The organism is Stenotrophomonas sp. Pemsol, assembly GCF_003586545.1.
GTDB classification, from domain to species: Bacteria; Pseudomonadota; Gammaproteobacteria; order Xanthomonadales; family Xanthomonadaceae; genus Stenotrophomonas; species Stenotrophomonas sepilia.
Genome location: NZ_CP025780.1, coordinates 2753906 through 2810910 on the forward strand (window position 1 = coordinate 2753906; position 57005 = coordinate 2810910).

A 57005-nucleotide genomic window follows, 5' to 3' on the forward strand; every position below is an offset into this window, starting at 1 on the left:
TCGGGCGGGTTGGGTTCGCGGGGGTGTCCGCGGCATGGATGCCGCGGCCAAGCCTACACGGACGTACTTGCGGCGTCCCCCGCGAACCCAACCCCCCCGGCCCCCCCCATGACAAGCTCTACGCGACCACCCCACGAGGGGCTGCGCCGTTGGCTGGAATCACACCATCGCGCGAAGAACCAACGCCAGGATCGCAGGCACCGCCTGGATCATGAAGATCCGGCGGCTCACGCTGTACGCCCCATAGCACCCCGCCACCACCACGCAGGCCAGCGAGAACGTCACCAGCACCGGCTGCCCGATCACCAGCCCCACCACGATGCCTGCTGCCAGGAAGCCGTTGTACAAGCCCTGGTTGGCCGCCAGCACGCGCGTGGTCGCCGCCTTCTCCGGCGTGTTGCGGAACGTCTTCAGACCCAGCGGGCGGGTCCACAGGAACATCTCAAGCGCCAGGAAATAGACGTGCAGCAGTGCGACCAGCAAGGTCAGGGCGAGTGCGATCCAGTACATGGGCGGTTCCTTGGACAGGGATGGGGCTCGGAGCCCGGGAAATCATCGGTCGCGCGGCAGTTTCTTTTCTTCGCGCAGTACACCGAACGCGGCTGCGGTCATGCACGCGGCCACCAGCATGCCGCCGATGAACACTACGTGCGAGCCGAACAATGACAGGCCCTTGTGCACCCAGGCAAAGCTCAGGTCCGCACCGCGGTAGACCACGGTGTCGATCGCTGCGCCGGCCTTGTAGCGCCACTGCCGGTCCACGCGCGTGTAGATTGTCTCGCGCGCCGGCTTGGCCAGTGCGAATTCGCTGGCCCGGGTCATCACCTGCACTACCGCGACCATCAGCGGCATCGGCGAGGCCGCCAGCACCGAAAAGCCGATCAGGATCGCGAAACCGGGAATCAGCAGTGCCGGCGCGATGCCGTGGCGCGACAGCAACCAACGGGTCAGGCCCAGCTGCATCAACAGCGCCAGCGCATTCACCGCCAGGTCGATGCGCGAGAAGAACGCGGTACTGGCCGCCGGGTCGGTGAAGGCCGCGCGCACGATGCTGGCCTGCTGATTGTACAGCAGCGTGCCGACGCCCACCCCGAACACCACCATCACCGCCAGCCAGCGCAGCAGCGGCTCGCGCACGATCAATTTCAGGCCGTCCAGCACGCTGCCGCCCATCGGCTGCTCGCCGGACACCAGCTGCTGCTCGCGTTCGCGCAGCACCGCCCAGTGCCGCAGCCGCCAGATGCACAACAGGCACACGACCAGGAATCCCGCCGAGACCAGCATGAGGTTGGCGATGCCCACGCGCTGCACCAGCGCACTGGTGATCAACGGGCCGAGGAAGGCACCGACGGTGCCCGCCGCGCCAATGTATCCATAGAAGGCCCGGGCCTGCACATTGGAGAACACATCGGCCATGAAGCTCCAGAACACCGCCACCGCGAACAGGTTGAAGACGGTGATCCAGAAGAAGAAGGCCATGCCGCGGCCCGGCACGCCGCTGTCGAACATCATGTAGAAGCCCAGCAGGGTCACGATGAAGAAGCCATACACCGCCGGCAGGAACACCCGTCGTGGGAAGCGGCTGACCAGCCAGCCGTACACCGGCTGCAGCACCAGCATGATCACGAACACGCAGGAGAACAGGAACTGCAGCACGAAGTCCTTCAACGCGACGCCGTGGTTGGCGAACCAGGCGATCAGCACGGGCGGGAACACCGTTTCCAGGTCTGCCGAGGCGGCCATGGCCTCACGCACCGGGCGCAGCACGTAGTAGCCGCTGAGCAGGCAGAAGAAGTACAGGAACGACCACCACAGCGCCGGCGACTCGCGCAGTGCCGCCGTCAGGCCCTGCAGCGGCCCCTTCCCCCGTACCGCACTCACGCGGTGTCCCTCGCCTGAAGACGGCGGTTGGACAGCGGCATGGCAGGCTCCGGGGCGATGAAACGCGTACGTTAGCCAATGCACCGCAACATCGCCAGCGCGACGCGCCTTCCTGCGGGCGGATCAGCTCCGCTGATCAGCCCGGGATGACACGTTCCGATACATGCTTCCAGCGCCTCAAATTCCAAATTTTTCAACGAGATGCGCATTCATCTTCGCTTTGTTTGTGCACAAGGGAAAAGCGGCGCTAGAATCGCCATCAGCAGTCGCGCACGGGTCCAACCGATGAAAAAGAACAGCCTGCGTCGCCCGATCCGTTCGGCGGCCACCGGTTTGCTGGGCATGCTGATGCCCGTTGCCTTGTCCACCACCGCGCAGACACCGCCGGCATTGCCGCCGATGCCGACCAACATCGAATCCGCTGCGGGTCCCACTGTCGCCCACACCCAGCCGGCGGCCTACCGCACCGGCCTGGTGCCGCGCGTGCAGGCCCCGGCGCCCGGCTTCAACGTCGCCAACATCGAATCGATGGCGCAGCAGCTCACCTATGGCGAACGCGTGCCGGGCATGGCCGTGGCGATCGTGCAGGGCGGCCGCATCCTCAGCGCGCGCGGCTATGGCGTCACCGACGTCAACAATCCGCTGCCGGTCGATGCGCACACCGTGTTCCGCCTGGCCTCGCTGTCCAAGGCCTTCGCCGGCACCATGGCCGGCCTGCTGGTCAACGACGGCACGCTGCGCTGGGACAGCAAGGTCACCGACTACGTGCCGGGCTTCCGCCTGAACTCGCCGGAAGCCACTGATCGCCTGACCGTGGCCGACGTGCTCAGCCATCGCGTCGGCCTGCCCTACAACGCCTACGACCGCGACATCGAAGGCAACGCCGAGTACTACGCGCTGACCCAGAAACTGGCCAACACCAGCCTGAAGTGCCTGCCGGGCGACTGCTATGCCTACCAGAACGTAGCCTTCAGCCTGATCGGCGATGTCGTCTACGCGGCCTCCGGCAGCTTCTACGAGCAGTCGGTCGAGCGCCGCATCTTCAAGCCGCTGGGCATGAACGATGCCAGCCTCGGCCTGGCCGGCATCCAGGCCAGCTCGCGCTGGGCGCGTCCGCATGTGCGCAGCCGCAACGGCTGGGTCTCGCTGACGCCGAAGCCGACCTACTACCGGGTCGCCCCGGCGGCCGGCGTCAATGCCAGCGCCAGCGACATGGCGCAGTGGCTGCTCGCCCACACCGGCCACCGCCCCGACGTGCTGCCGGCACCGCTGCTGGCCACCCTGCATTCGAGCCTGATCAGCACCCCCGGCGAGATGCGTTCTGGCTGGCGCCGCGAGCGCCTGCACTCGGCCGGCTACGCCCTGGGCTGGCGCACCTTCGACTACGCCGGCCACGACGTGGTGTTCCATGCCGGTGCCGTGCAGGGCTATCGCGGCCTGGTCGCGCTGGTGCCGGAACGCGATCTGGGCATCGCCATCATGTGGAATGGCGAAAGCAGCCTGCCCAGCGGCCTGCTGCCGACCGTGCTCGACTCCGCGCTCGGCCTGCCGGCGCAGCGCTGGCTGGACGTGGACACCGACTTCGGCAGCGACAACCTGATGGCCGAGGGCGCCAGCCCGGCGCAGCAGGACAAGCGCAAGGGCAAGGGCGCCTCGGGCAATCGTGCGGTGGCGTCGCCGCGCTGATAAGGCGGGCTCGATCGGGTGTGCGAAGGGCGGCCTGCGGGCCGCCCTTTTTGTTGTTGTGCAGGGCCGAGCCGAGCCGTGCTCGGCTGAGCGGAATCCTGGCGCAAGGCGGCCGAGCATGGGCTCGGCTCTACAGCTCCGCAGCATTAGTGCGCGAAGTAGTGCATGCCGCCGTCCACCGGAATCACCGCGCCTGTGATATAGCCGGCCAGCGGCGAGGACAGGAACGCCACCAGTGGCGCCACTTCCTCGGGTTCACCGAAGCGTCCGATCGGGATGTTGCTGGCGATGAACGCACGTCGGCTTTCCTCGGTGGGATGCAGGCGTTCCAGGATCTGCGCGCTGTTGATGCGCCCCGGTGCAATCGCATTCACCGTAATGCCCTGCCCGGCCACCTCCGACGACAGCCCCTTGCTCCACAGATGCAGCGCCGCCTTCGCCGCGGTGGCCGCGTTCACCGCACGCGGTTCCATCGAACCACTGAAATTGATCACCCGTCCCCATGCCTGCGCCTGCATGCCAGGCAACAGCGCCTGGGTCATCCGCCGCGCGGCGGAAAAGTTCAGGGCGATCGCTTCCTCCCAGACATCATCATCGGCATCGACGGTGGTCGGCCGGGAGCCACCTGCGGCGTTGACCAGGATGTCGACGCGTTGCAATGCCTCCCGGGATGCCTGCGCGATGTACCGGACGTCACCGGCCACGGTGACATCGCCGGCCACGATGACCGGTGCCGCGCCGCCTTCGGCTTCGATCCGCGCCGCAAGCGCCTGCAGCGGTGCCCGCTGCCGTGACGTGATGGCAACGCGCACGCCCTGGGCCGCCAGCTGCCTGGCGACGGCGGCACCGATGCCACTGGCCGCGCCCGTCACCAAAGCGGTGCGGCCTGCAAGATTCAAGTCCATGGTGTTCTCCTGTCCGCATGGCCGGCCAATCCAGCCCTTGCACGACATGCTGTTTGATCACCCCTGATTGATAAACTCCGCGCAGGTTTCAGCATTCAACACCCGGGGTGTCAGATGAACCTGCTGGAAAGCATGCAGGTCTACGTGCTGATCGTGGACAAAGGCAGCCTCAGTGCTGCAGCTGCGGCGATGGACATCTCCGCGACGATGGCCGGCAAGCATCTGCGTGCATTGGAATCACGGCTGGGCATGCAGCTGTTGAGCCGAACCACCCGGCGCCAGCACACGACGCCGTTCGGCCAGGACTACTACACGCGCTGCCGGGAGATCCTGCGCCTGGTGGACGAAACCGATGCGCAGGCGCAGCACCAGCACCTGGCACCGGCGGGCACGCTGCGCATCAGTGCACCGGTGATCTTCGGTACGCATGCACTGGTACCGGCACTGGCCGAGTACATGGCGCGCCATCCGGATGTCCGGGTCGAAGCGACGCTGACCGATCGCGTAGTCGACCTCGCCGAAGAGGGCTTCGAAGCGGCGCTGCGGATCGCGGCACGCTGGCCGACAGCAGCGTGCTGGTGGCGCGAGCCCTGGCCCCTTATCGCCTGATGATGTGCGCCTCGCCGGCGTATCTGGCCAGGCATGGCGCGCCAGACAGCGTGCATGCACTTGCCGGCCATCAATGCCTGTCGTTCGAACCGAGTGCACTTGCGCAGTGGCTGCAGGACGACGCTGGCGAGCTCGACCACGTGCCCGACGGCCGGCTGCAGATCAACAGTGGCGAAGCGCTGCGTTCGGCGGCGCTGCATGGCCTGGGCATCATCCTGCAGTCGACGCTGCTGCTGGCAGCCGATGTCGAGGCTGGGCGACTGGTGCAGCTGCTCCCAGGGCACGGCCAGGCCGGTCGGCCGATGCACGTGGTCTATGCGCACGATCGTTACCATTCCACCCGCCTGCGCAGCTTCCTCGACTTCCTGGTGGAACGATTCCCGCCGGCAATCGCCCAACCAGGCGACCGAAGCCGCCCATAAAAAAACCCCCTCCCCGCTGGGCAGCCAGGGAAGGGGGTTTCAGGATGCGGCTATCGGGAAGTACTTAGATCAGCGGCGCCGGGGTTGCCGGCAGAGCGACCGGAGCGGCCTTCTTCTTGCGGGCGGCCGGCTTGCGCTTGGCAACCTTCTTCGCTGCCTTCTTCGGGGCAGCCTTCTTGGTGGCCTTCTTCGCGGTCTTCTTTACTGCCTTCTTGGCGGTCTTCTTGACGGCCTTCTTGGCAGTCGCCTTCTTTGCGACCTTCTTGGCCGGCTTGCGGGCCGTAGCCTTCTTGGCAGTCTTCTTGGTGGCCTTCTTGGCCGCCTTCTTCGCGGTCTTCTTGACGGCCTTCTTGGCAGTGGACTTCTTGGCGACCTTCTTCGCCGCCTTCTTCACTGCCTTCTTCGCAGTGGTCTTCTTGGCGACCTTCTTCGCCGCCTTCTTCACTGCCTTCTTGGCAGTCGCCTTCTTCGCGACCTTCTTCACTGCCTTCTTGGCAGCGGCCTTCTTCGCGACCTTCTTCACCGCTTTCTTGGCGGCGGGCTTCTTCTTCGCAGCTTTCTTGGTTGCCATGGGATGGCTCCTCGTCAGTGATAGGGAGTTGAAACGCCCAGTTGGATCAAACCCGCGGATGCTGCGTGCGGGGACCGCCGGCGCGTCAAGCGCGCCGTTACGGATGCGGCGATGCCCGCCTCGATCGGCGGAGCGGACATCGGAACGGAAGGTGCCTTGCATTTCTCCGGGGGAAGCGGGGCCGTGTCCACCGTCATCAGGGTCGCGGTGGTCTTGAAGGGGCTGCTTCGCATCGGACGATTGATTCTGCGCACTCGGTTGGGCAGGCAAGGTCTGCTGAGGCGAAACCTAATCACGGTTTTTTTTACTGTCAACAACCCCCGCGAAAAATTTTCACATCCGCGCCTTTCCGAGCGCCGTCGGCGCCACTGCTCTACGCGGCCCGCCATGGCGGTTGAAGCGTCGCGCAAGCGTGCTGCATGCACCGGAATCGATGCATACGTTGAACAAAAAGCACTTGAAATAAGCACTCCGCGCATCTAGACACAGACTCGCAACGGCATCGCGCGTGCGACGTCGATGGTCACCGTCGCCGCCACCAACGCCAGCACAACAGCGCCGCAACAGGGGGCGAAAAGTTTTCACATCCGAGTACGTCGGCGCGGGGCTGAAACGCGGATTTGCGCAAAACTGCGCACGCCCATCGGCACCGTTCGCCTGTCGGCTGATGCCACGCCGAGGGTGCGCAGCGAACCCCGCGTCATGAGTCCGGTGCAGTCGCCAAAACAAAAACGGCCACCCGAAGGTGGCCGTTCCAGAATCCGGAAACGACGACTCAGTGGTCTTCGTTCTCCAGGGCTTCGGCGTACGCGTCCGGGTCCAGCAGCTCGTTGACCTCATCGGCGTTGGTCAGTTCGACCACGAACATCCAGCCTTCGCCGTAGGCATCTTCGTTGATGGTTTCCGGCTTGTCGGACAGGGCCGAGTTGACCTCGACGACCTTGCCGCTGATCGGGCTGTAGACGTCCGAGGCGGCCTTCACCGACTCGACGACGGCGATCTGCTCGCCAGCCTTGGCGTCGGCGCCGACTTCCGGCAGTTCGACGTAGACCAGGTCACCCAGCAGGCCCTGGGCGTGGTCGGAAATACCGACGGTGACGCGGCCATTGCCTTCGACACGGGCCCACTCATGGGACTTGAGGAACTTGAGGTCGCCGGGGATCTCGCTCATGGGACTGCTCCAGAGATATGCAGGGGTGGAAAAAACGGGGCTAGTGTAACCAACCGGCCGCCACTGCTGTCAGTGACGACCGGCACGTACGGATCAGGCGTCGGTGAGCACGCCGGGCTGCGCCTGGCCTTCCCGAACGAACGGGAACTTGACCACCCGCACCGGCACCTGACGGCCGCGGATGTCGACGGTGACCTCGCCGAGTTCACCGGCCGGCACGCGGGCGAAGGCGATGCCCTTGGCCAGCGTCGGCGAGAAAGTGCCGGACAGGATCTCGCCCTGGCCGCTGGCCGTGGTGACCGTCTGGCCGTGGCGCAGCACGCCCTTCTCGTCCATCACCAGACCGATCATCTGGCGCGCGGTGCCGGCGCTCTTCTGCGCCTCCAGCACGTCGCGGCCGATGAAGTCGCGGCCTTCGTCCAGCGACACGGTCCAGGCCAGCGCCGCTTCGTACGGGCTGATCTCTTCGTCCATGTCCTGGCCGTACAGGTTCATGCCCGCTTCCAGGCGCAGGGTGTCGCGCGCGCCAAGGCCGGCCGGCTTCACGCCCGCCGCCAGCAGGCGGTTCCAGAAGGCGACCACGGCGTCCTGCGGAAGCAGGATCTCGAAACCATCTTCACCGGTGTAGCCGGTGCGCGCGACGAACAGCTCGACGCCGTCATCGGACTGCACCTGCAGGGCGGCGAAGCGGCCCAGCTTGGTCAACGCTGCGCGGTCGGCTTCGCGGGCCAGGCCGATCACGATGTCGCGCGCCTGCGGGCCCTGCACGGCGAGGATGGCCAGGTCCGGGCGCTGCTCGACGGCGACGCCGAACGGCGCAGCCTGCTCGCGCAGCCAGGCCAGGTCCTTCTCGCGGGTAGAGGCATTGACCACCATGCGGAAGAAGTCGTCGCCCAGGTAGTAGACGATCAGGTCGTCGATGACGCCGCCGCGCGGATTCAGCATGCACGAGTACAGTGCCTTGCCGGTCACCTTCAGCTTGTCGACCGAGTTGGCCAGCAGGCGGCGCAGGAACGGCTTGACCTGGTCACCACGCAGGTCGACCACCGTCATGTGGCTGACGTCGAACACGCCGGACTCACGGCGCACCAGATGGTGCTCGTCCAGCTGCGAGCCGTAGTGGATGGGCATGTCCCAACCCCCGAAATCGACCATCTTGGCGCCAAGGGCGCGGTGGGTATCGTTGAGCAGCGTCTTCTGGGTCATGACCGGGTCCGGCAGCAGAGGAAACAGGAAACCCCATTATCCCAGATCGGTCGCCCGCAGGCGTGCCGCAGCGCAGCGGTTCATGCAAGCGGAAGTGCAACCCGCCCCGCCCTTTCCTCTGCCGGCGAGGCAATGCCCCGCAAGGCACCGCAGCCGCCCGCTACAGGCGCACCCGCCCACGCAGGATGTCGAGGAACATCACCCAGTCACCCATGAACGAGTACAGCGGATGGCGGAACGTCGCCGGTCTGTTCTTCTCGAAGAAAAAATGGCCGACCCAGGCGAACCCGTAGCCGCAGAACAGGGCGCCAAGCAGGAACAGCGGCTGGCCGCGCAGCAAGGCAGTGGCGACCAGCAGCAGGAACCCGCAACTGCCGATGAAGTGCAGCCGCCGCGATACCGGGTGGCGGTGCTCGCTGAGATAGAACGGATAGAACTCGCGGAAGCTGGCGAAGCGGGACATGAGCAGGCTCCGGGGACCAGGGTCGCCCACATCATGCGCCTTCCGGAAGGCAGCGCTGCCCTTGTAGAGCCGAGCCATGCTCGGCTTGCGCGTGCCAGCGCGGCCGGAAGGAAGAGCAGCCGAGCATGGCTCGGCTCTACACTGACGAGGTGCGCGGCCCGAACATGATCACCGCCATGCCGGCCAGGCACAGCGCTGCGCCCAGCAGGTCCCAGCGGCTGGGACGAATGCCATCGACCTGCCACAGCCAGAACAGCGCGGTGCCGATGTAGACGCCACCGTAGGCGGCATAGACCCGTCCACTGGCCGTCGGGTGCAGGGTCAGCAGCCAGGCGAACAGGGCCAGGCTGGCCGCCGCCGGCAGCAGCAGCCAGACGCTGCCTCCCTTGCGCAGCCACAACCATGGCAGGTAGCAGCCAACGATCTCGGCCAGCGCGGTCAGCAGGAACAGGCCAAGCGTTTTCACGCCTTCTCTGCTGCCTTGGCCTGCTGCCACAGTGCTTCCTGCGCATCCAGGTCCAGTTCGGCCAACGCCTCACCCTGTGCGTCGGCCTGCGCTTCCATCGCGCGGAAGCGACGCTCGAACTTGTGGTTGGCACCGCGCAGTGCAGCGCCCAGATCGATATCGGCATGACGCGCCAGGTTCGCGCAGACGAACAGCAGGTCGCCCAGTTCTTCCTGCAGGCGCGCCTTGTTGCCCGCGACATCGCCGCGTTCGAACTCCTCGCGCAGCTCCTGCAGCTCCTCGGCGGCCTTGTCCAGCACCGGCAGCGGACCCGGCCAGTCGAAACCGACCTTGGCCGCGCGCGACTGCAGCTTCACCGCCCGCTGCCATTCCGGCAGGCCGCGCGAGATACCGGCCAGTGCGGAGGTGTCCTGCTCGCCCTTGGCGGCACGCTCGGCGCGCTTGATCGCCTCCCAGTTGCGCGTCACCCCGTCGGCATCGTCCACGCTGACATCGGCGAACACGTGCGGGTGGCGGCGCTGCATCTTGTCGCTGATCGCACGGGCGACCTCGGCGAAGGCAAACGCGCCCTGCTCCTCGGCCATGCGTGCGTGGAACACCACCTGCAGCAGCAGGTCGCCGAGCTCGTCGCAGAGATCGTCCAGGTCACCCCGGTCGATCGCATCGGCGACTTCGTAGGCTTCCTCGATGGTGTAGGGGGCGATGGTCGCGAAGTTCTGCTCCAGATCCCACGGGCAGCCACCCTGCGGGTCACGCAGCCGCGCCATGATCGCCAGCAGGCGCTCCAGTTCGCTGCTTGCGGCGCTACCGGTGGTGGGGGTGTCGTGCGCGCTCATGCGGCCTCCAGGATCAGTCGGACAACCAGTCGCGCCATGGCAGGCTGGTATCACCAAGGGCAATGAAATCGCCGTTCAACAGTGTCTCGCGGCGGTTGTAGCGGAACGGCTTGCCGGTCGCCGCCGACAGCACCGCGCCGCCGGCGGCATGCAGCACGCACTGGCCGGCGGCGGTATCCCATTCGGAGGTCGGGCCCAGCCGCGGATAGACATCCAGGCCGCCTTCGGCGATCCGGCAGAATTTCAGTGACGAGCCCTGTGCGATGGTCTCGATGCGGCCCATGCGCGCCAGCAGCGCCTCGGTTTCCGGCGAGCGGTGCGAGCGGCTGGCGGCAACGCGCAGCGGAGCCGTGGCCGGCGTGCGGGTGCGCAGCACGGTGTCATGCAGGCCCTGCCGCCGATAGGCCAGCTCGCCGCGCATGGCATGCCAGACGATGCCGGTGACCGGCGCCAGCACCACACCAAAGGCCGGCGCGCCCTGGTAGATCAAGGCGATGTTGACGCTGAATTCGCCGTTGCGCTTGACGAACTCGCGGGTACCGTCGAGCGGATCCACCAGCCAGTAAGCGCCCCAATGGCGGCGCTGCTCCCAGCTCACCTGCGCCGATTCCTCGGACAGGATCGGCAGGTCCGGTGTCAGCTGCCGCAGGCCCAGCTCAATGACCTGGTTGGCCGCCAGGTCGGCCGCGGTGACCGGGCTGTTGTCGTCCTTGATCTGGACCTCGAATCCATCGGCATACACCTGCATGATGGCTTGGCCGGCCTGCTGGGCGATGGCGATGGCGGTCTCGCGCAGGTCCGTGGTCAGTTTGATCATCGCGTTCCCTGCAGCCACTGGCGGGCAATGAACAGCGCCGCCAGCGAGCGTCCCTCGGAGAAGTCCTCGCGCAACATCAGCTGGTCCAGTTCGGCCAGCTTCCACGGCACCACTTCCAGTTCTTCCGGCTCGTCGCCGGCCAGCTTTTCCGGGTACAGGTCGCGCGCCACCACCAGCCACGACTGGTGGCTCATGTAGGTCGGGGCAAGGGTCATTGCGCGCAGCACGTCGACCCGGCGCGCCCCGTAACCGGCTTCTTCCTTCAGCTCGCGGTCGGCGGCCTGCTCGGGGGTTTCGCCGGCGTCGATCCGGCCCTTGACCAGGCCCAGTTCGTAGCGGTGCATGCCGGCGGCGTATTCACGCACCAGCAGCACGGTCTCATCGTCGAGCATCGGCACCACCACCACCGCGCCGTGGCCACGGCTGACCAGGCGCTCGAACCGGCGACGTTCACCGTTGGAGAATTCCAGGTCCAGATGCTGGCGCTGGAAGGGGCCGTTCTCCTCATCGGTGATCCGATGGATGATCGGCAAGCGACGGCCGGCACGGTCATCGTTCATGCGGAATCTCCGCGGCGGCCGGCGCCAGCGCCGGGGCCGATAGAATGTGCAGGCAGCAACATGTTCATGAGCCCGAAATGCTAGCAGACACAACCCCCTCCCCGCTGGCCCAGCACTGGCGGCAACGCGACCTGCAGGTGCTGTGGCACCCGTGCACGCAGATGCGTGAGCATCCGGACACCCTGCCACTGGTGCCGATCGCCCGCGGTGAAGGCGCATGGCTGATCGACCACGACGGCCACCGCTACCTGGACGCCGTCAGCAGCTGGTGGACCAACCTGTTCGGCCATGCCGAGCCGCGCATCGGCGGCGCCATCGCGGCGCAGGCCGGGCAGCTGGAACAGGTGATGCTGGCGGGCTTCGGCCACGAGCCGGCGATCACCCTGGCCGAGCGCCTGCTGGCGCTGGCGCCACGCCAGCCCGGCCGCGCGCCGTTGGCCAAAGTGTTCTACGCCGACAACGGCTCGGCCGGCGTGGAAGTGGCGCTGAAGATGGCCTTCCAGTACTTCCAGAACCGCGGCGAGCCACGGCGCACGCGCTTCATCGCGCTGGAAAACGGCTACCACGGCGAGACCCTGGGTGCGCTGGCGCTGGGCGATATTCCGCTGTATCGCCGCGTCTATGCACCGCTGCTGGCCGAAGGCCTGTTCGCGCCATCGCCCGATGCCTACCTGGCCGAACCGGGCCAGAGCGCGGCAGATCGCGCACGGCAGGCTGCCGACGGCTTGACCACGCTGTTCGACCAGCATCCGGGCGAGATCTGCGCGGTGATCCTGGAACCGCGCCTGCAGTGTGCCGGCGGCATGCGCATGCATGACCCGGTCTATCTGCAGCGCGTGCGCGAACTGTGCGATGCCCATGGCGCGTTCATGATCGCCGACGAGATCGCCACCGGATTCGGCCGCACCGGCACCCTGTTCGCCTGCGAGCAGGCAGGGGTGATGCCGGACCTGATGTGCCTTTCCAAGGGCCTGACCGGCGGCTTCCTGCCGCTGGCCGCCGTGCTGGCCACGCAGGCGCTGTACGACGCCTTCCTCGACGACTCGCGCGAGCGCGCCTTCCTGCATTCGCACAGCTACACCGGCAATCCGCTGGCCTGCGCGGCGGCACTGGCGACGCTGGACATCTTCCGCGACGACGATGTGATCGCCCGCAACCGGGGCATCGCGTCGGTGATGGGCACGCTGGCGGCGCCATTTTCCGACCATCCGCACGTGGCCGACGTGCGCCAGGCCGGCATGGTGGTGGCGTTCGAGCTGTCGCGCGACGGCAACAGGCGCACGCCTTTCGATCCGGGCCTGCGGCTGGGCCTGCACGCTTACAAGGCCGCCCTCAAGCGCGGCGTGGTGCTGCGCCCGCTGGGCGACGTGCTGTACTGGATGCCACCCTATTGCGTGGATGACGAACAACTGGAGCTGCTGGCACACACCACGCTGGCGGCCATCGACGAGGCGATTGCATGCGCGTGACCCGCTGCCCCATCGACCTGGCGCTGCACAGCGGCCAGACCGTGACCCTGCCGGAAGAGACGGCCAACCACCTGGTGCGGGTGATGCGCCTGCGCGAGGGCGATACGTGCGTACTGTTCAACGGCGATGGCAACGACTACAGCGCGACACTGACCGTGGCCGGCAAGCGCGAGGTACAGGTCCGCATCGATGCTGTGCAGGCCATCGACAATGAATCACCGCTGGCGATCACCCTGCTGCAGGGCATCGCCCGTGGCGAGAAGATGGACCTGATCCTGCAGAAGGCCACCGAACTGGGCGTGGCGGCGATCATTCCGGTCAACGCCGAGCGCACCGAGGTGAAGCTCGATCCAGCACGGGCCGAGAAGCGCGTGGCGCACTGGAACAACGTGGTGACGTCGGCCTGCGGCCAGTCCGGGCGTGCGCGCATCCCGCAGGTGGGTTCGCCGCTGTCGCTGGCGCAGGCTGCGGCGGTACTGCCGGCCGATACGCTGCGGCTGACCCTGGATCCGCAGGGAGCACATCGCCTGTCGACGCTGGGAGCCGCTCCCGCTGGCGGTATCGTGATTGCAATCGGCCCGGAAGGGGGCTGGTCGCCGCGCGACCGCGACCAGCTGGCAGCGGCAGGGTTCCAGGGACTGCAGCTGGGCCCGCGGATCCTGCGCACGGAAACGGCCGGGCTGGCCGCGATCGCGGCGTTGCAGGCGCGGTTGGGCGACCTGGGATAGGACAGGTTCGTGGTAGTGCCGGCCGCTGGCCGGCATCCACCGGATCATGAGGTTGCCGGCCAGCGGCCGGCACTACCGGTCTGGTGGATCAGGCGGCGAGCGAATCCAGCGCCGCTTCCAACGCGTCCAGGTTCGGCAGCAGCGCACTCTGCTCACCCAGCAGCACGCGCATGTGCACGGTCTGCGGCAGGGTTTCTTCGGAGGCGTCGGCCAGCAAGCCGTCGCGCGGCACCGAGATCAGCTGCGGAAAGTTCTGCGTCAGCAGCGCGTAGTACGGGCGCTGCGCGTTGCCGCTGAGGGACTTCAGCACCACCACCTTGTTGTGGCCGGCCACCGTCTCTTCGCCCAGCCCCGAAAGGCGTGCGAACGACACCAGCGGCACCTGCCAGCCGTGCCAGCCGATCTCGCCGACCAGCCAGCGCGGCGCATCGGAGACCGGCTGCACCGGCACGCGCGACATCATTTCGGCCACGGTGGCATTGGGCAGCAGCACGCGCTCGTTGCCGGCCTGGATCAGGACACCGCGGATTTCGTCATTGCTGGCGTAGCTCATGGTGCGTCTCCGTTGTCGTCCTGCTCACCCCAGCGCGCGGCAATCGCCTGCGCCAGTTCCTGCGGTTCACCGGCCACCATGCCGGCAGCCACCACGGCGGTGGCCGCCGCCGGGTCATAGCAGCCCTCGCCCACCTGCCCGGCCACCCACGCACCGGCGGCCGCCAGGTCCAGCGCCGGGCCTACATGGGCCAGGTCGGCACCGCTGAGCAGCACCAGCGCGGTGTGTTCGGCCGGCAGCGAAGCGAGCGAAATACCGTTGGCATCGCTCTGGAAATGCAGGCCATCGCTGGCCGCGCGCACGCCGATATCATCGGCCAGCACGTGCACCTCGCCCGGCACCGCGTGCTGGCCGGCCTCGGCCAGCTGCACCGGCAACGGCGAAACGCGGGACATCTGCTTGACCAGGTTGCCGTAGCGGCCACCATCCAGACGCATGTGCACCAGGACCGGCACGCTCAACGACGCGGGCAGTGCGCCGAGCAGGCGACGCAACGCATCCGGGCCACCGATGCCGGCCAGCACCAGCAGCGATGCGGCACGCGCACCGGCCGGGGCGACGGCATCCAGATCGACCAGGCTCAAATGATCGGTATCGAACGAGGGCTGCGGCGCGACGACCGGCGCCACGGCTTCTGCCGATACGGGTGCTTCGATCGATTCTTCCACCAGCGACCAGGCGGTGTGATCGAAGGAGACCGGCGGTGTCGCAGGCGTCGCCGGTTCGGCCAGTGCCTGCGGCGCCGAAGGCGGATCCAGAGGCTCGGGCACGACCGGCTGCAGCGCCGCCAGGGCCTGCTCCAGCGCGATCGGTTCGTGCAGGTCTGCCGGTGGCGAATACAGGCCGTCGGCCGGAACGTCATCGGCCCAGCTCAGCGCCTGTTCCAGGTGCGGGCGCAGGGCTTCTTCCTGCGGCGCCGGCGCGGGCGCCGGATGGCCAGGCTCCAGCTGCAGGCTGGGCTCTTCTTCGGCGCCCGGCGGCAACACCTGCTGGTGGCCGTGCAGCTTGGCGGCCAGGTGGCGCCCCCAGCGTTGCGCCTCCCAGCCGTCGCGGCGGGCGGCCAGCTCAGCCTCATCGAACACCAGGGTCAGCCCCGGTGCCGAGAGCACGGATTCCAACCGTTCCAGTGCGTCCTCGATGGCAGCTTCCAGCGCGATCACCACGAACTGCGGGGCCGCGGCCTGCAGGACCTGCGGCTCCAGGCCGTTCGGATCATCTTCCAGGACCAGCTGTACATCGGCATGCGCCAGCGCCTCGCGCAGGCGTTCACGCGCCGTACCGGGGCGGGCCAGCAGGGCGACGGCCGGGGCCGGATGGGTTTCACTCACGGACACGGGCGATCCCCAGCAGGTCGTACACGTTACGCATCAGGTCCAGTTCCTGGTACGGCTTGCCCAGATAACGCTGGACACCGATCTCGAAGGCACGCTGGCGGTGCTTGTCGCCGCTGCGCGAGGTGATCATCACGATCGGCACATCCCTGTAGCGCGGGTCGGCACGCATCGCGGTGGCCAGCTCGTAACCATCCATGCGCGGCATCTCGATGTCCAACAGCATCAGGTCGGGCACGCGTTCTTCCAGGCGCTCCAGTGCTTCCACGCCGTCGCGGGCGACGCTGACCTCGAAGTTGTGGCGTTCGAGGATGCGCCCGGTCACCTTGCGCATGGTCAGCGAATCGTCCACCACCATCACCAGCGGCACCTGGCGTTCGTCGCGCGGCGCATTGGCCAGCACCGGTGCCGTCGGATTGGCCAGGAAGCGGCGCACCAGCGGCGCGACGTCCAGGATCACCACCACGCGGCCATCGCCGGTGATGGTGGCACCGTAGATGCCCGGTACCGATGCGATCTGCAGGCCCACCGGCTTGACCACGATTTCGCGGTTGCCCAGCACCTGATCGATCGCCACGGCTGCACGCAGGTCGCCGGCGCGGACCAGCAACAGCGGCACCTGGTCCTGGCCATCGGCACGCGCCGGGGCCTGCCCGACCAGGCTGCCGAGGTCATACAACGGATAGTCTTCGCCGCTGTAGCGGTAGCTGCTGTCGGCGGCCTCGAAACGTTCGCGCGACAGGCGGCCGATACCGCTGACCGAGGCCACCGGCACGGCGAAGGTGGTCTCGCCGATCTGCACGAACACCGCCTGGGTGACGGCCAGCGTCTGCGGCAGGCGCAGGGTGAAGCGCACGCCCTGGCCGCGCACCGACTGGATGTCGACCGAGCCGCCCAGCTGGCGCACTTCGTTGCGCACCACGTCCATGCCCACGCCACGACCGGCCAGCTGGCTGACCTGGTCGGCGGTGGAGAAACCGGAGGCGAAAATCAGGTTGTCCAGTTCCTGATCGTTCGGCTGCGCGTCGGCGGCCAACAGGCCACGGTCGATGGCGCGGCGGCGGATCGCTTCGCGATCGAGGCCGGCACCGTCATCGGCCACTTCCAGCACGATTTCCGAGCCTTCACGGTGCAGGCGGATGGCAACTTCGCCCTCTTCCGGCTTGCCGGCGGCGCGGCGCTGTTCCGGCGCTTCCAGGCCATGGGCCACCGAGTTGCGCAGCATGTGTTCGAGCGGCGCGACCATGCGATCGAGAACATTGCGGTCCAGTTCGCCGTGAGTGCCTTCCAGGGTCAGGTGCACCTGCTTGCCGGTATCCATGCCGGACTGGCGGACCACGCGGCGCAGGCGCGGCACCAGGCCATCGAACGGCACCATGCGCGCGCGCATCAGGCCGTCCTGCAGCTCGGAGCTGACGCGCGACTGTTGTTGCAGCAGCGAATCGTACTGGCGCGACAGATCGTCCAGTACCCCTTGCAGGCCGCCAAGGTCGGCCGCCGATTCGTTCAGCGCACGGCTGAGCTGCTGCAGCGTGGAGAAGCGGTCCAGCTCCAGCGGATCGAACTTCTGGTCTGCCTGGTCCTGCTCACGCTGGTAGCGGGCGACGATCTGCGCTTCGGTTTCCAGGTCGAGCCGGCGCAGCTGGTCGCGCAGTCGCGCATTGGTGCGCTCCAGCTCGCCCATCGCACCACGGAACGCGCCGAGCTGCTGCTCGAGGCGCGAGCGGTAGATCGCCACTTCACCGGCATGGTTGACCAGGCGGTCGAGCAGATCCGCGCGCACGCGCACCTGTTCCTGCTGCGGGCGTGCCAGCGGATCTTCATCGACCACGCCTTCGGCCGGCAGCGGTGCCGACAGTGGCGCATCAAGCAGTGCCGGTGCCGATGCCGGACTGGCAACCGGTGCCGAAGTGGCTTCTGCGACGCTCGCCACGTTGGCTGCGGCTGCAGCAGCCGCCGCAGCGATATCGGTGGTGGTACGCACTTCGAACGCGTCGACCAGGTCCTGCGCCGGTTCCACCACGCGGTGGTCGCCGGTGCGGGTGAGCAGCTGGTGCAGCCGATCAAATCCGCGCTCCAGCAACTGCACATCGCGGCGTTCGATCTCGGTGCGACCAGCGGCGACGGCTTCCAGCAACGATTCGATGCTGTGGCCAAGATCGCCGATGGCGTTGATGCCGGCCATGCGTGCGCCACCCTTCAGGGTATGCAGGTCACGCTGCAGGCCGGCCAGCACCTCGCGGTCCTGCGGCGCATCGCGCAGCTCGCTGATCAGGCCATCACAGTGGTCGAGCAGGTCCTTGCCTTCCTCGACGAAGATGTCGACCAGCTCGCGATCGTAGACGCTGAAGTCGAGCGTATCGGCGCTGTCTTCCGGCACCGGGATGTCAAGGACGTCGGGTGCCACGGTTTCAACCACGTCGGCGTCAGGCGCGCCAACGGCCGGGGCATCCGATACGGCATCGGCATCGGCATCGGCAGCTTCGGCGTGGACTTCCACCTGGCCCGGCGCGTCTTCCAGTTCGAAGAACCGCACCGGTTCGGCGGTGGCCGGCGTCGCGGCCTCCGCGATCTCCTCATTCACCGTCGCCGGGGACGGCTGATCGGCGCTCTCTCCTTCACCGATCGCCGCCTCCCCGCCGACGTCCGCATCCTCGGCAAAGGCTTCCGCCTCGCCCGGCGCGAGTTCGCTGGCCTGCAGGCCGAGCACGGACCTTTGCCCGTCGTCGGCCAGGGGCTGCTCTTCGTCGATCACGTGCAGGCCGGCCTCGAGCGCGGCGTCCAGCGAGACCGGTTCTGCAAACCCCGGCGCAGCCATTTCATCCTGCAGGCTCGACAGCTCGCTGTCGAGTGGCAGTGCAGCAGGCGTCTCGAATGCCTCAGCGTCCGCGACGTGCACGTGATCGAACGAGGACGCATTCAGGTCAGATGCGACGGCTTCGACAGCATCCGGAATCTCTTCGGCATCGCGGTCGTCGACCGGCAGCGCACTGGCATCCAGGTACGGCGACAGATCGTCCACGACGGTCAAACCGGCATCGTCGGCCAACAGCGGCGCGCTTTCGGCCTCCGCCTGGACACCGTCTACCTCAACGCCCGGAACGTCATCGGCCACCTGGATCGATTCGACCACCGGTAGCGACGCCGCTCCCTCACCCGGTACCGACGGCCATCCGGCATCGAAGTAGCGCGAAAGATCGTCGCTGGCGGTCAGCTCACCGACCTCCAGCCCGCCCTCGCCCTCGATCGCGGCATCCTCGACCGGGGTTTCGGCGACATCGGCAACTGCCTGTGGTTCCTGCTCCGGCGCGACGGACGAAAGCGGGACCGCATCGGTTTCAGGCGCGACGGCTGCCGGGGCGTCCGCATCCCATTCCGCCGTCGGTTCGTCATCCAGCGCCAGCTCAGCTTCGTCGTCCTCCAGGCCCACCATCGGCCAGCGCGCTTCCGGCAACTCGCTGGCCAGCGCCTGCAGGCGCTGTGCCAGTACCTGTTGCGGTGCGATGCGCGGCTGTTCGGCCTGCAGCGCTTCCATGGTGGCGGTGATCGCCTGCGCGGCCGCATCCAGCGCGGCCACGCCTTCATCACCCGGCACCACTTCGGCGGCCAGTGCACGCTTGATGTAGGACTCGGCACCGCCGGTTACAGCCGTGATCTCGGGCACTTCGGTCATCGCGAAGGCGCCGTTCATGGTGTGCACTGCGCGCAGGAGTGCGTCGCTGACCGGCTGCGGTGCCTGCTGCGCCGAACGCAGCCAGTCCTGCAGGGTGGCCTGATGGACTTCCACCTCGGCCTCGAGAATCTCGCGCAGCACGCTGTCGATGTTGGCCGGCGTGCCGGTGGCTTCGGCCTTCTCGGCGGTATCGGCCAGCGCCGAAGCGGCAACCTCCGCGTCGAGAATGCGGATGATCTCGTCTTCGCCCTCGACTTCGGCCACCGGTGCAACCGATGCAGTGGCCCCAGCCAGGGGTACGTAGTAGGTCTCCTCGCCTGCACCGACACGATCGGCGATGGCCTGCATGGCCTGCAGGTCGACGCTGATGCGGTGGCCATGGCGCAGCGCCGCGTTCAGCTGCGGCAGCGCCGCATGCGCGTTGTCGACCATCGCCAGCACGGCGGGAGATGCGGCGCGGCTGCCATCCAGCACGCGGTTGAGCATGCCTTCGATCTTCCACGCGAACTCACCCAGGGTGCGTGCGCCGACCAGGCGGCCACTGCCCTTGAGGGTATGGAAGATGCGGCGGATCGGGCGCAGCCGGTCCATGTTGTCCGGCTGCATGCGCCATGCCGGCAGCAGCGTGCCGAGATTGGCCAGCTCATCGTCGAACTCTTCCAGGAACACCTCGCGGATGTCCTCGTCGATGTTCTCGGCATCGTCGTCGAACCCGGCGTCGAAGCCCGCATTGGTGTCGGCGTCGGTCCCGGCAACGGCCGAATCCACCGCCTCCGGCGCTGCCGCAGCGGCCATCGCCTGTGGATTGAAGCCGGCAGCGGCCGCACTCAACTCGGCGAAGAACTGGGCGTCGGCCTCGCTGAAATCGATCGGCGCGATGGTGTCGATATCGATCACCGACACGGCCGGAGCGGACGTATCCGCCGCAGGAGCCGCCGCATCGATCAACGGCGACGTGATCGACGGTACCGGCAGGTCATCCGGGGCCTCATCCACCCCGGCCAGCGGCGGAACGACGGCATCGACGATCTCCAGCGACGGATGCAACGCGGCGTCATCGTCCAGCGACAGCGTTTCCATCGCATGCAGCGACAGCACGTCGTCAGCGTTGTCCAGCGCGTCGGCATCGAAGCGGAACACCACGCCGTCGGCCACGGCAGCCGCATCCTGTTCGGCCGCCACCGGGTCGAACACCGGTGCAGCATCGAAAGCGGTCGCGGAGGAATCCACCGCGTCCGTCCTCTCATCGATCACAGGCGCTGCGCTTTCCTCAAGCATCTGCGGCGCCCCGGACAGCGACCACTGCGGCGCACCGGAGTGATCACCCTCGGCCAGCTCGAAGCTGACCGGATCGAAACTGGCGAAGGTCGGGCTGCGCTCGTCATCGGCAGGCACGATGGCGTCGGCCTCCGGATGGAACGGCGCCAGCTCCCACTGCGGGACATCCGGCGCAGGTGCGCTGGACGCCGCGAAGACCAGCGATGCGTCCGCATCGTCGTGCGTCGGCAACGGCGAAGCACCGGTATCAGCCGTGCTGGCGGCCACGGCTGCCACGGTGCCCAGCGCGCCGAACATCAGGCGGTTGTCGGACATCATCGGCGCCGGCGAGGCCGGCGGCGGATCGAAGGTGAAGTCCGGCAGTGGCACCGGCACGTCGCCGGCAGCGGGCGCCGCAGGCTGCACCGGAACCTCGATGCTCTCCGGCTGCAGGGGCTCGGCCTGCAACGCAACCGGCTCACGTTCGACCGGCAGCAGTGCCGGCGCGTCCGGCGCAACGGCATTGTGCTCCGGCAGCGGCCAGTAGCGCAGTGCCTCGAGGCTGCTGCGGGTGATTTCGAGGATGTCCTCTCGGCCCGGGCGGCGGTCGCGCAGGGCTTCCAGGTAGTACTCCAGGCTGGCCATGGCATCGGCCAGGGTGTCCAGTTGGCGGCCGCTGGGCACGCGCTGGCGGCCGATCAGTTCGGCCTCGATGTACTGCTGCACGCCGCGCAGGTAATCGGCGGCGGTACCCAGGTCGAGCATGCGCAGCGCGCCGGACACATCGCCCAGCAGGCGTGGCACATCCTGCAGCTCGGCATGGTTCCAGCTGGTTTCGATGAAGGCGACGAAATGCTCGCGGGCAGCGGCGAAGTTGGCGATGGCTTCATGCGCCAGCACCTCCACCGTTCGCCGGTTCTCGACCGCGCTCGGGTCGTCCTCGCCACTGCCGCCGACGCCCAGATGGGCAACCTGGTCGTCCAGCGAGGCATCGACGTACAGCAGTGCACCGGCAATATCCAGCAGCAGGTTCTCGTCGATCTGCTGGCGACCTTCGACCACGCCGCGCAGCGCATCGCGCTGCTGCACGACCACGCCGCGGGCCACGCCCAGGCCCATCATGCCCAGCGTATCGGCCACGGCGCCGAGCTCGTTGGCCTGGGTCTGCAGCTGTTCCGGCGCACCACCGGTGCGCAGGTGCAGGTCAAGCGCATCCTTGATGCGCAGCAGTTCTTCCTTCACCGCGCTGCCGACCGTGTCGAGCAGCTCGCGATTACGCCCGCTCAGGCTGCCACGGGCATGGTCCAGCTCGGCCTCGGTGGCGGTGACGCTGTCCGGCGCAAAGGCCAGCAGCACACTGTCAGTGACGCCTTCTTCGCCGCGCGACGCACGGATCTCGTTGAGCAGCGGCATCAGGACGATCGGAATGTCGCGATGGCCGTTCTGCAGGCGTTCCAGATAGTCGGGCAGCAGCACGCTGCCACGCATCAGGGTTGCGCAGGCTTCATCACGGTCGGCCACGCGGCCGGCGCCGATGGCGTTGGCCAGCTGCTCCAGCTCTTCGGCCACCATCGCCGGGGCATACAGCTCGACCATGCGCAGGGTGCCCTGCACCTGGTGCAGGTAGCCGGCGCAGATGCGCATGCGGCTGGCATCGGTCGGGTCTTCGGCGTAGTACTCGACCTCGTTGCGCACCTGGCGCAGGGTCTCGTCCAGCTCGGGCTTGACCCAGCCCAGCGCTGCGTGGCTCATCGCATCGCGCAGACTGCTCATGGACGCGCTCCGTTCGCCGCCGCGCGGTGGCCGCGCGAGTTCTGGCGTGGGGAATGGAAATGCTTCATCGACTGGTTCCTTGCTCGCCGCCCTGCCCGTGTCACGCCGGCAGCTTGAAGTCGGCAACCGAACGGCGCAGGTCCGCCGCCAGCTGCGCGAGGTGGCCGATCGACTCGGCGGTCTGTCCGGCACCCTGCGAGGTCTGCCCGGTGATCTGCCGGATCACGCCCATGGTGCGGGTGATGTCCGAGGCGGCGGCCGACTGCTGCTGGGCGGCGATGGAGATGTTCTTGATGAGGGTGTTCAGCGCGTTTGACACGCGTTCGATCTCGGTCAGCGCGGTACCGGCGTCCTCGGCCAGGCGCGCACCAGACACCACTTCGGCCGTGGTCTGCTCCATCGAGGTGACCGCTTCATTGGTGTCGGCCTGAATGGCCTGGACCAGGTTTTCGATGCGTCGGGTCGCACCCGAGGTGCGTTCTGCCAGGCGCTGCACTTCGTCGGCCACGACCGCGAAACCGCGGCCCGCTTCACCGGCCGACGCCGCCTGCACCGCCGCGTTCAACGCCAGGATGTTGGTCTGCTCGGAAATGTCGTTGATCAGTTCCACGATCGAGCCGATTTCCTGCGACGACTCGCCCAGGCGCTTGATGCGCTTGGAGGTTTCCTGGATCTGGTCACGGATCTGGTCCATGCCCTGGATGGTCTCGCGCACCACGCCGGCACCTTCGGCAGCGATCACCACCGAGCGCTGTGCCACGTCGGCCGACTCGGCCGAGTTGCGCGACACCTGCTCGATGCTCGCCGCGATCTCCCCGATGCGGTCCGAAGCCGAGGTGATCTGGTTGGCCTGGTGCCCCGCGGCCTCTGCCAGCTGCATGGCGGTGGCCTGGGTTTCCTGGGTGGACATCGCGACCTTGGCCGAGGTGTCGTTGATGGTGGTCACCAGGTGGCGCAGCTCGTCCACCGCGTAGTTGATCGCGTCGGCGATCGCGCCGGTCATGTCCTCGGTCACCGAGGCCTTCACCGTCAGGTCGCCCTCGCCGAGCGAGGAGATTTCGTCCAGCAGCCGCATGATCGCCTGCTGGTTGCGGCTGTTGAATTCCACCTGGGTCTGGTAGCGCAGTTCCTGCTCGCGCGAGCGGCTGCGCACGTTGGTGGAGACGAAGCCGATGATCGCGATCAGCGACAGCGCACCGGACACCACGCCGATCCAGAAGTTCGGGAACAGGCGGGTGTCGGATACCGAGCCGAACGAGGAGAACGCATCGAACAACTTGCGGCTGTCATCCAGCATGTGGGCCGAACCCTGGCCCAGCGCGGTGGCAGCGGACTGCGCCGCAAACAGCTGGCGCGAGCTGGCCAGGATCGCGTCGGCGTCCTGCTTCATCGCTTCCCACTTCTGCTGCGACTGTTCCAGCGCGGCCACGGCGGCGGCACCGCGCACGGCGGTGATGCCCAGTTCCTCGTTGCCGTTGCGCAGGCCGTCGAGCACCTGCGAGAACACGGTGATGTCACGTGCCAGCGCATCGCCGGAGGTCGCCGCGGCGCTGCCGCCGGCACGCATTTCGGTCACGCGGCGGGCCATCGAACCGGCCACCACGACCTGCTGCAGCGCGCTGTACACCTGCGACGACGGCGCGCCGGAAGCGGACATCGCACGCACCAGCTCGTTCAGCTGGGCCTGCAGGCCCGGCACTGCGCCGGTGAAGTTGTTCGCGTTGCCGGCCAGCGCCAGCACGGCCGGTTCGCTGGCCACCAGCTGCCCGGCCTGCTTGCCCAGCGGCGCCCAGGTCTCGCCGAGGGTGGCGATGGCACCGGCTACGCCCGGCTCCTTGCCGTAGCGTCCCTGCAGGGTCGACACGTTCTGCTCGATCGCGTTGCGGGTGGCCTTGAAGGCGGTGAAGGCCTGGGCGTTGCCGCCGACCGCGTCACGTCCCTGGTTGGCCAGCTGCTGCGACAGCACCTGCAGGTCGGCGGCCTTGGAGCCGGCGTCGGCAAGGCGGCTGCCCTGCCAGGTGGCGACGCCGGTGTTGACGCCGAACAGGATCATCGATACCAGCAGCAGGAACAGCCAGAGGTTGCTGCCGCCCAGCCGCAGCTTGCCGGTCTTGGTGGCGTCCGAAGCAGTACTCATCGTTCAACCTCGATCTTCAATGCAGGGGGCGATGCCCGGCCTCAGGCCGCGGCTTGCCGGAATTCAGGGGTGCGCGACAGCAGCGAGAGCGAGAACACGCCCCAGTCGTGGCCGTCGGCATGGAAAGCACGATCGACGAAATGCCCGTAGCGGCCTTCGGCCAACGTGCCCGCTTCGATCTGCTGGTCCAGCTCGAAGCTGCGCTGGCCGAACAGTTCATCGATGGTCAGTGCGACGTCGCCGCCGGCCTGGCGCATGATCAGCACGCGCTGGCCTTCCTGCTGCACGGTGCGCGTGCCTTCCAGGAAGTACTTCAGGTCGACCACCGGGAACAGGTTGCCGCGCAGGTTGCCCACGCCCAGCAGCCAGGGCTGCGCACAGGGCACCGGGGTCACCGGTGGCATCGGTACGATTTCCACCACTTCGCGGAAATCGGACACCAGCCGGCGCTGGCCGACGCGGAAACCCACGCCACGCCACAGGTCCTGGGCAAACTGCTTCCCGGGCAGCTGCACCGCATGGGCCAGGCTGCGCCGTTCATAGGCTTCAAGGATGTCGAAGGGCGAGCGCATCAGGCCACCAGTTCGTTGATCCGCGCGATCAGTTCATCCTCGCGCGGCGGCTTGACGATGTAATCGGCGGCGCCCTGGCGCAGGCCCCAGGCCTTGTCGGTTTCCATCGCCTTGGTGCTGACGATGATCACCGGGATGTGCTTGATCGCCGCATCACGGGCCATCGCACGGGTCGCCTGGAAACCGCTCATGCCGGGCAGGACCACGTCCATCAGCACCAGCTGCGGCACCTGGTCGCGGACCAGCTGCAGGCCATCCTCGGCGTTGTCCGCTTCCAGCACTTCGTGGCCGGCACGGCGCAGCCACTGGGTGAACACCGCGCGGTCGGTCGGTGAATCCTCGATCAGGACGATACGAGCCATTGTGCCTTTCCCCCCTGGTCAGGCGTTGACGTATGTGCGGATGGCACCCAGCAGTTCTTCACGCGTAAAAGGCTTCGTCAGGTACTGCTCCGAGCCGACGATGCGTCCCCGCGCCTTGTCGAACAGGCCATCCTTGGACGACAGCATGATGACCGGGGTCGCCTTGAACAGCTGGTTGCCCTTGATCAGCGCGCAGGTCTGGTACCCGTCCAGGCGCGGCATCATGATGTCGACGAAGATGATCTGCGGTTGCTGGTCTGCGATCTTGGCAAGCGCTTCGAAGCCGTCGGTGGCGGTGACCACCTCGCAGCCTTCGCGCTTGAGCAGCGTTTCCGCAGTCCTGCGGATGGTCTTCGAATCATCGATGACCATCACCCGGAGTCCTGCGAGTTCCCCGCCCGCAGTCGTGTTTTCAGTCATTGCCTATCCCCAAGCGCACGGCCCGATCTCTGGCGGGGGCCGCTGCGAAAGCGTATCTATATCGCACTTTCCGCGCCCGCTTCAAGGCCGCCCCACGGCGCGGGGCATGGCCCCCTCCTGAACGTGACGGGTTTCGCAATGAGTGCGCGACCGCCGGGCGGACGCTGCGTTGCAGTATGGCAGGGAGGCGCGCGACCGGCGTTGCCGCTACCATCAACGCCTTGCCTGACAGGTGCGACCATGCCGTTGAACGTCATCGTGGTGATGGACCCCATCGCCCACATCAAGATCGCCAAGGACACCACCTTCGCCATGCTGCTGGAAGCCCAGCGCCGCGGCCATGCCCTGCACTACGTGCGGCCGGGCGGACTGGCCCTGGAAGGTGGCGTGGCGGTGGCCCAGACCGCGCCGCTGCAGGTGCGCGACGACCCGGCCGGCTGGTATGAGCTGGGTGAGTTCAGCCGTACCGAGTTCGGACCCGGCCAGATCGTGCTGATGCGCAAGGACCCGCCGGTCGACGCCGAGTACATCTACGACACCCAGGTGCTGGACGTGGCCGCCGCTGCCGGTGCCTGCGTGGTCAACAACCCGCAGGGCCTGCGCGACTACAACGAGAAGCTGGCTGCCCTGCTGTTCCCGCAGTGCTGCCCGCCGACCCTGGTCAGCCGCGATGCCAAGGCGCTGAAGGCCTTCGCCCTCGAACACGGCCAGGCCGTGCTGAAGCCGCTGGACGGCATGGGCGGCCGCTCGATTTTCCGCAGCGGCCAGGGCGATCCGAACCTGAACGTGATCCTGGAGACACTGACCGACGGCGGCCGCAAGCTGGCGCTGGCCCAGAAGTTCATTCCCGACATCAGCGCCGGCGACAAGCGCATCCTGCTGGTCGACGGCGAACCGGTCGATTACTGCCTGGCGCGCATTCCCCAGGGTGACGAGTTCCGCGGCAACCTGGCGGCCGGGGGCCGTGGCGAAGGGCGCCCGTTGAGCGAGCGTGACCGCTGGATCGCCGGCCAGGTCGGCCCGGAGATGAAGCGTCGTGGCATGCGCTTCGTCGGCCTGGACGTGATCGGCGATTACCTGACCGAGGTCAACGTGACCAGCCCGACCTGCGTGCGCGAGCTCGACGCGCAGTACGGCCTGAACATTGCCGGCACCCTGTTCGACGCGCTCGAGGCCGGCCTGCGCTGATGCCGTCCGCACCTGCCGTTCTGCCCCCGCCGCCACGCGAAGCGCAACGGCTGGGGGCCACCATCGCACTGTCGGTGCTGGTCCACGCCCTGCTGATCCTGGGCGTGGGCTTCGCCGTGAAAGGCGATGCTCCGCTGGTGCCGACGCTGGAAGTGATCTTCAGCCAGACGCGCACCGCACTGACGCCAAAGCAGGCTGATTTCCTTGCCGCCGCCAACCAGGAAGGCGGTGGCGAGCACGACCGCGCACAGCGTCCGCGCGACAACCAGGCCGGCATCGTGCCGCAGGCGCAATCCGGACTCAGCCCGGTTCCCCAGCAACAGCAATCGGCCGCGCCGGTTCCGCCGCCGCAGGCACGGGTGGTCAGCAGCCGCAATGGGGAGGACACCGTGGCGCAGGCGCAGTCCCGTCCAACGCCGGAACAGCCTGAGCCGGATGCGCCGCTGAGTGCGCGCGAGCAGCGTGATGCCGAGATGGCGCGGCTGGCGGCCGAGGTGCATCTGCGCTCGGCGCAGTACGCCAAGCGCCCGAACCGCAAGTTCGTGTCGGCCAGCACGCGCGAATATGCCTACGCCAATTACCTGCGCGCCTGGGTCGACCGCGCCGAGCGCGTCGGCAACCTGAACTACCCGGACGAGGCCCGGCAGCGCCGGCTCGGCGGCCAGGTGGTGATCAGCGTGGGCGTGCGCCGCGATGGCAGCGTGGAGAGCAGCCGCATCCTGCGTTCAAGCGGGACGCCGCTGCTGGATGAAGCGGCGCTGCGGGTGGTGCAGCTGGCCCAGCCGTTCCCGCCGTTGCCAAAGACCGAGGACGAGATCGACATACTGCAGGTCACCCGTACCTGGGTGTTCCTGCCGGGTGGCACCCTGCACGACGACCGGTAGGGGTTTGTTGCCCGGGCCTGCGGCCCGGGACCCGCTGAAAGGCTAGAGCAACGGCAACAGCAACAGCGGCGGTTGGTGTACTGAAGCGTGGCGAGGCGGTGTCGGGCGGCGGGGACGCCGCAAGTACGTCCGTGTAGGCTTAGCCGCGGCATCCATGCCGCGGATACCCCGCCGCCCGACACCGCCCCGCCTCTGACAGATCACGGCGCACCATTGCTTGGGTAGGTGTCGACCTTGGTCGACACACATCCACGCCACGCGTGGATGCGAGCGAAGCGATCCGCTTTTGACTTTGATTTTCTTTTGATTTTCCGTGGCGGACGCACACGGAAACTGTCAGAGGTCGGGCGGGGTGGGTTCGCGGGGGTGTCCGCGGCATGGTTGCCGCGGCCAAGCCCCCATGGGTGAGGGCGCTTCGCTTGCGAAGCATTGCTTCGCAAGCGCCCGAACGCCCAGCCGCCAGCGGCTGGGCCGGACTGGGGATTCACGGCGTCCCCCGCAACCGGACCCACCCCGCCTCCCTACAGGAACCCCGCTGTTGCTGTTGCTGTTGCTGTTGCTGTTGCCTCCAGCAGGTGCAGGGCTGCAAGCCCTGCCGAACAACCCCCTACTTCAAACGCAGTGCCAGGCTGCCCCCCGCACACACCACCGCCAGCCAGGCCACGCCGTGCCACCCCCACTGCGCCAGCGCCAGGCTGCCCAGCGCACCACCGGCGGCCATGCCGATGAACATGCCGGTGAACAACAGCGCATTGAGCCGGCTGCGTGCCGGCGGCACCAGCCCGTAGACCAGGGTCTGGTGCGCCACCAGCGCCGACTGGAAGCCGAAGTCGAACAGCAGCGCACTCACCACCAGCAACGGCAACAGCGCGGCGGCCGGCAACCAGGCTTCGGCCAGCAGCAGGCCGAAGCCCAGCAGCGCCACCGCAATCGCCAGCCGTGCCACCGCATGGCACCCCAGTCGATCAGCGAAACGGCCGGCAAACGGCGCGGCCAATGCACCGGCCGCACCGGCGATACCGAACGCACCCGCCGCCGCACTGCCGAGGCCCAGACGTGCATGCAGCATCAGCGCCAGGGTCGACCAGAACGCGCTGAATCCCACGGCCAGCAGCGACTGGCTGGCCACCGCACGGCGCAGCTGCGGCTGCTCGCGCCACAACGCCAGCAACGAACCCAGCAACGCCGGATAGCGCAGCGTGCTGGTCGGCGCGATACGCGGCAGTGCACGCGCCATCACCGCGCCCATCGCCGCCACGGATACCGCCGCCAGCACGAACTGCGTGCGCCAGCCCCACGCTTCAGCCACCACGCCACTGACCACCCGCGACAACAGGATGCCGAGCAGCAGGCCGGTCATCACCCGGCCGACGATCTGGCCGCGCTGCGCATCCGGTGCCAGCACCGCAGCGGCGGGAACGATGTCCTGCGCCAGCGTTGCCATCAGCCCGACCAGCAGGCTGGCCATCAGCAGGCCCGGCAGGTGCCCGGCCATCGCGGCGGCGCCCAGTGCCAGCGCCAGCAGCGCGGACTTCAACAGGATCAGACGGCGGCGGTCGAAGCGATCGCCCAGCGGTGCCAGCAGCAGGATACCCAGTGCGTAGCCGAGCTGGGTCAAGGTTGGCACCAGGCCGGCGGCGCGCTCACCGGCGCCAAGGTCCTGGGCGATCAGGCCCAGCATGGGCTGGCTGTAATACAGCGACGCGACCGAGAAGCCGGCACCGGCCGCCATTGCCAGCACCAATGGGGCGGAAGGCACGGTCGCCGGTGCGGCCGCAACAGACAGCGAGGGGGTAGACATGGGGGAGCCCCGTAGAGGAAGTGGGCGTATCCTGCCTGTATTCGCCAAACGTCTGTAGTAGGCTCTGGCACATATATTTCATACGCCACACGCATGAATGACCTCGCCACCGGCGCTGATCGCCTGGATCTGCTGCGCACCTTCCTGCGCATCGTCGATGCCGGCAGCCTGTCTGCTGCGGCCCTGCAGCTGGGCACCACCCAGCCGACGGTCAGCCGACGCCTGCAGGCACTGGAGCGGCAGCTCGGCCTGCGCCTGCTGCAGCGCTCCACCCATGGCCTGCAACTGACCGAGGACGGCCTGCGCTGCCAGCGTCATGCGCAGCGCGTGGTCGACGAATGGGAGTCGCTGCAGGCCGAGCTGAACGGCGAACCGGAAACGCTGCGCGGACGCCTGCGGGTGATGGTGCCGCACGCCTTTGGCCAGGCGCAGCTGCTGCCGACCATGCTCGCATTCCTCGCCCAGCACCCGCAGCTGAGCCTGGAGTGGATCCTTGAAGATCGTCGCCCGGATTTCATCGCAGAAGGCATCGACTGCGCGGTGCGGGTGGGCCCTGTCGACGAACCGCGCATGGTTGCACTGCCGCTCGCAGAAGTGCCGCGCATCGTCGTGGCAGCGCCCTCGCTGGTGGACGCCACGGCGGTCAGTACGCCGGAACAGGCACAGTCACTGCCGTGGATCTCGCTGGTCACCTACTACCGCGAACGCCTGCTGCTGCATGATGCGCAGGGCCGGGCGCATACGCTGTCAATCAGCCCGCGCCTGCTCAGCGATAACCTGTTCGTGGTACAGCAGGCTGCGCGCGCCGGGCTGGGCGCAGCGGTGGTCTCGGCCTGGCTGGTGGCCGACGACCTCGCACAAGGGCGGCTGGTGCAGCTGCTGCCGGACTGGCAGGCACCGGCACTGCCGGTACACGTCGTGTTTCCTGCCGCGCGCCAGCAGCCGCCACGGCTGCGCGCCTTCATCGATGCGATGAAGGCCGCACTGCCGCAGTTGCACGGCATGCGGCCGGCACCGCGCTAGGTCACCGGCCCCATCATCCACGCATGGCGTGGATCTACTGAGGGTACGGGTAGATCCACGCCATGCGTGGATTCCGTCCAACCCCGCAATCAGTCAGCTTTCGCAGCCTCGGCATTCCACGCCGCGACCTTGGCCTTGGTGTCGGCCAGCATCTTGTCCAGCGCGGCGCGGTCATACACGTTGCCGCGCAGGATCACGCTGTCGATCTTCTCGGTGGCGGCGATGTCCTGCAGTGGGTTGGCGGTCAGCAGCACCAGGTCGGCGGCCTTGCCCCGCGCGACATCACCGTAACGGTCCATCTGGCCAAACCAGGCCGGGCCGGAACGGGTTGCGGCCGACAGCGCCTGCGGCGCGCTCAGGCCCTCCTTCACGAACAGCTGCAGTTCCTGGTGCAGGGCGATGCCCGGGAAGTTGAACGAGTTGAGGAAGCCCGCATCGGTGCCGGCAATGATCGTCACGCCCGCCTCCTGCAGCAACGGCAGCACGGCAGCCACCTGGTGGTACTGCGCGTGGCGCGCCTCGATCTGTGCCGGCGTCGCCTTCGCCGCGCGGTCCACGCGCCACTGGTAGGTCGCGCGCAGGCCCGGGCCGATGTAGGCCAGGTACGGATCGTTGGCGTGGTCATCCTGGTCCAGGAAATCGAGGATACGGCCACCGTTGAGGGTCGGGGTCACGAATACGCCGCGCTTGGCGAAATCACGGTAAGCGTGCATCGCAGTGTCACGGTCGAAGCTGGCGTCGAGGCGGCGATTGGCTTCCGCGCGGTCGATGCGGCCGGCGCCGAAGTCGGCGGCGATCTGCGCTTCTTCCTTGCTGCCGGCCTTGAATGCATAGTCCAGGTGCTCGATCGAGGCCAGGCCGGCATCGACCGCCTGCTCCACCGTCAGCGCCATCGGAATGTGGCCCGAGGCCTTGAAGCCGGCCTTGCGCGCTGCGCTGGCCGAATACAGGAACAGATCCGGCTTCAGCGTGCTGTCGGTGATCTTCACGAAGTCGACCCTGTCGTGCTGCAGGCGGGTGATCGCCTTGTCGACGTCGGCCTCGCTGCCCACTTCGATCGTGCCCTTCCAGACCGGCTTGATGCCTTCGATCTTCGCGCCCGAGCTGAGCAGGCGCGGGCCGAACAGCGTGCCCCTGGCGATCTCGCCACGCCACTGCAGCACCTGCTCGGGCAGGTCGCCGGAGCAGTCACGCACGGTGGTGATGCCGTGCGCGATGTACAGCGGCAACAGTGCCTTGTTCTCTTCGATCAGCGCCGGGCCACCACCGAAGTGCACGTGCATGTCCCACAGCCCCGGGATCAGGTATTTGCCCTTGGCATCGATCTGGCGGGCCGCGCTCCACTGGCTGCGCAGCTGCGCGTCCGGGCCCACCGCGACGATGTCCTCGCCGCGGATCACCACGCTCTGCCCGGCCCGCGTGCTGGCGTGCTCGACGTCGACCACGATGGCATTGCGGATCAGCAGGTCGGCGCGCTCGGCAGCAGATACCGACAGCGGCGCCACCGCAAGAAGGATGGCAAGGGACAACGGGCGGGAACGGAACATGATGGACAGCATCCTGGTAGGCACGGCCAGCGTGCGGGTGGAAGGAGTAGCGGTTCAGCGCGCCGCGCCGTGCTGGCGCAGCAGGGTTTCAATGCCGGCATAGCCACGCTGGCGCGCGTGCGCCAGTGGCGTTACGCCATCGCCATCGGCCAGCTCCGGGTCGGCACCGGCCTCCAGCAGCAGCTGCACGATCTGCACATGGCGTTCACCACCGTCGCCAAGCAGGATCGCTTCCAGCAGCGCGGTCCAGTGCAGGCGGTTGACGTGGTCCACCGCCACACCTGCACGCAGCAGCATGCGCACGGTGCTGACGTGGCCGCGCTCGGCGGCCGGAATCAACGCAGTGCCCCCATAGCGATTGGTGCTGCGCAGATCGGCGCCGTGCGCCAGGGTCATCGCCAGGATCTCATCCAGGCCGCGCGCGCCGGCATACAGGTAGGCACTGTCCTGCAGCGCATCCTTGGCATTGACGTCCGCCCCGGCCTCGATCAGTTCGCGCGCGGCATCCACGTTGTTGCCCTGCGTGGCCAGCAGCAGCGCCGTGCGGCCCTGGCCATCGTGCGCCTCCAGCGTGGCGCCATCCTCGATCGCCTGTCGCACCGCATCGGCGTCGCCGCGGCTGGCGGCATCACGCAGGCGCGCGTCTGCGTCGGCTCTGGAGGTGGCAGTGCAGGCAGGGGTGACCATGGCCAGCAGACACAACAACAGCACGCGCGTGAACGGTGCAGGCCAGCCAGCAGGGCAATGGAAGCGCATCACGGTGTCTCCTTTTCTCCATCGCCGCAGGGCGATGGTCGCAGGGGCCGCGCATTGCCGGCCCCTGCCCCGCATGGTAGAAGTCGGCCTGGGTATCCAGAAGTGAAATGTTCAAATGCAAGACAGTGCCAAATCGAATAGAACCCTGTTCGAACTGGACCTGCTGCGGGCGCTGGTGATGGTGGCCGACTGCGGCAGCTTCACCACGGCGGCCACGCGCCTGCATTCGACGCAGTCCACGGTCAGCCAGAAGGTACGGCGGCTGGAGGAACTGGCCGGGCATCGCCTGCTCGAGCGCGGCCACCGCGATGTACACCCCACCGACGCCGGCCACACCCTGCTCGGCTATGCGCGGCGCATGCTCGACCTGAACGAGGAAATGGCACAGGCGCTGGCCGGCGCGACGGTGGAAACTGCGGTCCGCATCGGCGTACCCGAAGACTTCGTCAACCCGCAGACCACCCGCATGCTGGCCGCCTTCAGCCGCCGCCACCCGCAGGTGAAGCTGGAGATCAGCAGCGGCCTGAGCCGTGACCTGGCCCAGGGCTTCGACCACGGCGAGCTGGACCTGGTGCTGGTCAAGCAACGCCGCAACAGCCGCCAGGCGGTGCATTGCCGGCACGAGCCGATGCACTGGATCGACAGCCTGCGCAGCAGCTGCCTGCAGCAGGACCCGCTGCCGCTGGTCACCTTCCCGCCGCGAGGGCTGTACCGCGACGAGATGATCCACGCCGTGGAAGCGCTGGGCCTGCGCTGGCGCATTGCCTTCACCAGTTCGTCGCTGAGTGGCATCCAGGGCGCGGTGGCTGATGGCATCGGCGTCAGCCTGCTGCCGCGCCGCGCGGTCACGCGCGAGCACCGCATCATCGATGGCGAGCGCGGGCTGCCGGTGATCGACAACTACGAGATCGGCCTGCTGCATCGCGCGGACGCCGATGATGCCGTGCGCGCACTGGCCAGCGAGCTGTGGCGGCAGGTGCAGCGCGAACCGGATTGACCACGGTAGATCCACGCCATGCGTGGATGGAAACGAGCATCCGGCATCGAAAAGGGCGCTGGTGTGCCCGCAATTACACGCTTGTCGCAAAAGGCCCACTGATGGCGTACCCAAGGTCTGGGCGATAGGGTGGTGAACGCCCTTCTCCGGATTACCCCGCCTATGACCAGCACGTACCAGGTTACTTTGACCCCTGCTCCGAAGGATGAAGCCGACATGCGGTTCGATCCGCTGCCACCTGCACTTATCGCGCACATGCAGCAGCAGCGTGCACAGGTTGCTGCCCTTGTCGCATCTGCGTTCCCCGCCGTGCCTGTTCAATGGCCGCTGCTGCCGAGCACGCTGCAACGCGTAGTCGATGCAGTGCTGATCGATCACGATGATTGTGACGGCTGGGAAGCACTGGGGGTCGCATTCGGTGACTGTCTGGCACAGCGTGTACCGGAACTTGCCTGGACCCAAGTAACGGATGCCTGGGGCGTCGATGCGGTTCTCCGCTATGGAGACGCCAATATCATGGTCAGCGCCGGCACCCTGTTGATCAAACGCGTCGAGGAAGGCGAGACCATCGAGATCAACCATCTGCTTGAAACTCTCGAGGAGTTCGTCATCCAGCAAGCGCGCAAGTCCAGCTGAGCCCATGAGAGGACGATTGAGCCGCGCAGAATGACGTATACGGACCCTGATGCTGCACCTGCGGAAGCAACCAGAGTTCGCGCATTGATCATCGATATCTGATCAATCCGGCCGCACGGCAGACATCATCGCCTCGTACAGTGCCGGTTGTTTCCGTGCCCCACGGCGCCCTGCCATGTCCGATGAAATCCCTACCCGCTTCGATCCGCTGCCTGCGGCGCTGCAGACGCACCTGCAGCACCAGCGTGCACGGATCGCCTCACGCGTGGCCGCCAGCTTCCCGACGTTGCCGGTGCAATGGCCGCTGGCCGCCAGCACATTGCAGCGCGTGGTCGATGCCGAACTGATCGATCGTGACGACTGCGGCGGCTGGGAAGCGCTGGGCGTGGCGTTCGGTGACATTCTGGCCCAGCGCGTGCCGGGCCTGGCCTGGATGCAGGTCACCGATGCCTGGGGCATCGATGCGGTGCTGCGCTATGCCGACAGCAGCCTGCATATCGGCGCCAGCACCCTGCTGCTCAAGCGCGTGGAGCAGGGCGAGGTCATCGACATCGCCCATCTGCTGGCGTGGCTGGAAGAATTCGTCGCTACCCGCGCCGACGATTACGCCTGAAAGCCGCCGGGCATGGCTCGGTGCTACAGAGGTTGGCGCGGCCTGGATCTACAGCCAGCGGCCGTCCACCACCACGCGTCGCTCCACCGGCACTGCGGCCACGGCCGCCGGACCGTGATCGGCGCGCACCGCCACGAAGGTGGCCGGCAGGCCTTCGGCAATGCCGTGCTGCGGCAGCCCGATCACCTGCGCGGCGTGGGTGGTGACCATGTCCAGCGCCAGCATCAGGTCGGCATCGGTGTAGAAGCCCGAGCGGTAGCCCAGCAGCATCGCCCGCTGCAGCAGATCGCCGTTGCCGTACGGCCACCAGCAGTCACGGATGTTGTCATTGCCAGCGAACACGCGCACGCCGGCATCATGCAGCGCACGCAGCGGCGGGAACGGATGATCCCCCGGCGCGTTGCTCATGATCGCTACGCCCGCCGTCGCCAGCGCCTCGCCCACCTGCACCGCGCGCGCCAGCGGCACTTCGCCCAGCGAGTAGGCATGACTGACCGCCACCCGCCCCTGCAGGCCAGCGGCCCGGGTCCGCGCGGCAATGCGCAGCAACTGGGCCAGTCCGGTTTCGCCGGGCTCGTGCAGGTGGATGTCCAGGCGCACGCCATAGCGCTCGGCCAGGCCGAACAGCAGTGCCAGTTGGCCTTCGGCATCGCCATCCAGCGTGGTCGGGTCGATGCCTCCCAGCACCTCCACGCCCGCTGCAAGGGCCTGCTCAAGCACGGCGGCGGTACCCGGACAGGACATCACCCCGGCCTGCGGGAACGCTACCAGCTGGATGCGCATGAGGCCGGCACAGCGGAGCGAGGCCTCGCGTACCGCCTCGAGATGACGCAGGCCCGTGCTGCCGTCGATGTCGACGTGGCAGCGCATGGCCACCGTGCCGAAGCTGCTGCACTGGCGGATCAATGCCTCGGCACGGTCCACCATCGGCGCGGCACCCGCTACCGCGGCCTTCTCCACCGCCAGCCGCTCACGCAGGCTGTTCACCGGCTGGTGCGGGTGCCAGCGGTCGCCGACAAAACTCTTGTCCAGATGGATGTGGCCGTCGACCAGCCCGGGCAGGACCGCGAAGCCCTGCAGGTCGACGCATTCCGCCCCGTCGGCCGGCGAGGCCTCGCCATTGAGGCCACTGATGCGGCCGTCACGGATATGGAAATGCAGTGGCGCGCCGTGGCGGTCTACACCGCCATGGACGAACTGAAGCGTCATCGGAAACTCCCGGAAAGCCAAGTCATGACGCCATCCTGAGCGCCCGCGCTGCCATCGGCCAACGAAATATCTGGATGGCACGCATTCACCAGAACGATGATTACCCTGCGACAACCGGTCGCAGCCACGCCGTGCACACGCCTGAACGGGTACCATAGGCACCTGTTTCCGCTGTGATGCCGCATGGGCCCGTCCGACCGCCACGATCGCCTCCGCCGCTGGCAGGCCGCGTCCCTGCTCGCTGCTGCCCCGATGGCCAGCCTGTCCGCCACCGATGCGGCCGCCACCGCGCCGCTGCAGGCGCCGCCGGGCCAACAGCGCATCGCATCGGCTGCTCTGGTCGAGCGGTTGCACCAGCGCGTGCTGTCCGGGCAGAGCGCCACGGCCACCCTGGAACACTGGTGCGCCGAACACGGCCTGGCCGAACAGGCGCGGGTGCGCGCGGTGCGTGTGCACGGCCAGGACAAGCCTGCCCCCGCCGATGTGCTGCAGGCGCTGGGTGCGACGCAGCCTGGCACCGCGCTGCGCTACCGCCGCGTACAGCTGGTCTGTGGCAGCCGCGTCCTCTCCGAGGCCGACAACTGGTACCTGCCTGGCCATCTCAGCCCGGCCATGAACCAGGTGCTGGACAGCACCGACGAACCCTTTGGCCGCGTGGTCGGCCCGCTCGGCTTCCAGCGCCAGACCCTGGCCGACCAGACGTTCTGGCCACCGCGTGGCGAAGGCGACGACGGTGTGGTCCTGGAAGTGCGCGCGCTGCTGCGCGATCGCCAGCAGCAGCCCTTCAGCTACGTCATCGAGTCGTACCTGCAACAGGCGCTGCCCTAGGCGACCGCGCGCGCCATCACCGCGGTGTCTAGACAGCAGAAGGCCCGGCACTGCCGGGCCTTCTGTCTGCCCGCCCGGTCAGCGGAACCGGTAGTCCAGCTGCAGCCAGTATTGGCGGCCATACGGGTCGTAGTTGCCGACCGGGTAGAACGGCCAGCCGCCCCCGTTCCTGTCTGCCGGCGGGCGGCTGTCACGCAGGTTGTTGACGATCACGCCCACCGACAGGTTCTCGCCGAACTGGCGGAACACGCTGGCGTTGTAGGTCATGTACGGCGCGATGCGACCACTGCCATCGGTCTTCGGCAGTGAACCGAAACGATTGCCGTACAGCGTGGTGGTCCAGTCACCCTGGTTCCAGGTGATGCTGCCGTTAGCCTTGCTGCGCCACTGGTAATCATCCAGCGAATTGCGGATGTCACGCTCCGGATCATCGGAGAACTGCCGGTATTTGTGCTCCAGCACCACGGTGTAGGCCAGGCGCGTGGTGAAGCGGCCATAGCGGCCGGCATCGAAACGCCAGTTGCCCTTCAGGTCCAGGCCGCGCACCGATTCGGAGGCCGCGTTGATCGGATTGATCAGCACGCGGGTCACCTGGTCCGGCTGCACCGTGGCGTTGGACGGATTGCGGATCACCCGCGACAGTGCGTCCTGGCACAGCGGTGAACCGATATCGCGCGCTTCGCCGCCCAGCGTGCGGCCCAGGCGGCAATCGGCCTCGTCACGCAGGATACGGCTGGTATCGAGGCTGGTCACCTCGTTGTCGATGCGGATGTCGTAGTAGTCGGCGCTGAAATCCAGCCCGGACAGCGGCGACCAGACCACGCCGAAGCCGTACGACTTTGCGGTTTCCGGCTGCAACTGTGCGTTGGCGCGGTTGCTGTAGTCGATCGACAGGCCGTTGTAGTCGCAGTTGTCGTACGACTGGCCTGCAGTACGGCAGCGCCAGTAATCGGTCATGCCCGGGTTGTAGCCGCGGGTCTCGGTGGCGAACACGTAGTTCATGTCCGGCGCACGGAAGCTGGTCGCGGCAGAGCCGCGGATCAACAGGCTCTCGATCGGGCGGAACTCGACGCCGAAGCTCCAGGTCGCCTTGCCGATGTGCTCGCCGCCTGCGCGGTACTGGTCGTAGCGGCCGGCCAGCGTGGTGGTCAGCGATTGCAGCAACGGCAACTGCAGTTCAACGCCGGCCGCATAGCGATCGCGATCACCGCCGGCACCGATACCGGCGCTGGTGTTCCAGAACTCGCCGGTGCCCAGCCGCGGGTCCGGGCGGTTGCGGTAGCCCTGGCTGCCGGCCTCGACCACTGCGGCCAGCGCAGCATCGCCGCCCGGCAGTGCGAACAGGCGGCCATTGACACTGGCACTGAAGATCTGCAGCCACGCCGCGTTGCGACTTTCCTGATAGTCGGACAGGCCCGCATACTCGTTCGGAGTCAAAGGCTTGAACAGGCGCACCGGGTCCGGCGCATAGACCTCCACGCCATTGCGCACGCCCAGCTTCGGGCCCAGCAGGTACTCGTTGATGCCGGCCAGCAGCACCGGGCGACGGGTTCGGTTCTCGTAGCGCGACCGGCTGTAGACCGCCTCGTAGTCCCAGCCGCTGTCGCCGATCTGGCCGCGTGCGCCCACGTTGAACGACCACGAGTTCTCCAGGAACCGATTGGCATTGCGCGGCAGGCCACCGATTTCTTCCGGCGCGAAGCGGCGGTACCAGCTCTCCAGGTTTCCGCTGTTCTGGTTGTAGAAGTAGTTGCGTGAGGACGTCCAGGTCGGCGCGCGCGTGTTGTTGTAGATGCGCGCGCTGCCCACGGCGACATCGGCGAACAGGTCGGTGGTGTCGTTGACGTGGAAGGTCAACAGGCCATAGCCATTGAGGTTGCGCTTCTGGGTCTGCACGGTCCAGTAGCTGGCGGCGGCCTCGTTGCTGCCGCAGTACCAGCCCTGGCGCGGGTTGTTGGCACGGAACACGCTGCCGCCATAAATGCCCGACGCTGCGTCGCAGCCGCTCACGCCCGGATCGATGTTGCGGCCGGTGGCAGCATTGCGGCGATAGGCGATCGCGGTCGCCTGCGGCGCCTTGCCGGCCGGATCATCGTCCAGTGAATCCATGAAGTCGCGTTGGCGCGCGTGGATCGCCTTGCGCACGTCGAACTCGAAGCCGAACAGCGCATCCCAACGCTCGCCGGAACTGCCACCGACCACCTGCGCGCGCTGGTTGTCCCCCCCGCCCTGCTGGGTGCCGCCGGCGCGCACGTTCACGTCCACGCCTTCAAAGCGGTCCTTGAGGATGATGTTGACCACGCCGGCGATGGCATCGGAGCCATACACCGCCGACGCACCCGCGGCGAGCACCTCGATGCGCTCGATCAGGGCGCTGGGAATGTTGGCGAGGTTGACCACGTTCACCGAGCCCTCGTAGGCCAGCGGGTAGTCGGCCTGGCGGCGGCCGTTGACCAGCACCAGCGTGCGGTTCGGACCCAGTCCACGCAGGTTGATGGTGTTGGCGGCCGGCGTGAACGTATTGCCGAAGTCCTCGCCCTGCACGTTGCCGGTGTTCTCGGTCAGCGCGCTCAGCGCGTCGAAGGCATTGCGGTAGCCCTGCGCATCGATCTGCTCGCGGCTGATCACCGTCACTGGCGAGGGCCCCTCGACACTGGCACGGGGAATGCGCGAGCCGGTGACCTTCACTTCCTGCAAAGTGGTGGGTGCGCTTTCCTGCGCGAAGGCCGGCAGCGAGACCAGCATCAGGGACGACAGCGCGAGCACCAGCGGACGCGGGCGCAACGCCTTGTGGGAGGCGGACATGGGCTTCCTGGGGGAGTGGGCGGGTGGTACGGGGGAGCCGTGGCCTGTGCGGCACATAACGATCCCGTAACGAAAGTGTCCTGAAGGGGTGGTTTCAACGGAAATGACCAGCCCTGATGGGCTTATGCCTGAACCGAATCAGACGGACCCACGGCACCGCCACACTTTTGCAATGAATTGCATGGTCTGGCGCGCTTCCGATACGCATCGTGCATGGATGACCAACCGCGCCACCTACACTCACCTCGCCCCGCTGCGCCCCGTCCTGCGCCGCCACCTGCTGCACCTCCAGGCAACGCCCATCACCCTGCGTTCCTTCCAGCGCACCGATCTGCCGCGCTGGCGCACCTTCGACGACCGTCGCCAGCGCGGCCAACGGCCTTCCTACGGCATTGATGAAGAGGCCCGCTTCCTTGCCAGCGTCCATCGTTCACGCCTACAGGAAGACAACGATCTGCTGGTACTGGGCGTGTTCGACGACGCGCAGGGCATCCTGCACGACCAACTGCATGTCCGCCTGCAGTCACTGCATTCGCGCTGCGCAGAACTGCAGTCGCTGCAGCACCGCAACGCCCATCCACAGGCCGCACTGCGCGCGCTGTGCCCGTTCCTGTTCGACAATGTCGGCCTGCATCGCATCTTCGTACTGCTGCCACCGGGTTGCACCACCCCTTTCGCCCAGGCACTGCAGGCCCTGGGCTTCATGCGTGAAGGCATCCTGCGCGACTTCCACCTGGACGCCGAGGGATGGCATGACCGCCAGTTGCTGGCGCTTACCGCGCCAGCGTGGCGCAGCCACCTGCAGCGGATCGGCTAGCGCACCCGCTCCAGTGCCGCACCCGCGCCGGTCAGCACCGTGCAGGCGTGATCCTGCAGTTCTTCGCCGCTGGCGTCGTTGCCGCTGGCGGCATCCACGCGGGTGGCCAGCAGGATGAAGCCGGGGCCACCCTGCACGTCATCGCGTCCGGCCACCACCAGGCTCCACTGGCCCACATCGCCTACGCCGCTCAGGCCATAGGCCAGCAGGTTGAGCGGATTGGCGGTCATTTCCGCACCGGGCAACAGATAGGCCTGGTACTGATGCCCGCGCAGAAGCACCGGCAACGGTGACCAGCGTGGCCCCAGGGCGCCGGCGTGTGCATCCAGGGCCTGCAGCACGTCCGTGCGCAGGCAATCGACATGGATATGCAACTGGTGCTGCGATCGTCCGTGCGGTGAATTCAGCGCCAGGCTGGCTACGTTGCGCGGTAATGGCTGGCCCAGGGCCTGTTCGGTGTGCGCGCGCGCCTGCCAGGCGGCCGCGAAATAGTTGGGCGCCCCACGCTGGTAAAGACCGCGGCTCTCGATGCCACTTACCTTGTCCAGCGGCATCAGCAGGAACTGGTAGTCACCGTGTGCATCCTTGACCAGCACGTCACGGCGGCCGGCTGCCGTCTCCACCCGCAGGCAGCTGCCGCGCGGGCCGTCAGCTGCCTGGCAGTCACGCTCGATCAGGCGCCACAGCGCATCGGAATGGGCGGGCGGTGGAGGCGGCGCGCTCGCACAGGCGGACAACAGCAGCAGGGGCGACAGCAGCAACGAGCGCAGGGACACGGCGGCGACTCACGGAACAGGCACGGCAGGCGGCGCCGCACTGCATTCTAGCCAGCGCGGTGCTGCAATCAGTAGGTGCCGAACGGCACTTCAACCACGATCGGAGCCACGCCCTCGCCCGCCTGCAGGGTGTAGCGGTCCAGTGCGCCATCATCTTCGGCGTGCGGCTGGCGCTGGAAATGCAGGGGATAACGGTCATCACCCAGGCGCACGGCGCTGCCATCGGCCTCCAGCGCGGCACCTTCGGGAATGAGCAGCCCCCCCAGGTCGCTGTAGGCCCCCGGCACATCGGTGAAACCATAGTCAGCCAGTTCATCCACGCGCTGCATCGCATAGACGTGCGGCAGGTAGGGGCGTGCCGGGCTGCGGCCATTGCTGAGGTCGGTCACCCAGGCCTGTGGCAGGTGGTATTGCTCGCGCAGTGCGGCCACGCCCAGCGACGGGCTGGCCACCTGCAGGCAGCACACCGCGCGCTTGCCCTCACGATCGACAATGGCGAATCGATCGCCGCGGGTGGCGGCCTGCGGCAGCATCGCGAACGCCAGGTTGCGCTGGGCGGGTGCGTAGCCTGCCTCGGTCTGCAGGTTGCGCCAGGCACCGAACACCGGCGCTTCCGCAGCGGCGTCCGGCGTCGGCTCGATGGCAGAGGCGGCAAACGCCACGCCCAGCACCGACACTGCCAGTACTCTTCTCGCCCTGCGCTTGTCGCGCAAACTGCCTGCCGTCATAGCGTATCCAACACCTGCACCGGAATGGCCCGGCCTGCCCGCTGGCGTGCTGCCAGCCATCCCTCCCACTATGCAATGACCACGCTGTGCCGGCAATGACCGGAGTGCTGACGCCTTTCGCGCGACGGGTGCTATCGTTCCGCCATCTTCCCTGCGCAGGAGCGCTCGCATGTCCGCCTTCCGTCTGTCCCTGTTACTGCCTGCGTCGGCCCTGCTGCTGTCGGCCTGCGTCAGCACCCCTGGCCCGCAGGTCAAGGGTACCGGCCACTGCGATGCCAGCCAGCTGGGCTGGGCAATCGGCCAGCCGGCCAACGAACCCAACATCCGCCGCCTGTCCAGCGAGAGCGGCGCCGGCCTGGTCAACCCGATCGGCCCCAGCACCATCACCACGAAGGACATCCGCCAGGATCGCCTGCGCGTGTACGTGGACAAGGACAACATCATCACCGCTACCCGTTGCGAGTAAGCGCCGCCTCAGTTTTTGTAGAGCCGAGCCCACGCTCGGCTGCTCTGCGGTCGGGCCACGCGAGAACCCGAGTCGAGCATGGCTCGGCTCTCCAGGGCTCAGGGTTCGATATACCCCGCGCAGTCCGGCAGCGCCTGGTCGGGGTGGAACATCCCCTCCCCGAAGCGGAACAGCCGCGTGTAGCTGCACACAGGGTCCTGCTCGGTGCGCAGGTCCTTCTTCTTCAGCGGGCCCTTGGCCAGCGAATCCTCGAAACGCGAAACGCCCGCCGGAAAGCGGGTTGCCACCGTCTGGTAGCGCAGCACCGGCATGCCCTCGGCCACCGGATCCAGCCCGAGCCTGGCCGAGAACCCGTATTCGTCGTGGCAGGCACCTGCGCGCTGCTTCATGTCCTGCTCGCTGAAACACGCACGGATCATCGCATTGCCCAGCCATGGCACCGTCAGCACGTCGTCGTCCACCTGGATGTCGTCCTGCAGGTGGCGCACGCGTGCCAACTGCAGCGTGGACGCGTCGGCACCTCCACCGGAGTACATGGTGCTGAACTTGACGATGCCGCCTACCAGCACATTCTGGTGGGCGCGCTGCTGCGGGTCGGTCACCGACTCATCGCTGCCGATACCCGGAGCCAGGCGCACGATCCACGGCCACAGCGACAGCTCGCTTTCCTGCGGCACGTCGATGCTGACGTGGTAGGTATGCGCTTCGCTTTCGCCGGCCACCCGTTCAGAGACTTCCAGCGTCGTTGGCCGATCACCGTCCTCGGCCACCGGTTGCACACGCACGCACCAGACACGATCAAGCGTGCAGTACTGCGTGCGTACTTCGCCCTGCCCGCCCTGTTCCAGCACCTGCCCCAGCGGTTCCATCACGTTGCCGGCGGCATCGCGCTGCTGCGGCAGGATAGAAGACTGCGCCAGCGCCAGCAGCGGGGTCGCCAGCAATGCAGCGCACAGGGCGGCGCGGACGTGAATGGAAGGCATGGGCGGCTCCTGTGGCTGGGATTCCGATGGTAACCGTTACCCGGACGGCGGCGGACCTGCCCGGCATCGCCCTTGTAGCGTCGAGCCATGCTCGACTGCCCTGTCCGTCCTCAATGCCCACTGCAATCGCAGCTGCCCCACCCCTTCGCCTTCGAAGTGTGGCCAATACCCGGGTTGAAGGTATTGCTCGGGTCCAGCTGCCGGTAGAAACCTGCCAGCGCCGGCTTGGCCGGGTACAGGTGGCCGACGTTGTGCTCGGCCGGATACTCGGCGCCACGCTGGTCCAGCAGCGCCCACATCGCATGCTCGATCGCCACCGGGTCTTCGCCCTTGCGCGCGATGTAGTCCTGGTGGAACACGTGGCACAGGAAGTGGCCGTAGTACAGCTTGTGCAGCAGGCGGCCGTCGATATCGGCCGGCAACTGCTCGAACCAATCCGTATCGTCGCGGCGCAATGCGATATCCAGCGCGACGATGTCCTGCACCTGCTCACGATGCACTTCACGATAGCGGACTGCCGCACCGGCCACCGCGAAGCGATGCAGGAACGCCTTGCGTCCCTCCTCGGCCGTGCAGTGGAAATAGCCGCCTTCGTGCCCGGCGAAGAACCCGCGCAACCAGGCCTCGGTTTCCGCAGCGTCCTGGGCAGAGACCTTCAGCAACAGGTGATGCTCGTAGCGTTGCCGGAACTCGCCCATGCGCTTTGGCAGGTGCGAGGGCAGCAGGCCGGTCAGCACCTGCATCACCCGGTCGGTCACCCCGCGCAGGCCCAGCCGTTCGAACCAGCCATCGACGCGGCTCTTCAATGCGAACGCCGCGGGCACACGGGAGGTACCGAGGCGATCGATCAGCAGGAAGCTGTCCTTGCCGTAGCGCTCGCCGATGTCATAGGCATCGCGGTGAATGTACTCGCCCGCGATCGGCAGGCGCTCGAAGCCGGTCAGCAGCTGGCGACGGATCGCGGTGAGGCTGTCGGTGCGATTGCTGCCGATATAGAAGACCTCGGCAGCCTCCTTCTCGAAGGTGTCCAGGCGCACCGCGAACACTGCCAGCTTGCCGGCAGATCCCGCTGCCTCGAAGTGGCGGCTGGGATCCGCATTGAAGCGTGCGGGAGTATCGGCACCGACTTTGCGTACTTCCTCGGCATAGCGTGGATCGGAAGCCGCACGGCCGTCGCCATCGCCCACGTCGGCGGCCGTGTAGTCACCGGCCTGCAGGCGCTGCAGGATCTGCTCGGGCGTATCACCCAGCGCGATGCCCAGATGGTTGACCAGCTGCAACTGGCCCTGCGCATCGACCTGCGCATACAGCGCCAGCTCGGTGTAGGCCGGGCCACGTCGCACCAGCGCGCCACCGGAGTTGTTGCAGATGCCGCCCAGCACCGAGGCACCGATGCAGGACGAGCCGATCACCGAATGCGGTTCGCGACCCAGCGGGGCCAGCGTCTGCTCCAGGCGGTCCAGCGTGGCACCGGGCAGGCACAGCACCTGGCGGCCTTCGTTCAACAACTGGATGCCGGTCAGGCGCAGCGTGTTGACCAGCACGATCGGCCGGCCATAGTCATCACCGTCCGGGGTCGAGCCGCCGGTCAGGCCGGTGTTGGCCGCCTGCAGGATGATCGCCGCGCCGCCCTGCACCGCTGCCTGCAGCACGCGCCACAGTTCCAGCAGCGTCCCCGGGCGCACCACCGCCAGCACTGGGCCATCGCCGAAACGGTAGCCGCGGCGGAAGCGGCGCGTAGCCTTGTCGCCGGTCATTACATGGCGATTGCCGACCGCATCGCGCAACTGTGCCAGCACGGCGTCGTGCCCGCTCATGGCAGGCTGACCAGCGAGTCGCGGCCGATGTCGGCGATGCGGCGCGCACCGGTCAGGGTCATCGCCACGCGCATTTCCTTGGCGATCAGGTCCAGCAGGTTGGCCACGCCGGCCTCGCCCTGCGCGGCCAGCGCATAGATGAAGGCGCGGCCCAGCAGCACGGTATCGGCCCCAAGCGCCAGCATGCGCACCACATCCAGGCCAGTGCGGATGCCGGAATCGGCGAGGATCTTCAGGTCGCCCTGCACCGCATCGGCGATGGCCGGCAACGCACGTGCGGTGGACAGCACGCCGTCCAGCTGGCGGCCACCGTGATTGGAGACCACGATGCCATCGGCACCGAACTTCACCGCATCACGCGCGTCATCCGGGTCGAGGATGCCCTTGATCACCATCGGGCCCTTCCAGAATTCGCGGATCCACTCCAGGTCCTTCCACGAAATGGAGGGATCGAAGTTGTTGCCCAGCCAACCGATGTAATCCTCCAGCCCGGTCGGGTTGCCGCGGTAGGTGGAGATGTTGCCGAGGTCATGCGGGCGGCCGAACAGACCCACGTCCCACGCCCAGTGCGGATGGGTGATGGCCTGGCCGATACGGCGCAGCGAGGCATTCGGGCCGCTCATGCCCGAGTGTGCATCGCGGTAGCGCGCGCCCGGCACCGGCATGTCCACGGTGAACACCAGCGTGGTCACGCCGGCGGCCTGCGCCCGCTCCAGCGCGTTGCGCATGAAGCCACGGTCGCGCAGCACGTACAGCTGGAACCACATCGGCCGCTGGATGGCCGGTGCCACTTCCTCGATCGGGCACACCGATACGGTGGACAGGGTGAACGGGATGCCGCGGCTGTCGGCCGCGCGCGCCGCCTGTACCTCGCCGCGCCGCGCATACATTCCGGTCAGGCCGACCGGCGCCAGCGCCACCGGCATCGCCAGTTTTTCGCCGAACAGCTCGGTTTCCAGGCTCAGGTCGGACATGTTGCGCAGGATGCGCTGGCGCAGCGCGATGTCGGACAGGTCGGAAACGTTGCGCTTCAGCGTGTGCTCGGCATACGCGCCGCCATCGATGTAGTGGAACAGGAACGGCGGCAGCCGGCGTTCGGCAGCAGCACGGTAATCGGTGGAGGCGGAGATGATCATGGGGTCAACCGTGGGGGGAAGGCAGGCGCGAGGCCCGCGCACGCCGGGCTTCGTTGTCATCGAGGGTGCGCAGCGTGGTGTGCACGAACTCGAGGTGGGCATGCGCGGCGGCGCGCGCGCGTTCGGGGTCGCCGGCCAGCACCGCATCCATCATCTCGCGGTGCTGGTCGGACAGCGGCGAGAAGGTCCTCGCCGAGGTGTAGAGCTTTTCGCGGCTCTGCGAGATGTTGGTCTGCAGCAGTTCGAACAGCCCGCGCATCACCTGCAGCAGCACCAGGTTGTGCGAGGCCTCGGCGATGGACAGGTGGAAGGCCGCGTCGGCCTCCGCCTCGCCAGTGGGGTCGTCCTTGCCGTGCGCGTCCATCATGGTCTGGAAGGCCTGTGCGATGCGCGCGCGGTCCTCGTCGGTGGCACGCAGCGCCGCATGCCAGGCGGTGGCACCTTCCAGCGCGTGGCGGATCTCCAGCACGTCGAAGCGGTATTCCGGGTCGCCCTGGAACAGCGGCAGGTACGGCGCCAACGGTTCATCCAGCGCCTGCCGCGCGCGTGCCGCAGGCTCGGCCACGTAGGTGCCACCACCGACCCGTGCGGTCAACAGGCCCTGGCTGGCCAGCTGCGCGATGGCCTCGCGCAGCGCGGTGCGCGAGACCCCCAGCTGCACCGCCAGGGTGCGCTCGGCCGGCAGCCGGTCGCCCGGCCGCAGCTGTTGTTCCTGCACCAGGCCGCGCAGCTGCGCAGCCACCTTGTCCGAAATACGTTGCGTGCTCATGGCGCCATTGTGGCCCGAAGCGCGCAGCGGGTGGTCGGCCAGCCGCGCATGGCTCAGGGAATCATCCAGGTCAGCCAGTAAGCCTGGGCCAAGGTGATCAGGCCGACCATCGTGGTGAAGATCAGGCTGTGCTTGACCGTGAAGCGGAACAGATCCGACTCCTTGCCGGCCAGGCCGACCGCCGCGCAGGCAATGGCGATCGACTGCGGTGAGATCATCTTGCCGGTGACACCGCCGGTGGTGTTGGCCGCTACCAGCAGCACGTCGGACACGCCGATCTGCTGTGCGGTGGTGGCCTGCAGTGCCGAGAACAAGGCATTGGACGAGGTGTCCGAACCGGTCAGGAACACGCCCAGCCAGCCCAGGAACGGTGAGAAGAACGGGAACGCGTCGCCGGTATGCGCCAGTACCAGGGCCAACGTGGCAGACAGTCCCGAGTAGTTGGCGATGAAGGCGAACGCCAGCACCATGCCAATCGAGTAGATCGGCATGCGCAGCTCACGCACGGTCTCGCCGAAGGTCTGCAGCGCCGAACGTGCAGGCATGCGCAGCACGATGATGGCAATCACCCCGGCCAGGATGATCGAGGTACCGGTGGCCGAGAACCAGTCGAACTTGTAGATGGCGTCATAGCTCAGCGGCGCATCCACGATCGGTGGCATCTTCTGCACCAGCTGGTCCAGGCCCGGCACTGGGATCTTCAGCACCCAGCCTTCCAGCGGACCGCCCGCCGCGAACAGCGACTTGAACGGCTTGATGCTCCACAGCGTGACCATCGCGGTGAGGATCAGGAACGGCGACCATGCCCTGGCGATCTGGCCGACGCTGTGGCGCGGTGCCTCCAGTGCCTGTGCGGCCGCCTCGGCGCTGGTTTCGGTGTCGAAACGAAAGATCCGCACCGGCTTCCAGCGGCGCAGGAACAGGGTCAGGCACACCAGCGACGCCAGCGACGCGGTGATGTCCGGCAGTTCCGGGCCGATGAAATTGGAGGTCAGGTACTGCGCGATGGCGAACGAACCACCCGCAACCAGCACCGCCGGCCAGGTCTCCTTGATACCGCGCCAACCATCCATGATCGCCATGATCCAGAACAGCACGATGATGGTCAGGAACGGCAACTGGCGGCCGGCCATCTGGCCGATCTCGAATGCGTCCAAGCCGGTGACCTGCCCGGCCACGATGATCGGAATGCCCATCGCGCCGAACGCTACCGGCGCGGTGTTGACGATCAGGCACAGGCCGGCGGCATACAGCGGCTTGAAGCCCAGCCCGACCAGCAACGCTGCGGTGATCGCCACCGGCGCACCGAAGCCGGCCGCGCCTTCCAGAAAGGCACCAAACGCGAAACCGACCATCAGCATCTGCAGGCGCTGGTCTTCAGTCACGGACAGGATCGAGGCGCGGATGATGTCGAACTGCCCGGTCTTGACCGAAACTTTGTAGAGGAACACCGCACCGATGATGATCCACGCGATGGGCCACAGGCCGTAGACGAAACCGAAGCCGGCCGCGCCCAGCGCCTGCGGCACCGGCATGCGGTAGAACAGCAGGGCCACGCCGAGTGCGATGGCCACGGTGATCGTGCCGGCCAGCCAGCCCTTCATGCGCAGCACGGCCAGGGCAACGAAGAAGAACGCGATCGGCAGCAGCGCGATCAGGCTCGACAACCACAGGTTGCCAGCGGGGTCGTACAGGTGTTGCCAGGGCTGCATGAAGACTCTCGACTGGGGGACGGGTTCAACACCGCAGGGGTGGGCGGTCATGGGCTTCAGCATTATTGGTCGTACCAATAATGGATTTATGGAGCCACTGGACGCAGATTGAACCGCTGATTGCGCGAAGAGCCTATTAGACCATAGGGCTAGAATCAATTATTGGTACGACCATTAAGACGGTTGAGACAGTGGCGCGCATCCACCACACTGGATCCTGCCCCATCTCTGGTACACGAATGACACTCGCCCCCACCCGCGACCTGCAGTCCATGCAGCAACAGGCAGCTGACTGCCTGGCCGGCTACGCTGAAGCGAACCTTCTCAATCATGCAGGCTTGGATGCGCTCATCGCCCACCTGCGCGCATATCCGGATTCGGGCGAACCCATGGCCCTGCCAGACTGGGATCAGGCAGGCTCAGAGCTTCAGATCGCGGGTCGAGGCGATCCATTGCCGCCATCTCTGTTGGGGCAGATCGCCACAGACAAGCACGAGGAGTTGAATGACCTGATCTGTTCCTGCGTTGAAGTGGGAATCGCAGATCTGTACGGCGCTACGACGGATGTTCCTGACCAGATGCTGGCCAGAGCACTGGCCATCCTGCAGCGCAACACTTCGCAGCAGACCTGACTGCTTCAACTCCGCCTTGGAATCACGATCAGATCCCCCGAAGGGACTCTGATCCCACTCCCTCAACCCCTTAGATCTTCTTCTCCAACCGCCGCATCACCGCCAGCACCAGCACGCACAGCACGCTCACGCCGATGGCGATCACGTACTTGCTGATCCCCACCGCGATCCCGATGGCCGCCGCCATGATCAACGAGCTGGCCGTGGTCAGGCCGCTGACCTGGTCCTCGCGTGAGCCGCGCAGGATGGTGCCGGCGGCCACGAAGCCGACGCAGGCCACCACCGCTTCAATCAGGCGTACCGGATCGACCTGCAACAGGTCGCGGTAACGCTCCTGCTGGAAATGTTCGGCCACCGAGTCGCCGAGACCGACGATCAACGCGGCGGCCCCGGCGATCAACATGTGCGTTCGCAGGCCGGCGGCGTGCTTGCCCATTTCCCGCTCGACACCGAGCACACCGCCGAACAGCATCGCTGCGGCTACGCGCAGCAGGATCGAGACATCCTGGGTAAGTTCCATGGGCAGGCTCCGGGAATTTCCCTGAGCGTCGCGTGGAATGCGTGGCACAGAGGTGAAGGCCACCCCACAGTGCGTTCACCCGGTAGCGCCGGGCGATGCCCGGCGACCCCGTAACCCGCGTTCAGCGCATCACTGCGCGAGGTAGCCACCATCGATGGCGTGGTACGTGCCGGTCGCGAACGAGGCATCGTCGCTGGCCAGCCAGGCTACCAACGCGGCCACTTCCTGCGGCGTACCCAGCCGCTTCAACGCGTGCCGCCCTTCCAGCGTGGCGCGCACCTTCGGGTCCATCTTCTCCAGCAGCGGTGTGCTGATGAAGCCCGGCCCCACTGCGTTGACACGGATGCCGTCAGCCGCATGTTCCCACGCGGCTGTCTGGGTCAGCCCGACCACGCCGTGCTTGGCGGCCACATATGCAGTGGAGCCGGCATACCCCACTTGGCCCAGGATCGAGGCCATGTTGATGATGCTGCCGCCCGTGCCGGCCGCGCGCATGGCCTGGATCTGCGCACGCTGGCACAGGAACACGCTGGTGAGGTTGACATCGATCACGCGCTGCCAGCCATCAATCGGATAGTCGCCGCTGCTGGCCGCCGGCCCGCTGATGCCGGCGTTGTTGACCGCAACGTGCAGGCCGTCGAGTTCCTTGATCGTGCGCTGCACCGCTGCCTCCACCGCCGCGTCGTCGGTGACGTCCAGCGCGATGCCGATGGCCTGTGTGCCGGTGCTGCGCAACTGCGCCACGGTGGCATCCACTGCATCCTGCTTCAGGTCCCAGACCGAGATACGGGCACCGGATGTGGCCAGTGTCTGGGCCACGGCCAGGCCGATGCCCGACACGCCGCCGGTCACGATCGCGGTCTTGCCGGTCAACTGGTAATCAATCATCTCCATTCTCCATCGGTGGGGGTATCAAAGTGGCCTGCAACAGCCAACCCACCCACCCTACGCGCACGCCCGTGATGGTCGGGCTGACATCGCATCTCCAGATCGTTCCAGCCATGAAACCTCAACCTCAGTTTATGTATGGAACTACGTACGGATATGCGTGCAAAACGCCGGCGTATGTTCTTCGGCATTTTAACTTTGGCCGTAATCGCCAATCGTTTTGACCTTATCGAAGTCAAAAGCGCGCGAATCGCGGCGACAATGGGAAACGCTTCCAGATTCTTCGACACATTCAATTCAACCTGTGTTTGCGCAGAGCGATGTCCCGATATTTCACTTTTGCTGACTACCGCCAGTTCGGCGAACGCCATGGCTACGACTACCGGATCGAAGGGAGTGAACTGCGCGACGACCAATGGGCAGGGCGTGGCGACGTCCACGAACAGTCACTGCGCGGTGGCCTGGGCCTGATCGCCTCGGACGTGCACAACCGGTTCACCTACACGGCCACCGCTGTGCACGGTGCCGGCCTGACCATCCGCCTGATGCTGCAGGGCGAAGTGGATGTCCAGTTTCCTCGTCGCAAGGGGTTCACCCTGCGCGCCGGCACAGGCATGACCACCAGCCACCATGAACCTGTGTCGATGGCCGGGCTGCATCCCGGTGGCAGCCATCTGCGCGGGGTCAGCTTGAGCGTACCGGCCGATCTGGACGTGGACATGCTGCGCCTGCCGGCACTGCAACAGGTCCTTCATTCCCCTCTGCAGTGCCGCCACTGGGCCATTCCGCATGCCTTGCTGCCGACGCTCGCCCAATTGTTCGACAGCCCCTGGCAGGACGACATCGATGCGCTGTGGCGCGAAGGCGTGGCCCTGCAAGTGTTGGCCGTCGGCCTGCAGGCCGAGGATATGCAGACCGAGCATATACGCACGCTGCGCGCCGGCCAGCGCGAGCGGCTGGAGCGAGTGCGCAGCTATCTGCATGACGACCCCAGCCATGCCCACAGCCTGATCGAACTGGCCCAGCTGGCCTGCATGAGCCCCAGCTCCTTGCGCCGCCATTTTGCCCAGCAATATGGAAGCTCGGTGTTCGACTACCTGCATGAGCAGCGCATGCGCCATGCCGAACAGGGCCTGCGCGAAAACGGATGGACCGTCGAGCAGGCTGCCGCCGCCAGCGGCTACCGCCACCCCAGCAACTTCGCCGCCGCGTTCCGCAAGCGCTTCGGCCTGGTCCCCAGCCGCTGGCGTACGGGCCCCTCGAAGGTCGGCTGAAAGCCTCTGCCCGGTAGGTGTCGACCTTGGTCGATCGGCATGCCATGGCCCAGCTTTGGTAGGTGTCGACCTTGGTCGACACGCTCCTGCGCCATCGCCGATGCCGGCCAGCGGCCGGCACTACCACACCCGCCTGAATCAACCTGCCATGACTCAGCCCCGGTAGGTGTCGACCTTGGTCGACACGCTCTCGCGCCATCGCCGATGCCGGCCAGCGGCCGGCACTACCACGTGCTACCAGGCACGGCCCGGCGTCACCCTGCGGGCCTCAATACACTGGTAGATCGATGTAGCTGGCCTGCGCCGCGCTGTGCCACACGCGCTGCGTGGCCTTCTGGTAATCGCCTGGCTTGGCCAGGTAGATGTTCGGCACGTAAGTCTGCGGGTTGCGGTCATACAGCGGGAACAGGCTGGACTGCACCTGCACCATCACCCGGTGGCCCTTCTGGAACGTGTGGTTGGCGTTGGGCAGATCGAAGCGATACGGCAGCACCTGGTTGGCGGCCAGCGGCTTCGGATCGCTGAAGCTCTCGCGGTAGCGGCCACGGAAGATCGCCAGCGACACCGGCAACTCATAGCCCCCCATTTCCGGCGTCGACGCTTCCTGGTCCGGATACACGTCGATCAGCTTCACCACCCAGTCGCTGTCGGTGCCGCTGGTCGAGGCCTGCAGGTGCACCACCGGCGCGCCGCCGATGCGCAACGGCGCGGTCAGCGGTTCGGTGATGAAGGTCAGCACATCCGGACGGCCATCGACAAAGCGCTGGTCCTTGACCAGCCAGGTGGTCCACATGTCGCGGTCACCGAAGCGGACCGGGCGCGGCACGAACGGCACCGGCTTGGCCGGGTCGGACACGTATTCCTCGAAGTCGCCCTCGCCCGCCGCCGGTGCCTGGAACGCCAGCTTGCCGCCGGCGCGCAGGTACAGCGGCTTGCTGCTGGCGGCACATCCCTTGTCGCAGCTGCGCGGCCAACCCTTCAAGCGGTCCCAGTGGTTTTCGCCGGTGTTGTAGATCAGCACCGGTGGCGTATCGGCCTTCGGCGCGCCATCCACCAGGTACTGGTCGAAGAACGGCTTGAGCACGTCGCGGCGGAACTGCAGCGCGGTATCGCCGTCGAACTTCAGCGCACCCAGTTCGCTGCCGCTGTAGTTCACCTGGCTGTGTCGCCACGGGCCCATCACCAGGTAATTGCGGTTGTTGCCGCTATCGCGTCCTTCCATCGCCTGATAGGCGTGGTTGGCACCCCACATGTCCTCCTGGTCCCACAGGCCCTGCAGCCACATGGTCGGCACCTTCAGCGGTGTCCTTGCCATCACCGCGTCCAGCGCCTGGCCCTGCCAGAAGCCGTCATAGGCCGGATGCTCGACCAGCTTCTTCCACCAGGTCAGCTGGTCCACGCCGGTGAAACGCGCGTAGTCGCCTGCCGAGCCGATGCGCAGGAAGGTGCTGTAGTCGTCGTAGCCGAGGCTGGGCAGCGGCGTACCCTTGCCGCGCTTCTCGGTCTGCATGGCGAAGTAGTTGAAGTTGACCTGGCGGAACGCACCGTAGTTGAGCCAGTCGTCGCCCATCCAGCCATCGACCATCGGGCTCTGTGGTGCGGCCACCTTCAGTGCCGGGTGCGGGTCGGTCAGCGCCATCACCACGGTGAAGCCCTCGTACGACGAGCCGAGCATGCCGACCTTGCCATTGCTCTCCGGTACGTTCTTCACCAGCCAATCGATGGTGTCCCAGGCGTCGGTGGAATGGTCGACTTTGGTGTTGTTCAACGGCCCGCGCAGCGGCCGGGTCATCACGTAATCGCCCTCGGAACCATACTTGCCGCGGATATCCTGGAACACGCGGATGTAGCCGCCGTCGACAAACACCTCGTCACCCTGCGGCAACAGGTCGCGCATGCGCGGCGAATCACTGCGGCTGGCGCGACCGGCAGCATCATAGGGAGTCCGGGTCAGCAGGATCGGCGCATTGTGGGCGCCCTTGGGCACCACGATCACCGTATACAGCCTGATGCCATCACGCATCGGCACCATCACCACGCGCTTGTCGTAGTCGCGACCGACATCGGGGGCAACGAACGGCTTGCCGCTGATATCCGGGGTCATCGGCGGGGTATCGGCGGCCAGCACGGTGCTGGACAGGCAAAGGGCAATGGCTACAGCGACGGCACGCACACGCATGGACAACCCCTCCCGGCAGGAAAGCCCCAAGCCTACTCCTGCCTGGCGCCGTGAAGTGTGTGCAGGCTTTGCATTCTTCGGTCGATGCAGGCAGGACTGATGGCACATGTGCCTGCGGTGCCGCTGCGCTCGTCGGCGAAAGGTAGTGCCGGCCGCTGGCCGGCAACCGCGTAACGCGCCCAGGATCATGAAGTTGCCGGCCAGCGGCCGGCACTACCCGATCAGGCTGCCGTTACTTCATGCAACGCCAGCCAACGCCAACGGCCGTCTTCCTGCCGCAGCACGGCCAGTGCTTCACGCCAGGCCATCCCACCTTCAGCAACGCCCTGCCCTTCACGGTAGCGCAGCATTGCCAACGGTGCCGGCACCGCAATGAACTGCAGGGCATCGATTTCGATACACAGGCCCGGGCGGGCACCGTGGCCGCCAGCGAACATGCCGGCCAGTGCTTCGCGGTCCAGGCGCTGCCCAGCAATACCGACCATGCTGAAGTCGGTGCAGAAATGATCCATCAGCGCATCCAGCGTACTGGCGGCTGCTTCCGCACGGAACCAGGCCTGCAGCTTGGCGATCAGATCATGGAACTCGTTCTCTGCGGTCATCGTCATTGCATTGTCTCGGGTTGGGAAAGAGAGATCGATTGCGAACGGCTCAGCAGCGCCATCGGCAGCAGCGTCATTGCAGCGGCCAAAACCAGCGCCACGCTGGTGGCGCGTGCCGGCAGCCATTGCATGGCCAATGCCAGCAGCAGTGCGATGGCGGCGGTGCCGAGGCAGAAGCTGAGCTGGCGGTTGAGGTTCCAGAGTGCACTGGCATCGCCCAACGCCTCACCTTCCACGCCATGGAAGGCCAGCGTCTGCGCGGTGCTGCTGCACAGGCTGCCGCCGGCGCCCATCAGCGCGAACAACAATCCGGCCAGCACGAAGGCCGGCTGCGGCAGCAGCGCCATCAACAACAGGCCGCTGGCCTGCAGGAGCATGCCGGCGCGCAGTACCGCGGCCGGACCGAAGCGAGCCAGCAGGCGCTTGCTGGCCATGATCGCGATGGCCGCAGCCAGCGCCCAGGGCAGCATCAGCGCGCCGATGCGTGCCGCGCTGTAACCGGCGTGGTGCAATTGCAGGGTACTGACCAGTTGGCTGCCGATGAACACACCGGGTACGGCGAGATACACCAGCATCGCCAGCCGCAGCCCGCGATGGGACAGCAACGACCAGCGCAGCAGTGGCTGCGCCTGCCGACGTGCATGCCGCAGGTGCGTCGCCGCCAGCAACAGCGCGGCCAGCAGCAACACGGCACCTGCACCGCGATGTCCCGATTCGCCCAGCCAGGTCAGCGCCAGCAGCAGCGCGCCCAGCGCCAGCATCGCGGTGGACAGGGCATAGGCCTGCAGGCGCGGCGCACTGCGCGCGCAGTCGGCCGGCATCCAGGCCAGCACCAGACCGATGGCCACCACCGCCAATGGCAGGCTGGCCCAGAGCACGCCGCGCCAGGACAGCCACTGCACCAGCAGCCCGCCCAGTGCCGGTGCCAGGGCCGGCACCAGAAGCGCCACCAGAAGGATGCGACGGGTCAGCGCGCCACGTTGCCCGGCCGTGCATTGCCGGTACGCCGCGGCTTGCGCCACGGGAATCAGCAGACCGCCGGCCAACCCCTGCAGCAGGCGCCATCCGAGCAGCCAGCCGATCCCCGATGCGGAACCTGCCAGCGCAGCGGCAACCGCGAACAACAGCAACGCCACCAGCAGCAAGCGACGCTCGCCACAGCGCGCGGCCAGCCACGGCGCCAGCGGAATCACCACGCTCAGGCCCAGCATGTACGCTGTGCCGACCCAGGCCAGGGTGCTGACGTCGGCGTGCAGCTCCACTGCCAATGCCGGATAGGCCACCGTGGCGATGAACATGTTGACCAGATCCAGGGCGAATACCAGCAGGAAGATCGCCTCATGGCGCAGGCGGGGGGACGGCATCGGCGGCGCTCCAGCGAGGAAGCAGCCAGCATGCCGTCCGGACCCCATTGGAAAAACACGACGGCAGCTGCAACACTGTCAAATCTGTTTTGACAATGGATCGCCATGGTCAGCCTTGATCGCTTCGATATCTTCCGTGCCGTGGTCGAAGCCGGCAGCCTGACCGCTGCGGCCGATCGGCTCGGCC

Annotated in this window: 51 protein-coding genes and 1 pseudogene (1 of these 52 cut by a window edge); 17 read left to right on the forward strand and 35 right to left on the reverse strand. The window is 67.1% G+C overall.

What is annotated here, in order from left to right; genetic code table 11:
• Positions 1-159 precede the first annotated feature (159 nt).
• Together PEM_RS12770 and PEM_RS12775 are read right to left on the reverse strand one after the other, a co-directional pair.
• A complete protein-coding gene (locus PEM_RS12770) occupies positions 160-510 on the reverse strand; it encodes a DUF1304 domain-containing protein (protein ID WP_095379254.1) in 351 nt (116 codons plus the stop codon).
• A 42-nt stretch (positions 511-552) separates the two neighbouring features.
• The gene (locus tag PEM_RS12775; RefSeq protein WP_005418421.1) at positions 553-1881 is read right to left on the reverse strand and encodes an MFS transporter; all 1329 of its coding nucleotides are present in this window, start codon (positions 1879-1881) and stop codon (positions 553-555) included.
• A gap of 285 nt (positions 1882-2166) precedes the next feature.
• On the opposite strand from PEM_RS12775, the gene PEM_RS12780 reads away from it, so the two are divergent.
• On the forward strand, positions 2167-3567 hold the full coding sequence (locus PEM_RS12780) for a serine hydrolase domain-containing protein (RefSeq protein WP_005418422.1): 1401 nt from the start codon (positions 2167-2169) through the stop codon (positions 3565-3567).
• A gap of 146 nt (positions 3568-3713) precedes the next feature.
• Here the strand turns inward: PEM_RS12780 and PEM_RS12785 are convergent, their stop codons facing one another.
• A complete protein-coding gene (locus tag PEM_RS12785) occupies positions 3714-4472 on the reverse strand; it encodes an SDR family oxidoreductase (protein WP_005418423.1) in 759 nt (252 codons plus the stop codon).
• A gap of 114 nt (positions 4473-4586) precedes the next feature.
• Between PEM_RS12785 and PEM_RS20610 the strand changes: the two are divergent.
• A pseudogene (locus tag PEM_RS20610) lies at positions 4587-5503 on the forward strand (LysR family transcriptional regulator).
• Between the two features lie 64 nt (positions 5504-5567).
• On the opposite strand, the gene PEM_RS12795 reads toward PEM_RS20610, so the two are convergent.
• Positions 5568-6074 carry a hypothetical protein gene (locus PEM_RS12795; RefSeq protein WP_032954412.1) on the reverse strand — a complete coding sequence of 169 codons (507 nt, stop codon included), beginning with the start codon at positions 6072-6074 and terminating at the stop codon, positions 5568-5570.
• A 111-nt stretch (positions 6075-6185) separates the two neighbouring features.
• On the opposite strand from PEM_RS12795, the gene PEM_RS20305 reads away from it, so the two are divergent.
• Positions 6186-6557: a hypothetical protein gene (locus PEM_RS20305; RefSeq protein WP_141239399.1), complete on the forward strand. Its 372-nt coding sequence runs from the start codon at positions 6186-6188 to the stop codon at positions 6555-6557.
• Between the two features lie 292 nt (positions 6558-6849).
• On the opposite strand, the gene gcvH is transcribed toward PEM_RS20305, so the two are convergent.
• From gcvH to nudE, 7 genes are all read right to left on the reverse strand, one after another.
• Complete coding sequence (gene gcvH, locus PEM_RS12800) at positions 6850-7245, reverse strand: glycine cleavage system protein GcvH (RefSeq protein WP_005418426.1); 396 nt, start codon at positions 7243-7245, stop codon at positions 6850-6852.
• A gap of 93 nt (positions 7246-7338) precedes the next feature.
• Positions 7339-8451: a glycine cleavage system aminomethyltransferase GcvT gene (gene gcvT, locus PEM_RS12805; protein WP_005418427.1), complete on the reverse strand. Its 1113-nt coding sequence runs from the start codon at positions 8449-8451 to the stop codon at positions 7339-7341.
• A gap of 160 nt (positions 8452-8611) precedes the next feature.
• Positions 8612-8914: a DUF962 domain-containing protein gene (locus PEM_RS12810; RefSeq protein WP_111129408.1), complete on the reverse strand. Its 303-nt coding sequence runs from the start codon at positions 8912-8914 to the stop codon at positions 8612-8614.
• 136 nt (positions 8915-9050) lie between these two features.
• Positions 9051-9380 carry a YnfA family protein gene (locus PEM_RS12815; protein WP_111129454.1) on the reverse strand — a complete coding sequence of 110 codons (330 nt, stop codon included), beginning with the start codon at positions 9378-9380 and terminating at the stop codon, positions 9051-9053.
• Complete coding sequence (gene mazG, locus PEM_RS12820) at positions 9377-10216, reverse strand: nucleoside triphosphate pyrophosphohydrolase (RefSeq protein WP_111129455.1); 840 nt, start codon at positions 10214-10216, stop codon at positions 9377-9379. Before mazG ends, PEM_RS12815 begins: the two co-directional genes overlap by 4 nt.
• Before the next feature lie 13 nt (positions 10217-10229).
• Positions 10230-11033: a 3'(2'),5'-bisphosphate nucleotidase CysQ gene (gene cysQ / locus PEM_RS12825; protein ID WP_005418434.1), complete on the reverse strand. Its 804-nt coding sequence runs from the start codon at positions 11031-11033 to the stop codon at positions 10230-10232.
• Complete coding sequence (nudE, locus tag PEM_RS12830) at positions 11030-11593, reverse strand: ADP compounds hydrolase NudE (RefSeq protein WP_005418435.1); 564 nt, start codon at positions 11591-11593, stop codon at positions 11030-11032. Before nudE ends, cysQ begins: the two co-directional genes overlap by 4 nt.
• A 77-nt stretch (positions 11594-11670) precedes the next feature.
• On the opposite strand from nudE, the gene bioA reads away from it, so the two are divergent.
• Both bioA and PEM_RS12840 read left to right on the forward strand, forming a co-directional pair.
• Positions 11671-13062, forward strand: coding sequence for an adenosylmethionine--8-amino-7-oxononanoate transaminase (bioA, locus tag PEM_RS12835; protein ID WP_220075545.1), 1392 nt, complete (start codon positions 11671-11673; stop codon positions 13060-13062).
• A complete protein-coding gene (locus tag PEM_RS12840) occupies positions 13053-13790 on the forward strand; it encodes a 16S rRNA (uracil(1498)-N(3))-methyltransferase (RefSeq protein ID WP_005418440.1) in 738 nt (245 codons plus the stop codon). Before bioA ends, PEM_RS12840 begins: the two co-directional genes overlap by 10 nt.
• An 88-nt stretch (positions 13791-13878) precedes the next feature.
• On the opposite strand, the gene PEM_RS12845 is transcribed toward PEM_RS12840, so the two are convergent.
• From PEM_RS12845 to pilG, 7 genes are all read right to left on the reverse strand, one after another.
• Positions 13879-14343, reverse strand: a complete 465-nt coding sequence (locus PEM_RS12845) for a chemotaxis protein CheW (protein WP_005418442.1) — start codon at positions 14341-14343, stop codon at positions 13879-13881.
• The gene (locus tag PEM_RS12850; protein ID WP_095379270.1) at positions 14340-15677 is read right to left on the reverse strand and encodes a chemotaxis protein CheB; all 1338 of its coding nucleotides are present in this window, start codon (positions 15675-15677) and stop codon (positions 14340-14342) included. Before PEM_RS12850 ends, PEM_RS12845 begins: the two co-directional genes overlap by 4 nt.
• On the reverse strand, positions 15664-22377 hold the full coding sequence (locus tag PEM_RS12855; protein WP_111129459.1) for an Hpt domain-containing protein: 6714 nt from the start codon (positions 22375-22377) through the stop codon (positions 15664-15666). Before PEM_RS12855 ends, PEM_RS12850 begins: the two co-directional genes overlap by 14 nt.
• A gap of 100 nt (positions 22378-22477) precedes the next feature.
• Complete coding sequence (locus PEM_RS12860; protein ID WP_111129460.1) at positions 22478-24514, reverse strand: methyl-accepting chemotaxis protein; 2037 nt, start codon at positions 24512-24514, stop codon at positions 22478-22480.
• Between the two features lie 41 nt (positions 24515-24555).
• Complete coding sequence (locus PEM_RS12865; protein ID WP_005418454.1) at positions 24556-25086, reverse strand: chemotaxis protein CheW; 531 nt, start codon at positions 25084-25086, stop codon at positions 24556-24558.
• A complete protein-coding gene (locus PEM_RS12870; RefSeq protein ID WP_005410717.1) occupies positions 25086-25448 on the reverse strand; it encodes a response regulator in 363 nt (120 codons plus the stop codon). The genes PEM_RS12865 and PEM_RS12870 overlap by 1 nt, the downstream gene beginning before the upstream one ends.
• An 18-nt stretch (positions 25449-25466) precedes the next feature.
• Positions 25467-25868 (reverse strand): twitching motility response regulator PilG, encoded by a 402-nt coding sequence (gene pilG / locus PEM_RS12875; RefSeq protein ID WP_005418455.1) that lies wholly within the window; start codon positions 25866-25868, stop codon positions 25467-25469.
• Positions 25869-26108: 240 nt separating this feature from the next.
• Here pilG and gshB point away from each other — a divergent pair, with 240 nt between their 5' ends.
• Both gshB and PEM_RS12885 read left to right on the forward strand, forming a co-directional pair.
• Positions 26109-27056 (forward strand): glutathione synthase, encoded by a 948-nt coding sequence (gene gshB / locus PEM_RS12880; protein WP_065196658.1) that lies wholly within the window; start codon positions 26109-26111, stop codon positions 27054-27056.
• On the forward strand, positions 27056-27940 hold the full coding sequence (locus PEM_RS12885) for an energy transducer TonB (protein WP_065178182.1): 885 nt from the start codon (positions 27056-27058) through the stop codon (positions 27938-27940). Before gshB ends, PEM_RS12885 begins: the two co-directional genes overlap by 1 nt.
• Before the next feature lie 607 nt (positions 27941-28547).
• On the opposite strand, the gene PEM_RS12890 is transcribed toward PEM_RS12885, so the two are convergent.
• The gene (locus tag PEM_RS12890; RefSeq protein WP_111128791.1) at positions 28548-29741 is read right to left on the reverse strand and encodes an MFS transporter; all 1194 of its coding nucleotides are present in this window, start codon (positions 29739-29741) and stop codon (positions 28548-28550) included.
• A 93-nt stretch (positions 29742-29834) separates the two neighbouring features.
• Between PEM_RS12890 and PEM_RS12895 the strand changes: the two genes are divergently transcribed.
• On the forward strand, positions 29835-30764 hold the full coding sequence (locus PEM_RS12895; RefSeq protein WP_005417015.1) for a LysR family transcriptional regulator: 930 nt from the start codon (positions 29835-29837) through the stop codon (positions 30762-30764).
• Between the two features lie 89 nt (positions 30765-30853).
• Here the strand turns inward: PEM_RS12895 and PEM_RS12900 are convergent, their stop codons facing one another.
• A complete protein-coding gene (locus tag PEM_RS12900; RefSeq protein WP_111128836.1) occupies positions 30854-32311 on the reverse strand; it encodes an amidohydrolase family protein in 1458 nt (485 codons plus the stop codon).
• Between the two features lie 54 nt (positions 32312-32365).
• Complete coding sequence (locus PEM_RS12905) at positions 32366-33067, reverse strand: ankyrin repeat domain-containing protein (protein WP_065185738.1); 702 nt, start codon at positions 33065-33067, stop codon at positions 32366-32368.
• 115 nt (positions 33068-33182) lie between these two features.
• On the opposite strand from PEM_RS12905, the gene PEM_RS12910 reads away from it, so the two are divergent.
• From PEM_RS12910 to PEM_RS12920, 3 genes are all read left to right on the forward strand, one after another.
• Entirely contained in the window at positions 33183-34064 is an 882-nt protein-coding gene (locus tag PEM_RS12910) for a LysR substrate-binding domain-containing protein (RefSeq protein ID WP_005417024.1), read from the forward strand.
• A gap of 162 nt (positions 34065-34226) precedes the next feature.
• Entirely contained in the window at positions 34227-34700 is a 474-nt protein-coding gene (locus tag PEM_RS12915) for a DUF3806 domain-containing protein (protein ID WP_111128793.1), read from the forward strand.
• A 175-nt stretch (positions 34701-34875) separates the two neighbouring features.
• Positions 34876-35313 carry a DUF3806 domain-containing protein gene (locus PEM_RS12920; protein WP_111128794.1) on the forward strand — a complete coding sequence of 146 codons (438 nt, stop codon included), beginning with the start codon at positions 34876-34878 and terminating at the stop codon, positions 35311-35313.
• 48 nt (positions 35314-35361) lie between these two features.
• Here PEM_RS12920 and PEM_RS12925 read toward each other — a convergent pair whose 3' ends face one another.
• Positions 35362-36522 (reverse strand): amidohydrolase family protein, encoded by a 1161-nt coding sequence (locus PEM_RS12925; RefSeq protein WP_111128796.1) that lies wholly within the window; start codon positions 36520-36522, stop codon positions 35362-35364.
• Positions 36523-36705: 183 nt separating this feature from the next.
• On the opposite strand from PEM_RS12925, the gene PEM_RS12930 reads away from it, so the two are divergent.
• Positions 36706-37350: a hypothetical protein gene (locus PEM_RS12930; protein ID WP_111128798.1), complete on the forward strand. Its 645-nt coding sequence runs from the start codon at positions 36706-36708 to the stop codon at positions 37348-37350.
• 78 nt (positions 37351-37428) lie between these two features.
• Here PEM_RS12930 and PEM_RS12935 read toward each other — a convergent pair whose 3' ends face one another.
• Positions 37429-40155 carry a TonB-dependent receptor gene (locus PEM_RS12935; protein ID WP_111128800.1) on the reverse strand — a complete coding sequence of 909 codons (2727 nt, stop codon included), beginning with the start codon at positions 40153-40155 and terminating at the stop codon, positions 37429-37431.
• Between the two features lie 181 nt (positions 40156-40336).
• Between PEM_RS12935 and PEM_RS12940 the strand changes: the two genes are divergently transcribed.
• Positions 40337-40972 (forward strand): GNAT family protein, encoded by a 636-nt coding sequence (locus tag PEM_RS12940; protein WP_065185742.1) that lies wholly within the window; start codon positions 40337-40339, stop codon positions 40970-40972.
• Here PEM_RS12940 and PEM_RS12945 read toward each other — a convergent pair.
• Positions 40969-41748 (reverse strand): CDP-diacylglycerol diphosphatase, encoded by a 780-nt coding sequence (locus PEM_RS12945; protein WP_069138286.1) that lies wholly within the window; start codon positions 41746-41748, stop codon positions 40969-40971. The two genes, PEM_RS12940 and PEM_RS12945, sit on opposite strands and share 4 nt — an antisense overlap.
• 68 nt (positions 41749-41816) lie before the next feature.
• Positions 41817-42476 carry a hypothetical protein gene (locus tag PEM_RS12950; RefSeq protein WP_032954259.1) on the reverse strand — a complete coding sequence of 220 codons (660 nt, stop codon included), beginning with the start codon at positions 42474-42476 and terminating at the stop codon, positions 41817-41819.
• 169 nt (positions 42477-42645) lie between these two features.
• On the opposite strand from PEM_RS12950, the gene PEM_RS12955 reads away from it, so the two are divergent.
• Positions 42646-42942, forward strand: coding sequence for a hypothetical protein (locus PEM_RS12955; protein ID WP_005417035.1), 297 nt, complete (start codon positions 42646-42648; stop codon positions 42940-42942).
• Positions 42943-43040: 98 nt separating this feature from the next.
• Here the strand turns inward: PEM_RS12955 and PEM_RS12960 are convergent, their stop codons facing one another.
• The 5 genes from PEM_RS12960 to lldP all read right to left on the reverse strand — a co-directional run bounded on the left by PEM_RS12960 (position 43041) and on the right by lldP (position 49359).
• Positions 43041-43925 (reverse strand): hypothetical protein, encoded by an 885-nt coding sequence (locus PEM_RS12960; RefSeq protein WP_111128802.1) that lies wholly within the window; start codon positions 43923-43925, stop codon positions 43041-43043.
• Positions 43926-44035: 110 nt separating this feature from the next.
• Positions 44036-45742 (reverse strand): D-lactate dehydrogenase, encoded by a 1707-nt coding sequence (dld, locus tag PEM_RS12965; protein ID WP_111128804.1) that lies wholly within the window; start codon positions 45740-45742, stop codon positions 44036-44038.
• On the reverse strand, positions 45739-46878 hold the full coding sequence (lldD, locus tag PEM_RS12970; RefSeq protein WP_005417038.1) for an FMN-dependent L-lactate dehydrogenase LldD: 1140 nt from the start codon (positions 46876-46878) through the stop codon (positions 45739-45741). The genes dld and lldD overlap by 4 nt, the downstream gene beginning before the upstream one ends.
• 4 nt (positions 46879-46882) lie before the next feature.
• Positions 46883-47647, reverse strand: coding sequence for a transcriptional regulator LldR (lldR, locus tag PEM_RS12975; protein ID WP_005417039.1), 765 nt, complete (start codon positions 47645-47647; stop codon positions 46883-46885).
• 53 nt (positions 47648-47700) lie between these two features.
• Positions 47701-49359, reverse strand: a complete 1659-nt coding sequence (lldP, locus tag PEM_RS12980) for an L-lactate permease (protein WP_111128808.1) — start codon at positions 49357-49359, stop codon at positions 47701-47703.
• A 239-nt stretch (positions 49360-49598) separates the two neighbouring features.
• Here lldP and PEM_RS12985 point away from each other — a divergent pair, with 239 nt between their 5' ends.
• Complete coding sequence (locus PEM_RS12985; protein ID WP_049422813.1) at positions 49599-49991, forward strand: hypothetical protein; 393 nt, start codon at positions 49599-49601, stop codon at positions 49989-49991.
• A 70-nt stretch (positions 49992-50061) separates the two neighbouring features.
• On the opposite strand, the gene PEM_RS12990 is transcribed toward PEM_RS12985, so the two are convergent.
• Complete coding sequence (locus tag PEM_RS12990; protein WP_049422814.1) at positions 50062-50511, reverse strand: MgtC/SapB family protein; 450 nt, start codon at positions 50509-50511, stop codon at positions 50062-50064.
• Positions 50512-50640: 129 nt separating this feature from the next.
• Complete coding sequence (locus tag PEM_RS12995; protein ID WP_111128810.1) at positions 50641-51399, reverse strand: SDR family NAD(P)-dependent oxidoreductase; 759 nt, start codon at positions 51397-51399, stop codon at positions 50641-50643.
• A gap of 320 nt (positions 51400-51719) precedes the next feature.
• Between PEM_RS12995 and PEM_RS13000 the strand changes: the two genes are divergently transcribed.
• A complete protein-coding gene (locus tag PEM_RS13000; RefSeq protein WP_111128811.1) occupies positions 51720-52673 on the forward strand; it encodes an AraC family transcriptional regulator in 954 nt (317 codons plus the stop codon).
• Positions 52674-52941: 268 nt separating this feature from the next.
• Here PEM_RS13000 and PEM_RS13005 read toward each other — a convergent pair whose 3' ends face one another.
• The 3 genes from PEM_RS13005 to PEM_RS13015 all read right to left on the reverse strand — a co-directional run bounded on the left by PEM_RS13005 (position 52942) and on the right by PEM_RS13015 (position 56818).
• Positions 52942-54852, reverse strand: coding sequence for a CocE/NonD family hydrolase (locus PEM_RS13005; protein ID WP_111128813.1), 1911 nt, complete (start codon positions 54850-54852; stop codon positions 52942-52944).
• Positions 54853-55073: 221 nt separating this feature from the next.
• Entirely contained in the window at positions 55074-55460 is a 387-nt protein-coding gene (locus tag PEM_RS13010) for a DUF4440 domain-containing protein (RefSeq protein ID WP_005417047.1), read from the reverse strand.
• Positions 55457-56818, reverse strand: coding sequence for an MFS transporter (locus tag PEM_RS13015; RefSeq protein ID WP_111128814.1), 1362 nt, complete (start codon positions 56816-56818; stop codon positions 55457-55459). The genes PEM_RS13010 and PEM_RS13015 overlap by 4 nt, the downstream gene beginning before the upstream one ends.
• A 105-nt stretch (positions 56819-56923) precedes the next feature.
• Between PEM_RS13015 and PEM_RS13020 the strand changes: the two genes are divergently transcribed.
• Positions 56924-57005, forward strand: partial view of a LysR family transcriptional regulator gene (locus PEM_RS13020; protein ID WP_111174652.1) — the start only. It continues 815 nt past the right edge of the window; 82 of the gene's 897 nt are visible here — the first part of the coding sequence; its start codon is at positions 56924-56926; its stop codon lies off the right edge, out of view.

Bases quoted from the DNA above. Each gene is read 5' to 3' on its own strand.
- lldP (WP_111128808.1), bottom strand. From the start codon at position 49,359: ATGCAGCCCTGGCAACACCTGTACGACCCCGCTGGCAACCTGTGGTTG.
- PEM_RS12960 (WP_111128802.1), bottom strand. From the start codon at position 43,925: ATGCCTTCCATTCACGTCCGCGCCGCCCTGTGCGCTGCATTGCTGGCG.
- PEM_RS12780 (WP_005418422.1), top strand. From the start codon at position 2,167: ATGAAAAAGAACAGCCTGCGTCGCCCGATCCGTTCGGCGGCCACCGGT.
- PEM_RS13005 (WP_111128813.1), bottom strand. From the start codon at position 54,852: ATGCGTGTGCGTGCCGTCGCTGTAGCCATTGCCCTTTGCCTGTCCAGC.
- PEM_RS12925 (WP_111128796.1), bottom strand. From the start codon at position 36,522: ATGACGCTTCAGTTCGTCCATGGCGGTGTAGACCGCCACGGCGCGCCA.
- mazG (WP_111129455.1), bottom strand. From the start codon at position 10,216: ATGAGCGCGCACGACACCCCCACCACCGGTAGCGCCGCAAGCAGCGAA.
- bioA (WP_220075545.1), top strand. From the start codon at position 11,671: ATGCTAGCAGACACAACCCCCTCCCCGCTGGCCCAGCACTGGCGGCAA.
- gcvT (WP_005418427.1), bottom strand. From the start codon at position 8,451: ATGACCCAGAAGACGCTGCTCAACGATACCCACCGCGCCCTTGGCGCC.
- PEM_RS12885 (WP_065178182.1), top strand. From the start codon at position 27,056: ATGCCGTCCGCACCTGCCGTTCTGCCCCCGCCGCCACGCGAAGCGCAA.
- PEM_RS12950 (WP_032954259.1), bottom strand. From the start codon at position 42,476: ATGACGGCAGGCAGTTTGCGCGACAAGCGCAGGGCGAGAAGAGTACTG.
- PEM_RS12890 (WP_111128791.1), bottom strand. From the start codon at position 29,741: ATGTCTACCCCCTCGCTGTCTGTTGCGGCCGCACCGGCGACCGTGCCT.
- PEM_RS12915 (WP_111128793.1), top strand. From the start codon at position 34,227: ATGACCAGCACGTACCAGGTTACTTTGACCCCTGCTCCGAAGGATGAA.
- gcvH (WP_005418426.1), bottom strand. From the start codon at position 7,245: ATGAGCGAGATCCCCGGCGACCTCAAGTTCCTCAAGTCCCATGAGTGG.
- PEM_RS12855 (WP_111129459.1), bottom strand. From the start codon at position 22,377: ATGAGCAGTCTGCGCGATGCGATGAGCCACGCAGCGCTGGGCTGGGTC.
- PEM_RS12895 (WP_005417015.1), top strand. From the start codon at position 29,835: ATGAATGACCTCGCCACCGGCGCTGATCGCCTGGATCTGCTGCGCACC.
- gshB (WP_065196658.1), top strand. From the start codon at position 26,109: ATGCCGTTGAACGTCATCGTGGTGATGGACCCCATCGCCCACATCAAG.
- PEM_RS20305 (WP_141239399.1), top strand. From the start codon at position 6,186: ATGCCCGCCTCGATCGGCGGAGCGGACATCGGAACGGAAGGTGCCTTG.
- PEM_RS12940 (WP_065185742.1), top strand. From the start codon at position 40,337: ATGGTCTGGCGCGCTTCCGATACGCATCGTGCATGGATGACCAACCGC.
- PEM_RS12900 (WP_111128836.1), bottom strand. From the start codon at position 32,311: ATGTTCCGTTCCCGCCCGTTGTCCCTTGCCATCCTTCTTGCGGTGGCG.
- PEM_RS12840 (WP_005418440.1), top strand. From the start codon at position 13,053: ATGCGCGTGACCCGCTGCCCCATCGACCTGGCGCTGCACAGCGGCCAG.
- PEM_RS12860 (WP_111129460.1), bottom strand. From the start codon at position 24,514: ATGAGTACTGCTTCGGACGCCACCAAGACCGGCAAGCTGCGGCTGGGC.
- PEM_RS13010 (WP_005417047.1), bottom strand. From the start codon at position 55,460: ATGACGATGACCGCAGAGAACGAGTTCCATGATCTGATCGCCAAGCTG.
- PEM_RS12955 (WP_005417035.1), top strand. From the start codon at position 42,646: ATGTCCGCCTTCCGTCTGTCCCTGTTACTGCCTGCGTCGGCCCTGCTG.
- dld (WP_111128804.1), bottom strand. From the start codon at position 45,742: ATGAGCGGGCACGACGCCGTGCTGGCACAGTTGCGCGATGCGGTCGGC.
- PEM_RS12870 (WP_005410717.1), bottom strand. From the start codon at position 25,448: ATGGCTCGTATCGTCCTGATCGAGGATTCACCGACCGACCGCGCGGTG.
- PEM_RS12770 (WP_095379254.1), bottom strand. From the start codon at position 510: ATGTACTGGATCGCACTCGCCCTGACCTTGCTGGTCGCACTGCTGCAC.
- lldR (WP_005417039.1), bottom strand. From the start codon at position 47,647: ATGAGCACGCAACGTATTTCGGACAAGGTGGCTGCGCAGCTGCGCGGC.
- PEM_RS12910 (WP_005417024.1), top strand. From the start codon at position 33,183: ATGCAAGACAGTGCCAAATCGAATAGAACCCTGTTCGAACTGGACCTG.
- PEM_RS12865 (WP_005418454.1), bottom strand. From the start codon at position 25,086: ATGCGCTCGCCCTTCGACATCCTTGAAGCCTATGAACGGCGCAGCCTG.
- PEM_RS12905 (WP_065185738.1), bottom strand. From the start codon at position 33,067: ATGCGCTTCCATTGCCCTGCTGGCTGGCCTGCACCGTTCACGCGCGTG.
- PEM_RS12810 (WP_111129408.1), bottom strand. From the start codon at position 8,914: ATGTCCCGCTTCGCCAGCTTCCGCGAGTTCTATCCGTTCTATCTCAGC.
- PEM_RS12935 (WP_111128800.1), bottom strand. From the start codon at position 40,155: ATGTCCGCCTCCCACAAGGCGTTGCGCCCGCGTCCGCTGGTGCTCGCG.
- PEM_RS13000 (WP_111128811.1), top strand. From the start codon at position 51,720: ATGTCCCGATATTTCACTTTTGCTGACTACCGCCAGTTCGGCGAACGC.
- PEM_RS12930 (WP_111128798.1), top strand. From the start codon at position 36,706: ATGGGCCCGTCCGACCGCCACGATCGCCTCCGCCGCTGGCAGGCCGCG.
- PEM_RS13015 (WP_111128814.1), bottom strand. From the start codon at position 56,818: ATGCCGTCCCCCCGCCTGCGCCATGAGGCGATCTTCCTGCTGGTATTC.
- PEM_RS12995 (WP_111128810.1), bottom strand. From the start codon at position 51,399: ATGATTGATTACCAGTTGACCGGCAAGACCGCGATCGTGACCGGCGGC.
- PEM_RS12920 (WP_111128794.1), top strand. From the start codon at position 34,876: ATGTCCGATGAAATCCCTACCCGCTTCGATCCGCTGCCTGCGGCGCTG.
- PEM_RS12845 (WP_005418442.1), bottom strand. From the start codon at position 14,343: ATGAGCTACGCCAGCAATGACGAAATCCGCGGTGTCCTGATCCAGGCC.
- lldD (WP_005417038.1), bottom strand. From the start codon at position 46,878: ATGATCATCTCCGCCTCCACCGATTACCGTGCTGCTGCCGAACGCCGG.
- PEM_RS12795 (WP_032954412.1), bottom strand. From the start codon at position 6,074: ATGGCAACCAAGAAAGCTGCGAAGAAGAAGCCCGCCGCCAAGAAAGCG.
- PEM_RS12985 (WP_049422813.1), top strand. From the start codon at position 49,599: ATGACACTCGCCCCCACCCGCGACCTGCAGTCCATGCAGCAACAGGCA.
- pilG (WP_005418455.1), bottom strand. From the start codon at position 25,868: ATGACTGAAAACACGACTGCGGGCGGGGAACTCGCAGGACTCCGGGTG.
- cysQ (WP_005418434.1), bottom strand. From the start codon at position 11,033: ATGATCAAACTGACCACGGACCTGCGCGAGACCGCCATCGCCATCGCC.
- PEM_RS12990 (WP_049422814.1), bottom strand. From the start codon at position 50,511: ATGGAACTTACCCAGGATGTCTCGATCCTGCTGCGCGTAGCCGCAGCG.
- PEM_RS12785 (WP_005418423.1), bottom strand. From the start codon at position 4,472: ATGGACTTGAATCTTGCAGGCCGCACCGCTTTGGTGACGGGCGCGGCC.
- nudE (WP_005418435.1), bottom strand. From the start codon at position 11,593: ATGAACGATGACCGTGCCGGCCGTCGCTTGCCGATCATCCATCGGATC.